Genomic DNA, 57,270 nt, shown 5'->3' with positions numbered 1-57,270 from the left:
TCTCCGCTTCCTCGATCCGGTTGAGGCGCATGGCACTTTGAACGTACCTCGCCAGCACCGGACCCGACGCTTCCGTCTTCAACAACTTCTGGTACATGGTCAGCGCTTTGTCGAACTCGCCTTTCTTAAAATACTCATCGGCCAGTTCCTGACTGTCCTGAGCTGCTGCCCCTGTCCACAGACAAAGCAGAGTTATCAACACACCTAGATACCTCTTCATTATTATTCTTTTTTCTTTTTTTAAATATAACTATTAGGTGGTTCTGCACTGTGGATATGTGGATAACAAAGTTATTAACGTCTAACTAAGTTAAATGTGGATAGTTTTTGTTATTTATCCACAGGAGGCTTAGAGTTGTCAACATTCAAAACTCTGATAAACAGTATATTACAGTTTTGTCCACATCACTTTGTTGATAACCTTCTATTTTGTACACATTTCCACAGGACGAATTTTCCACTTTTCCACGTGTGGAATAACTACCCCAAAACTTGTGGAAAAGAACAGACTTTTACACTTATCCACATGTGGAAAAATTAAATCCACATTCCGATCCGAACTGTCCACAAGTTGTTCCCCTTCAAGTCTGCAGTTATCCACACAGATAACGCATTTATCAACCTAGTTATCCACACGATTCTTGTGTATTTTTTATTTTACATTGACCTTTTTTTAAGGCAGGTGGACAAATAGCCGGAGCTTATCCACATTTCAGCCACTTTGCCCCTGATTTCTGCGCTTTACAAACGAAAAAACCCGCCGAAGCGGGTTTGCAAGGTCTGATTTCAGAGACTTATCTACAATGTGTTGATATCCTGGCTGTATTCGAAGTTCTGCTTCAGCGGAATCACGGTTGGGTAGTGGATAATGGGCTCGGGGAGCTGGCGTTCCGGTAAGTTGCCGCTATCCCATTTGCCGTTGCCGTTTTTGTCCAGAATGACACGGAGCCGGTATTTGCCAGGCTTCACGTACGTAAAGCGGTACGTTGGCGTGTTGAACTGCCGGTCTACCACCTTGAAGTTTTCATTCAACAGTTCTACGATGAATTTTGGCTCTGTTGTGTTTATCTGCCCGAAAAGCACGCCGTAATTTTCCGGGTTCCGGAGTGCATACTGGTATCGGGCTGCGGCGGTTGAGTCGTTCTGAATACTGATAAAAGCGCCCTTGCCGAGCATAAACCGGATCGACTGCCGGGCGGGGGTGCTTTTGGTAATGGTTAACTGCGTGCGGCTGTTACTCCAGACAAAATTTTCAGCGGCCAGCGGCACCAGCGTCAGACTATCCGTAAATAACCGGATGGAATCGGGAGTGGTGCGCGCCACCGGTTTGGAGAACTGAATGACAAATTTTGCGTTCCGTTCGATGTCGTCGCCCGTTCCGGGCTGCACTCTTGCTTCCAGCGCCACCGGCTTTTCTTGCCGACTGGCCTGACGGAAACGAATTCCCTGGTTGAGAGTGGCCGTATTACCCAGGGAGTCCAGCGCATTGATCTGGACGCGGATGGTATCTGTTGATGAGCTAGTGTTGAAAAAAGTCAGTTCGGAAGGCGTTCGAAGAAACGACGGAAGGCTGTCGGCGGGGTTAGCAAACTGTGTTCGGTAGTCGGTGAGGCCCCGGTCAAAAACCAGCGTGTAGCTGGAAGCCCGCTGCTCCGTACGGGATACGCGCGGCGGCGTATTGTAATAAGGAAACAACTCAAACTTCAGGGTATCCACATTTCGGTTTACTACCAGCGAGTCCCGCAGAAAAGCCACGCGCTCGACGCCCGGGTTGTAAAGCAGATTCAGGTTTTTGTCATCGAAGGCGAAAACCCGGTAAGTGCCGGAACGGATGTTTTCCAGATTGAAGTTGCCCGAGGTATCCGTTCGGGTAAAGAAGTAGGGTTTTATTCTGGTCGGCGTCAAGGTGTCCGAAGGAATGTACAATCCCACCAAAGTATTCAGAACAGGCAGACCGGTTTGCAGATCCACTACATTGCCCCGCACCCGAAGCGAATCGATGAGGTTACCGGTGCTGAAAACCAGTTTGAGATTAAGCGCCGGATTGCCTTCGTTCACATCTTTTACCGCATCCGTAAAGTTCAGCGTATAGGTTGTGCTGTCCTTCAACGGTTTCTCGAACAGAATCCGGAAGCTGTTTGGACGGGCTTTGACCCGGAAAATTTCGTCGGGCTGCGGCGTGATAATGATCTTCTGATTCGGGTTGTCGAGGCGGATGTCTTCGTTAAACGTCAGTTCAATGATTTGCCCCTTGAAGTTTTTCTGCCGGTTGATGGGTAAACTTTCGGTCAGGACCGGAGCCAGCGTGTCCTTTTTTCCACCCACCGGAGGGACGACCTGGGAGCAGGAATCCAGGAAAAACAAAGCGGCGAGAAAAAAGAGCAGAACGGATAACGTGGTTTTCATAGGCACACAAACGCCCCGAATAGGCTTTTCGGGGCGTCGCAGAAATAGGGTCAGACTGCTTTTGCAATATAGATTACACTCGAATAATTACCGCCATTGCGGTACGCCTCCCAATTAGAACGAAGTCCGTTCAGAAAACTTTCAAGGTAGGCAGGCTTTCCATCCCGATTTTTTGTACTCAGGAGATTTACGTAAAAAGCGTCGAAAAGCATGGGCTTCTGCTCCTGAATCTGGAAGCCATGTTTGGCCAGTAATTTTCCCAGCGTTTTCGGCGCGAAATGGTAAAGGTGCCGGGGAACGTCAAAGGCCGCCCACTCCCGACGGTAAGCTTTTGCGTCCCATGATTCATAATTCGGAACAGCGATGACCAGGTGTCCGCCCGTTCGGATATGGGCTTTGAACCACTGCAGGGTGTCCTCCAGCGCATGGATATGTTCGAGAACGTGCCAGAGCGTGACTACATCAAACGGCGATTTCACGGGTAATTCCGGCAGCGACGGCGCGATGGTGTGGCCCGTCCGTTGAATGGCTTGCGCCCGGGCCTGCTCATCCGGCTCCATTCCCGACACCTGCCATCCCGCCTCTTTCGCCTCCGCCAAAAAATAGCCCGAGCCGCAGCCCACGTCGAGCAATTGACCTCGGCCCGGCTGCAGGCTGTCGATCAGACTTACCTTTTGCTTCAGTGTAATCGAGCGCACCGAATGGTAGAGCTGGCTGATTAAACCTTTCCGGGTATCACTATGGGAAATGTACTCGCTGGACTGGTAATAACGACCAATGCTGTCGGGGGTTGGCCGCGGATTGGTCAGTTTAAAATCACACTCGCGGCATTGCTGAATGGTAAAAGCCTCTCCGGATACCAGATTGTCCTGGCAGGTAAGCCAGTCTGTAAACGAATCAGCGCCGCAGACCGGGCACGTTTTTACAAATTCAAGCGTCATATTACCGACCTAGATACACCATTAAAATTGAAATATCGGAAGGGCTCACTCCGCTGATGCGGGATGCCTGGCCAATGGTTTGCGGACGAATGCGTTTCAACTTCTCCTTCCCTTCAAACGAAAGGGCCGCTAGCCGGTCGTAGTTGAAGTTGGGATGAATGGAAAGACTTTCGAGCTTTTCCATCTTTTCCACATTCAGCTGTTCCTTTTCCACATAGCTTTCGTACTTCACCGAAATGACCGCTTCTTCCACGGTTTCCCGGTCGAACTGCGTTAGGTAATCCGCTACGGACTGGCCCAGTTGTGGAAGTTCGTCGAAGCTTACTTCCGGCCGTTTCAACAGGTTATAAACCGAGGTTTTTTCCCGGGTTGGCGCGCTGCCGAGCGATTGCAGATAGCCGTTTATTTCCTCCGGTAGAACCCGCATTTGCTTCAACTCCGACACGATGGCCGCTACATTGGCCCGCTTGGCAACCACCCGGTCGTAACGCTCCTGGGAGGCGAGACCAATGGCGTAGCTTTTTTCGGTCAGGCGCAAATCCGCGTTATCCTGGCGAAGCAGCGTCCGGTATTCGGCGCGGGAGGTAAACATCCGGTAGGGTTCTTCCGTCCCTTTGTTGATGAGGTCGTCGATGAGAACGCCGATATACGCTTCCGACCGACGGAGGGTAAATTCAGGCAATTCGTGCGAACGATTATGCGCGTTGATGCCGGCCATCAATCCCTGGCAGGCGGCTTCCTCATAACCTGTGGTCCCGTTGATTTGTCCGGCAAAGAAAAGTCCGCTCACCCGATGCGTTTCGAGGGTGGGCTTCAACTGGGTCGGCGGGAAGAAATCGTATTCCACGGCATAGCCCGGACGAAACATCTTGGCGTTTTCAAAGCCCGGAATTTTCCGCAGAGCACTTATCTGAACATCCTCGGGCAGCGACGTGGAAAATCCATTGACGTATACTTCCACGGTGTCCCATCCTTCCGGCTCCACGAAAATCTGGTGGCGGTCTTTATCGGCGAATCGGTTGATTTTATCCTCTACCGAAGGGCAGTAGCGGGGACCAAGCCCTTTAATCCGGCCCGTAAACATGGGCGATTTTTCGAAACCGGTCCGTAGAATCTGGTGCACTTCCTCATTCGTGTAGGTAATCCAGCAACTACGCTGTTTCCGCAGCGGCTTTGTATCCAGATACGAAAACTTACCCGGTTCTTCGTCGCCGGGCTGTTCTTCCATTTTCGAATAATCAAGGCTCCGTCCATCGACCCGCGGCGGAGTGCCCGTTTTCATGCGGCCGCTTTCAAAGCCGAGGGAAATAAGCTGTTCGGTCAGGCCCGTTGCCGAACGTTCGGCCGTTCTTCCGCCCCCGAAAACTTTTTCGCCAATGAAAAGCTGACCGTTAAGAAATGTACCGTTGGTTAGAACGACGGACCGGGCGGCGATCTCCATGCCCATGCTGGTCTTTACGCCAACCGTACGGCCGTCTTTCACCAGAACCTCGGTGACGGTGTCCTGCCAGAAGTCAACATTGGGAGTTTGTTCGAGAACCGTTCGCCATTCACCGGCAAACAGCATCCGGTCGCTCTGGCAGCGGGGACTCCACATGGCGGGCCCTTTCGACCGGTTCAGCATCCGAAACTGAATCATCGTTTTGTCGCTGATGATTCCGGACTGACCACCCAGCGCATCGATCTCCCGAACAATCTGGCCCTTGGCTACTCCGCCCATAGCCGGGTTGCAGGACATCTGCGCAATGGTCTGCATATTCATCGTAATCAGTAGCACTTTCGACCCCAGGGTCGCGGCGGCCGTGGCGGCTTCACAACCGGCATGCCCTGCTCCTACTACGATCACATCATACGGTTCAAACATGAATTTGCTTGCTTTATTTTATCAAGTTTCGTCAAATGTTCCACGTGGAAACTTTTGCGAATTTGTATCAAGTGCGGAATATTTCACAAAGATACTTTAGTTCACCAAGGAATTGAAGTGATTGAAGAACAAGACATCAATCTAAATAATTCACCCAAAAAAAAGGGGGCTAATGCCCCCCTGGTTACTGTACCCGTTTGAAGTAGGTGTCCACTTCGCGTTTGTAGAACGGCGAAAGATTAGGCGGCACCGAACGCAGAAGTTCGACCTGCTTTTGCTTTTCTTTCGCCAGCTGGTTGAGCTGCGGAGGAATCAGGCGTGGAACGGGTTTAGCCTGCTCGGCTTTCCGCTGCATGTCTTCTTCCTGTTCCTTGATGGCTTTCTCTGATTCGAGCAGGCGGGTAAGCATTTCCTCCTGCCGTTTCATGGTGTTTTGGTTAACCCGCTTATTCACCAGATCGGTCTCCGTTTCATCCATTTTATTCATCAGTTCCTGAAGCTCGTTGCCAAGCTTTTTGCCGCCTTCCGTGCCTTTCTGCGCATCCTGAATTTCCTTCAGCATTTTGCGAATCATGGCCTGCTCCTGCGCCAGCCGCGACAGTTCCTCGGACATTTGCCGACCTCCCTGCCCGCCCTGGCCCTGCTGCAGCATTTTCTTCATCTGGTCGTTCAGCTTCTTCTGCATCTGTCCAAGCCCCTGAGACTGCTTCTGGCCTTTCTTCTTTCCTTTGCCTGAGCTGGAAGAAGACATCTGGCTCATCTGCTGTTGCATCTGCTTGAAGACATCGCTCAGCATTAATGCCAGGTTATTAATCGAGGTCATCGCAAACTGCTGTTTCCCGGTGGCCACATTCAGACGACGCTCCTTGATGTATTTGGCGCTTTCGTCCATGTACCCTTTCATGTTGTTCAACTCACGGGTCACGAACGTCTGTATTTGCATCACCCGGTTGGCGAGCGCATACAGACTATCTTCAATAATCTTGGCATCGTCCTGAAGCTTCAACTGCTCCTGAGCCAGTTTCACGAAGCGGGGGTCCTGCAGAGAAACGCCTTTGAAGTCTTTCATCAGGCGCTCCTGGTCGTGGGAAAGCGTCAGCAGGTTCTCCAGAATGTCCCGCAGGTCGTCCATGTTTTCGGACATTTCTTCCCCTTCCTGCGACTCCATCTGCTCCTGCAACTGCTGGCTCATCTGCTTCATCTGCTGAGCGGCCTTCTTCTGGGACTGCGACGCTTTGTTATTCTGCTTTTGCTGAAGTTGCTTCTGGCTCTGCTGCTGCTGCTCGCTAATCTGCTCCTGAAGGTCTTTCTGGGTATCCGGCTTGGGTCCGTTTTTCATGTCCTCGGCCATCTTCTCAATTTCCTTCAGGGATTCTTTGGTCTCCTCAAATTCCTTGGAAAGCTCCTCCTGCTCCTTTTGCAGTTCGCCGGAATCTTCTTTACCCTCCTGCTTATCGTCTTTTCCGTTCTGCTTATCGTCTTTTCCGTTCTGCTTGTCGTCCTTGCCGTTCTCCTTATTTTTCTCAGCCGACTTATCGTCTTTTCCTTTCTGCTTATCGTCGGCCTTCTGCTTGTCTTCCGCTTTCTGCTGATCGGTCTTTTCGGCTAATTTCTCCTGCTGCTCAGCCTGCTTTTCGAGGTCTTTGATGGCCGTTTCCATCTTCTGCTCCATTTGCAGCTGCTTGAAAAGTTCGAGAGCCCGTTCGAGTTCTTTCTCCAGATTTTTCTCTTTATTTTTCAGCTTGTCGAGCATGTCGATCATCCGCTCGTCCTGCTTCTGGTCAAGCATCTTTTTGAGTTCCTCGTACAGCTTCTGCGTCTCCGGGTCCATCAGTTCATTCATCATCTTCTGCAACTGCTCGAATTTCTGAGCGAGTTCCGGACTCTGCTGATTGAAGCGCTGCTGGCGGTCGTTGTTGATCCGGTTCTGTTCCTGCAGCTGCTTCAGCTCCTGCATGATCTCTTCCCGCTTTTTCAGAAGCTCCTCGGCCTGTTTCTTATCCTGGAAGTCGAGGCCCTTTTTCGTCTGCAGGCGGTTCTCCAGCGCGTTCAGTTCCCGTTTCAGCTGCTGGGTTTTGGCGAGCGTTTTGTCCAGTTTGCTTTCGGTCTGCTGGGCAGAGCGGGACGCTTCCTCTTCGAGTTTGTTCTGATCCGGGACGGTGAACTGACCAAAGGAAGACCGGGCGCTTTTGTAGTTGTTAGGAGCATCGTTGTCCCAGACCTGCACAAAATACTCCAGACGGTCGCCCGGCTGCATTTTCAGCGAATCCAGACCCCACTGGTAATAGAAGTTCTGCGTAGCCGCCGAACGGTTAAACGGAATAGCTATGGAAGCATACCGATTGCCCGGAGCCTGTCCGGCACGGATGACTTTGTACTGGACATTGAGGCGCGAGAAGCCGTGGTCATCCGTAATCGAACCGCCCAAAACGATGTAGTTGAAGTAGGTGGTGTCCCGGTAATTCTCCAGAGAAACCTGCGGGAAACGGTCGGGAATGACGTTCAGACTATACTGAATATTGTCCCGGTTCGAGGCGACTTTGTTCTTCAGATAGACGGCATACTGAGTCGAGCGCTTGGCCAGCCGGTCAATCTCAAATTCGTCGGACGACTGCTTCTGGGCGAACCGGCTGCCCACCTCGTCGCTGAATTTGATGCGAACTGAATCCGTATTCGAAGCGGCAAAACGCCAGGTGACCGTCGTTCCTTCCGGCACCAACAGGTTGCCCACGTTGGATAGCTGCTCCGCCGGTTTGTTCAGATAAGCCGGGTAAATCAGACTGACGTCGAACGACAGAAGACTCGGCCGGTCGACCACCTTCAGCACGTAGTTTCCGGATTTGTAGCCGGAAGCTTCCAGATGAAAAGCCACGTCCCGCTGGACATTATCAAACGTGTACGTATAGCTACCCCGTTCCATTTCGCTCAGTTTGAAGCGGGTTTGGTTGATGACCAGAAAGACGCCTTCCGGCAAAGCATTTCCGTTCAGCGCCATATTCAGCGTAAAATCTTCGTTGCGGAAGGCCTGCAGATTCTGGTTTTTGACCACAAACTGAAACGGGGCTTCATCGGCAAACTCCTCATCGTAGCGGACAATTCGCGTCGAAGAGGAAGTTAACAGTGCCGGATACAATAGCAGAATAAGCCCAATCGCCAGCGCCGGGATGACCGCGTATTTCAGAAAACGCCGGTTCTTTTCAATCTGAATGGCGTCGGCAAAGCGGACAATCAGCAGCTGGCTCGAACGCTGGTTCAGACTGGCCTGGAGCAGGTCGCTCTGCTGGCGGGTAAGAGCACTTAGCTGAAGCGTGTTCAGCAGCTTGTCTCCCACTTCCGGAAAATAGTGACCAATCTGCCGAGCCGCCTCATCATCGGACAGGGGCCTCTGCAGACCAAACAGATGAATCAACGGCTTGACAACCCAGTAATACAGGCCGCCCGCCAGAAGCGCAATGGAGCCGAAAAACAAGGCTCCCCGCACGGGCGAACTGAAGCGGCCAAAGTACTCAGCCGTGTTGGTAAACAGATAAACCGACAGCGCAAAAGCCAGAAAGAAAATGCCGCCCTTCGCCAGTTGGTTTAAATAATACTTCTTCTTGTACTCTTCAAGCCGCTGCAGGAGCGTTTGAATCGAGTCGTAGGCCTGCATCATGGGTTGTCGTGTGAAAGGGTTGTAAAGCGTAATGATTAGTTTTCGGAGCCGGCTTCCGGAGCCATTTCCTGAAAATATTTGACTACGTGTAGTTTCAATAATTTCTCCTGCGTCAGCAGATCCACATGCGGAAGTTGCTGGACCAGCTTCCAGTGGGGCCAGCCGTCCTTGTCTACTCCTTCCAGTTCATAGTAACCCGATAAACTTAGTATTTTACAAATGGCAATGTGCATCAGGTCCTGCTTCTGTTCCTTGGTAAAAAAAAGGGCTCCTTTTCCCAACTCCTGTACGCCAATCAGAAACAGGACGCTGTTGAGATCAGCGGGTCGTTTTCCTACATTTTCCTGAAGGTAATCGAGCACGGCCTCATACTCGTGTTCAATCTCAAAATCCACCATAATTATTCAACGAAAAACTAATTAAAATAAGGACAAGCCAGCGCGCGAAATGTTGCCGATTTCGCTAAAAAAATAAGGCTGATACTCAGGCCGGAAGCATGACTTATTCGTGGCGCGAGCGTCTAACGAATATACATCAAAAACCCGTTAACTGCTATGGTGGTTCAATGGATTCGTACGGGCTGGCCTCAATTGCTCGACCTGTTCTTCCCCAATGTCTGTCTCCTCTGCCAGACGGGCCTCGAAACTGGGGAAGAAATCGTCTGTACGGGCTGTCGGCTCAAGCTCCCCGAGACCCTGTTGCATCGCACTCCGGACGACCCTTTCCTCATGAACCGTTTTGCCGGAAAGGTGCCGGTCGCCTTTGTGTATGCGTATGTATATTTTCAGAAAAAAGGTCCGGTGCAGAAACTCATTCACGCCCTGAAATACAAACAGCGTCAGGATGTCGGTCTGGCGCTGGGCAGGTGGTACGGAAAGCAGTTGAAGGAAGAAGCCGGTATTGCCGTGGAGTCGGACGTCATCGTTCCGGTTCCGCTGCATCCGGCCCGGTACCAGCAGCGGGGGTACAACCAGGCGGACTGCTTTGCGCAGGGTCTGGCCGAAGCTCTCGAAATCCCCTACCGGGTTGACCTGCTCAAACGCACAAAGAAGACCGAAAGCCAGACCCGCAAGGATCGCATGCAGCGCTGGGAGAACGTGGGGTCGGTGTTTGCCATTGAAGACCGCGGGGCTATTGAAAACTTACGTATCCTTCTGGTCGACGATGTGCTCACCACGGGCGCGACGCTGGAAGCCTGTGCGGAGGTGTTGCTCCAGGCCGGCTGCCAGTCGGTCGGTATACTAACAATTGCGGCCGCCCGATAACCGGGCGGCCGCAAAAATGTATCAGCAAAAACCAATAGTTACTTGTTCCGTCCTCCGGCGATCATGGCGCAGCGGAAACCGATGGTAGCCGTTGCCGAATCCTGATCGAGGTAACGCCGCGTTCCCGGAGCGAGCCAGTAAGAAACGTCGGACCAGGAACCGCCTTTGTAAACGCGGGCTTTGTCGTTGATCAGCGAGTTGCTGTTCTTCTGGTCGTAGTTCTTCTCTTCGTCCAGGTATCCGTTCCGGCGCAGCGGGTTCAGGTCGTTGACGTCCTGATACGAAAGCGGGCGGTACACGTCATACACCCACTCGTTGACGTTTCCGGCCATGTTGTACAGACCAAAGTCGTTCGGGGGATACGAATAGATTTCCTGAGTGATGATCGCGCCGTCGTTCGATTTTCCGGCAATACCGGCGTAGTCACCGCGGCCACGCTTGAAGTTCGCCAGCATCTGGCCCTGCTTACGACCGCGCTGCGGGTTCCGTACCGATGACCCGTCCCACGGATAGATCCGCTGGTTCGACTGGTTTTCGTCGAGGTACTGCGTACCGATCAGTGCTTTTGCGGCGTACTCCCATTCGGCTTCTGACGGCAGGCGGTAGTTCGGCAGGATGCGACCGCTTTCGAGAGCGTAGTTGGTTTGTGAACCTTTCGCTTCCGGAGCAGCCTGCTCGGCACCTTCCACGTCACCTTTCTTACGACGTTTCAGGGAGAAGCCTTTCTTCTGGCCTTTCGAGGCATCTTTGCCCATCAGGTTCGCATTCACGGCATTCGTACGCCAGATCGCGTAGTCGTTCGCCTGCACCCACGATACGCCGACGACCGGGTAATACCGGAAGCCCGGGAAGCGCAGGTACTGCGTCACGTACGGGTCGTTATACGACAGGGGGTGCGTCCAGACGTTGGTGTCTGGCAGGGCGCGGGTATAAAATTCTTCCGACGAATCCTTCTGGACGGCGTTCAGGTATTCGAGGTAGTGAATGTTGGCAATTTCGGTTTCGTCCATGTAGAACGACTGGATGCTGACCGTCCGCTCGCGGTTATCCCGGGAATTTACTACGTCTTCCTCCAAAGCGCCCATCGTAAAACGGCCGCCCTCCACAAACACCAGGTTTGGCCCGGCGCTCTGCCCTTTGTACTTCGCTACCTGAAACCCTTCCTTCTGGTTGTACGCAATACCCGTGGCCGTACTCTGCTTGCCCGGATTCACGCTCGTCGGGCGCTTACTTTTACACGCAGCAAAGGCCGCCGTGAAAGCCAGCATAACGGCAATTGAACGTAACGGTTGCTTTCGATTCATTGTGTTTATGTAACTGATAGACCTCCAAAAATAGATTCTCTGGTATTAACTTCCCAATGCTCACTCCAACATCTTCGCCAGAATATCACGCATCTGATCTACGGATGTAACGTGTTCCTGCTTCACCACCAGCTTGCCTTTTATTTCTTTCATCGAACAAACGGCCGGATGTTTCTGAACGTAGTCGATTACTTGACCAAACTGACCGGATTTAAAGAACTCGTCATTCCCTTCTGAAACGAATGTTCCGCGCAGGATATTATTCTTAAGAGTCAATTTTTCAAGCTGTAACTGTTCTGCTTTCCAGCGTACATCCACCAGCTTGATCAGGTTCTCGACACCGTCGGGCAGCGCTCCGAACCGGTCGACGAGCGAAGCCCGGAATTCATCTAGCTCCTGCTGCGTCTGGATGTTGTCCAGCCGGGAATACAACGCCAGACGTTCAGAAATATTGGATACATATTTTTCCGGAATCAGCACTTCCAGGTCCGTCTCGATAACCGTGTCCGGCAAAACCGACTTGAAGAAGTCGTCATTGGGCGCAAACAGGTCTTTAAACTCGGTTTCTTTCAGTTCCTGAACGGCTTCATCCAGAATCTTGTGATACATTTCGTACCCTAAATCGTTGATAAATCCGCTCTGTTCGGCGCCCAGCAGGTTGCCCGCCCCGCGGATGTCGAGGTCACGCATGGCGATTTTGAACCCTTCGCCCAGTTCAGAGAAGTCCTCCAGTGTTTGCAGGCGCTTCCGGGCGTCCGTAGTCAGCACCGACATCGGCGGGGTCAGTAAATAGCAAAACGCTTTTTTGTTCGAACGGCCCACCCGCCCGCGCATCTGGTGCAGGTCCGACAGCCCGAACATGTGCGCCGAATTGATCATGATGGTGTTGGCGTTCGGAATGTCGAGACCGGACTCGATGATGTTGGTCGATACCAGTACGTCGTAATCACCTTCGATGAACTTGGTCATAATCCGCTCCAGCTTCTCCCCTTCCATCTGCCCGTGGGCCACAGCCACTTTAGCGTCCGGGACGAGCCGGATGATGAGGCTGGCCATAGACTCGATATCGTTGACCCGGTTATGGACAAAAAACACCTGACCGCCGCGCCGGATTTCGTAGCTGATGGCGTCGCGCACCACATTCTCGTGGAAAACGTGTACTTCCGTCGTGACAGGCTGGCGGTTGGGCGGTGGAGTGGCAATCACCGAAAGGTCGCGGGCGCCCATCAGCGAGAAGTGCAGGGTCCGGGGAATGGGCGTGGCCGTCAGGGTCAACACGTCTACCTCCACACGCATTTCCTTCAGGCGGTCTTTGACTTTAACGCCGAACTTCTGCTCTTCATCAATCACCAGCAGGCCGAGGTCCTTGAATTTGACGTCCTTGTTGACAATCCGGTGCGTTCCGATGAGAATCTGCGTTTCGCCCGCCGCCACGCGTCTCAGGGTGTCCTTGATCTGCGTCGTTGTTTTGAAACGGTTGATGTACTCGATCTTCACCGGAAAATCGGCCAGCCGCTCGCGGAACGTGTTGTAGTGCTGCATCGCCAGAATGGTCGTCGGGACCAGAATCGCGACCTGTTTGTTGTCGCAGACGGCCTTGAACGCCGCCCGGATGGCCACTTCCGTTTTGCCGAAGCCCACGTCGCCGCAGACGAGGCGGTCCATCGGGTGCGGCCGTTCCATATCGTCCTTGACGTCGTTGGTTGCTTTGGCCTGGTCGGGGGTATCTTCGTAAATGAACGAGGATTCCAGTTCGGCCTGCAGAAAGCTGTCGTGCGAAAAGGCGTAGCCCGGGGCCGTGCGGCGTTTCGAGTACAGGGCGATCAGCTCTTTGGCGATATCCTTGACCTGTTTCTTGACGCGGGACTTCTTGAGTTCCCATTCCTGCGAACCGAGCTTGCTCATCGTCGGCGGGCCGCCTTCCTTGCCGCTGTACTTGGCAATCTTGTGCAGACTCTGGATGCTGACGAGCAGAATGTCGTTGTCGCGGTAAATCAGGCGCACGGCTTCCTGCTCACGACCGCCGACGTCCACTTTTTCCAGACCCGCAAACCGCCCGATGCCGTGGTCTACATGCGTGACGTAATCGCCCGGCTGCAGTGTCTTCAGTTCCCGCAGGGTCAGCGCCTTCGATTTGGAAAACTTGTCCCGGACGCGGTATTTGTAATATCGGTCAAAGATCTGGTGGTCGGTGTAGCAGACCAGTTTCAGGTGTTCGTCGACAAACCCTTCCTTGAGCGAAATCGATAGGGGCTGAAACTTCAAAAAGCGGTCGAGTTCTTCAAAAATGGTCCGCAGGCGTTCCTGCTGTTTGAAGGACTCCGCCACGATGATGTTCGTGTAGCCCTTCTGCTGGTTTTCGCCAAGATTATCGACCAGCCGCTTGAAGTCCTTGTTGAACGAGGGCTGCGGCCGCGACTGGTACGTGAGCCGCCCTTCGGTCTTGAAATAAAAACGGCGGCCAAACTCGACCGTCCGGAACGTTTTCACCTGGTTGAGAAAGCCCCGGCGGGTTTCGAACAGCTCGTTCGGGTCGGATACCACCTGAATGCCGCCTTTACCGCCTACGATCTTTTCCAGGCTCTGTTCGGCTTTCTCGAAACTGTTTTCCAGCAGTTCCAGCGTCAGTTCTACATCTTTGAACCAGACGGCCGTGTGCTCCGGAAAAAAGTCGAGGAACGGCTCCCGGCTTTCGTGGACCAGCTTGTTTTCAATGTTGGGAATAATGTTGATGCTCTCGACGGCGTCCGTGGAAAGCTGCGTCTCCGGATTGAAAGCCCGAATGCTGTCCACTTCATCGCCGAACAGCTCGATCCGGTACGGAAATTCGCTCGCGAACGAAAAGACGTCAATGATGCCGCCGCGGATGGAAAACTGCCCCGCTTCGTAGACAAAGTCCGTCTTTTCGAAATCGTAACTGTTAAGCAGTTCGTTGACGAAATTGGCGTCGAGCCGGTCGCCGACCCGCACGGTCAGCGTATTAGCCCGCAGAGTCTTCTTGTTGATGACTTTTTCGGACAGCGCTTCCGGGTAGGTCACCACCAGCACACCTTCTTTGGGCGACGCATTGAGTTTGTTGAGGACCTCGGCCCGCATCAGCACATTGGCATTTTCCACTTCCTCGTATTGATACGGCTTTTTGTAAGACATGGGGAAAAACAGCACGGTATCGGAACCGCGCTCGGTCTGCCCCAGCAGATTCTGCAGATCATTGAAGAAGTAGGAAGCTTCCTCTTTATCCGAAAGAATAAAAAGGTGCGTGCCCTGATTAATTCGGTAAATGGCCGCCGCCAGAACGGCATCCAGACTGCCGGCGATGCCTTTCAACTGCACCCGGGCGGGCTCCGAACCTAGCTGGGCAATCTGCCCGGCGATCAGTTTGATAAAACTTTCCTCTGTGTAAAGAGAGAGTAAATCGGCTACTTTCATACATGGAAACCTGCCGGAAACGGTACCGCAGGCTGAAAGATCAATAAATCAGGCTTAACGCTAAAAGCCGCAAAGACGAAAATCCCTGCGGCAAAAGTTAACGGCTTAACACAGTGGTTTTCCGTTTTGTTGCAAAAAAGGCCGCTAAGAAACGACCTGGTACGCAAAATCTTCGCGGTCGAACAAATCCTGCATCCGCGGGCTCGGGTCCAGGGCAATGACCAACTCCATCGGCGAAATTTCTTCGACCTCCTCATCGACGTATTTCCAGTCTTCGGCCGTCGCGTCGAGGATGTTCAGCAGATCGACGATTTTCTCTTCCTTAGGCTCCTGGGCCAGAAAGGCGTCGCTGTTGGCGATGTAGAGGACGACTTTTTCGTCTTCGAGCCAGTCGAAATCGTTGAGCAGTTCGTCGAGGGAGTCGAGGTTGTACCCGAAATAGTCCGGGAAGTCCAGCGCTACGGCAATGGCTTCGTAGAACGCCTTCAGCGTGGGCGTCTGCCGACCGTCTATTCTGGCAATGCGAAACCCGGCGTACTGGCTGAGGACCGCTTCGGACGGGATAAAGACAAAATTGGGCATGCTTTCTGGGGGTTATTGAAGGGCGGTTCTCGCAGATTGACGCGGATTTTTAGCGCAGATTGACACAGAATTTTCAGCGAAAATCCGCGATAAAAATCTGCGTCAATCTGCGAGAAATACACCCTTTTATTTCACTTCAACAAACGAATTATAATGATCTTGCGTGAACCAGGCCCGGCCGTCGGAGCCGGTCACGAGCCGTTCCGCGCCCCGGTTCCGGCCGGATACTTTCGGATTAACATCCCACTCCTGATACCGGATTTCTTCACCTGACAAATCCCGGCGGGGCAGATGGTTTTCGTAATTACCGAATCGCCGTCCGCCGACGTAGCCGTCCGGTGGCCGCCGGTTAGCCCGGACGTAGCGCAGGACTTCGTAGACTTTCGGCGGAACGCTTTGCCGGGCCTGATAGCGGGTCTGAACCGGCCGGCGGTCGAGCTGCTTTTCCTGCCGCTGGCGACTTTGGCCCGTTTCGGTTTGCGAATAACCGCTCAGCGCGGTAAGCCCGCTTAGAATCAGAAAGGTAAGGTACAGGAAACGGCGTAAAAAAGTAGGCATAGCAAAAATGTACGGTTGGGCGAAGGTAAGGCTTCCAGAAAAGGGCAAAGCCCGAACCTCCATTTAAAAGATTCGGGCTGATGGAACATAATGACTTCAGTTCAACGAAAACAGCGGCATACGCAGCGAAACGATGTTGTTGAACATCAGTTCGGAAATAGTTGGCTCCATGTAATCAATGAGCGGGAACTCTTCGATGATGTTCATGACATCGATTTCCGTCTGCGCTTTAATGACGCACCAAAGTTTCTGGCGGTCCATGGAAAGAGAATACGACAGAATGGTGCCGCTTTCCATCAACTCGTTGACTTTAATACGTTGAGCCGGAATTTTAAGCATAAACTCTTCCGTCATTTCCTGCGGAAGGTCAAATTCGATCATAAACTGGCTCATAGGAGTAGAGAGTTAATCGCTTTCCGACTGGCCGATGCGCACCCCGGGGGTTGGCGTTCCGGCTATCAATTCATTAACGATTTTTAGCTGGTCTTCGTTGACCGAATGCGGAAAATTTGGGTACAATTTCATCGTGACCAGCGCACCCATCGCCCGAAATACGCCTTCTGACTCGATCACGCGCTCTTTTGGAATGTGCGGGTCTTTGTCGCTGCACCCCAGAAAAACCGGCGTCCCGTCAAACTCTCCGTCGTACAGCCGCGGCGTTCCCGGCGGACCGATCAGCCCGCCGCTCAGGCCAAAAATGCCGCCGTACGGCAGCGGGTTCCGGGCGGTAAATTCGAGCGACAGACAGGCCCCCTGCGAAAATCCGAGCCAGAAGATCTGGTGCGATTTGAAATTGAAATCCGACTGCAACCGCGCCCGGACCCCGGCCAGCGTTGTCAGGGCCGACGACAGATAAGGCTCGTTCTCTTCCATCGGGCGAAGAAAAGAGTGCGGATACCAGGTACTGTTCGCCGCCTGTGGGGCAACGAAGGCAAACGTGTCGTCTTCGATGTACTGCGACAGCGACAGAATATCCTGGGCGGACCCTCCCCGGCCGTGGACCATAATCATGACCTTGGAAGCCTTCTCCAGCGGGACGCCAGCGGTTGCAATATTGTTTGGATTGTGGATCATTGTTGTAGATAAGAGACAAGACGTTAGAGAAAAGACGTTAGACACTAGACACTGGACAAGGGACGCTGGACAGGATACTTGGAATTTGGGAGATGGACAAACCCAGCGTAAGCCGGTTCCGTCTCATACCTCATGTCTAGCCTCTCTTGTCTGGTGTCTAATGTCCCCTATCTCCTTCCTTTTATTTGACTTCAATCACCGGCAGCCCTGCTTCGATCTGGGCGCGGCGGGGTTCGTACCACTCGGGCAATTTAAGCGTTTTCCCCAACTCGGTAACAGGTTCGTCGACGGCGAAACCCGGCGGGTTGGTTGCCACTTCGAACAGGATACCACCCGGCTCCCGGTAATAAATGCTGTGGAAATAATTCCGGTCCAGCACCTGCGTCGGGTTATATCCGTCTTCCATCAGTTTCTCCCGGATCTGCAACTGTGTCTCGTCCGTCGGCGTGGCAAAAGCTACGTGGTGAACCGACCCGCCGCCCTGCAGGGCCCGGACCGCGTTGGGTGAAACCTGTACATCGACGTAGCTGCCCGCGCCACCGGCACCCGACTGAAAGCGGTACAGTCCATTTTCTTCCGCTACCAGCGTGTGGTTCATCGTTTCCGTCAGCAGTTTGACCGTATTGTCCACCTTCGATTCATTCAGCGTGACGGTATAGAAACCTTTTACGGCAAACTCGGCCGGAATCTGGTCGTTGTGCCAGCCCGTTCGGGTATCGTTATCATTAAAAACCAGTTCTACGCCCATGCCGTCGAAGTCTTCGAAACGCAGGTAGGTTTCGTTGAAGCGTTTGTAAGGCCCGGCGTACGGAATGCTGAAGCTGTTCAGCCGGTCCATCCAGAAACTGAGCGAAGCCGTCGGGACGGAGTAGGCGGTATAGGTCAATTGTCCGGCTCCCTTGCGGCCACGCGGAATGCCTTCGTACGGGAAAAACGTCATGATCGTGCCCGGCGAACCCGTTTCGTCACCGTAGTACAGGTGGTAAACGTCCGGGGCGTCGAAATTGATGGTTTTCTTCAGGAGCCGCTGGCCGAGAAAGCCGGTATAAAAATCAACATTGCGCTGGGCGTTGCCGGCAAGGGCGGTTACGTGATGAAGTCCGGTGATTAGCGTTTCCATAGTTGTGGAATAATTTGTGAGGAAAATTGTTCAGGTAATCAGTCCTAAGTTTAAATGTTATGACATTTGATGTATATACATTGAATTTATAAATTAAGTTCATAATGTTAAGGGTTGATTCCGGAAACTTCTAACTTGTTGAACTTTATCTACTGATTGATATGGTCCAGCCCGTTACCATCGAAGACGTCATTCAGTCGCTTGACGCTATTATTCAGCAGTCCATCACGGCCAATTCAACCCTGGGGTACTTTGCCAGCCTGTACCGCCGGATGACGGCCGCCGTTCTCGAAGGCATCCGAAAAGGGAAGTTTGAAGACGGCCCGCGCATGGCCCGGCTGGATGTCCTTTTTGCCGACCGGTATTTGCAGGCGTACGAACAGCACCGGCTCCGCCAGCCGACCACCCAGGCGTGGCACATCGCTTTCGAAGCCTGCAGACTGAACCAGATCACGGTCATGCAGCACCTAATTCTGGGCATCAACGCCCATATCAATCTGGACCTCGGCATCGCGGCCGCGCAGACCTGCCCCGGCAAGGCCATCTGGAAACTGGAAAAGGACTTTATGGCCATCAACGGCGTCCTTGCTTCCCTCACCCGAACCGTGCAGGATGAACTGACGCAGGTCTGGTTCCCGATGCGCTGGCTCGACCGGGTTACGGGCAATGTGGACGACGACCTTGTCAACTTCAGCATCGGCGTCGCCCGGGAAGAAGCCTGGCGGGTGGCGACCGAACTGGCATTTATGGCTCCGCCGCAGCAACAGGCGTACATCCGGCAGCTGGATGACCGCATTGCCGGACTTGCACGGCTCATCGAGAAGCCGGCTTTTCTGGAAGAAGCCATCCTGAGACTGGTCCGTATGACGGAGATCAAAGAACCGCGGAAGGTGATCGCCATTCTGAAAGATTGACCGGCCGCTTGCATTGCGTCTGAAAATCCCGTTACCTTTGCAACACTAATCTTCCAGGGGGTGCCTTAATACAACGGGCTGAGATTATACCCATTGAACCTGCACCGGGTAATGCCGGCGAAGGGATGGTAACGCGGAACGTCATTCCGCACAAGTTTCATTTACTATAATTTAACCAAAGGATAGGTGTGGCCCCTTTACCTATTCGTGCTTTTTCTATCCTATGAAAAAGGCGAAAACCTATCGCTTTGGCGCGACGCTTCTGTTCTGGCTGTCGTGCCTGCCCGTCTGGGCGCAATTTTCTCTTTCCGGTTCGGTCAAGGAATCCGGCGGCGGTGCGCTGCCCGGGGCGGCCGTTCTGGTGGAAGGTAGTTACAAAGGAACGGTAACCGATGCGTCGGGTGGTTATCGCCTGACCAACCTTAAACCCGGCACCTACCAGATTCGGGTTTCGCTCCTGGGTTTCGAGGCGCAGGTCCGGGAGGTGGAACTGAGGTCCGACGCGACGCAATCCTTCGAACTGCCCAAAAGCGAAGTGGTTATGGACGAGGTGGTGGTCAGCGCGACGCGAGCCAATGAGAAGTCCGCCATCGCCCACACGAACGTCAGCCAGTCCCAGCTCCGGAAGCTGAACCTCGGACAGGACCTGCCGGTGCTGCTCAACTTCTCCCCTTCTGTCGTAACGACCTCGGACGCGGGCGCGGGCGTCGGCTACACCGGCATCCGGATTCGCGGCTCGGACGCTACCCGGGTCAACGTGACGCTTAACGGAATTCCGTACAACGACGCCGAGTCGCAGGGAACGTTCTGGGTCAACATGCCGGACTTCGCTTCGTCGGTAAGCAGCGTGCAGATTCAGCGGGGCGTCGGCACGTCCACCAACGGAGCCGGAGCGTTCGGTGCTTCGGTGAACATCCAGACCCATTCGCTGACCAAAAATCCATATGCCGAAACGAATCTATCGGCAGGAAGTTTCAACACCCGCAAATACAATGTGCTGGCAGGAACGGGTTTATTGAAGGGTGGATTCGTGGTGGACGCCCGGCTGTCCAAGATTACTTCCGACGGCTACATCGACCGAGCTTCCTCGGACCTGAAGTCGTTCTACCTGTCGGGTGGCTGGTACGGGAAGAAAAGCTTTGCCCGCCTGAATGTTTTTTCGGGACAGGAAAAGACGTACCAGTCCTGGGGAGGCGTACCCGAAAATCTGCTGAAGACCAACCGGACCTTCAACCCTTATACCTACGACAATGAAACGGACAATTACCAGCAGGACAACTACCAGCTCATCAGTTCGCACGAACTGAGTCGGAACTGGCGGCTGAACGCCTCGCTGTTCTATACGAAAGGCCGGGGCTACTACGAGCAGTATCGCGAAGGGGAAGACTTCAGCGGATACGGTCTACCGCCGGTCGTCGTTGGGCGGGATACCGTGACCTCCACGGACCTCATTCGCCGCCGCTGGCTGGACAATGATTACTACGGGGCCGTGTGGTCGCTGGACTACAACAGCTTTGGCAAACTGACGGCCAACATCGGCGGCGGCTGGAACCAGTACCAGGGCAAGCATTACGGCGAAATCATCTGGGCCCGGTTTGCCAGTACGAGCGACATCCGGCAGCGGTATTACGAAGACGATGCCATCAAAACCGACTTCAACGTGTACGCCAAGGCTTTTTATCAGGTAAGCCGTAAACTCAACGCCTTCGCGGACCTGCAGGTCCGGACGGTGGGTTACTCGTTTCTGGGTTTCAACAGCCAGTTGCAGAATGTCCGGCAGTCGGCCGACCTGACGTTTTTTAACCCCAAGGCGGGGCTGACCTATACGCTGAACGACCGCAGCTCGGTCTACGCCTCCTACAGCGTCGGGCATCGTGAACCAAACCGGAACGATTACACCCAATCGACGCCCGAAAGCCGCCCAAAGGCGGAAACCCTGCACGACTGGGAGGCGGGTTACAAAACGCAGAGCCAGCGTCTTGCCTTCACGGCCAATCTGTACTACATGCAATACAAAAACGAGCTGGTGCTGACGGGCCAGATCAACGATGTAGGCGCGTACAACCGGGTGAACATTCCGCGCAGCTACCGCGCCGGAATCGAACTGGAAGCCGGGGCTTTGCTGGCAAAAAACCTGCGCTGGAACGTGAACGCGACCTTCAGCCGGAACAAGGTGCAGCAGTTTACCGAGTTCCTCGACAATTACGATGACGGCTCACAGCAGAAAGTTGTTTACCGGAATACAGACATCGCCTTTTCGCCCAATGCCGTCAGCGGGTCGCAGCTGCTTTACACGCCCGTCAAAGGTCTCGAAATCGGTTTCTTGTCCAAATATGTCGGTCGGCAGTTTCTGGATAATACGTCCAGCAAAAGCCGCTCGCTTGACCCGTACTTTGTAAACGATCTTCGCTTTATTTACTCCATCAAGCCCGGATTTGCCGACGTGATCGAATTCACGGTGCTGCTGAACAACGTCCTGAACCACCTTTACGAGTCGAACGGCTACACGTTCAGCTACATTTCGGAAGGCCGGACGACGACGGAAAATTACTATTATCCGCAGGCCGGAAGGAATTTCCTCGCGGGGGTGAGAGTACGGTTCTAAGTTTTTGAACCGGGATTACACAGATTAAGGGATTAACTAGGATGTTCTCATTGAAGCGAAGCATCACAGTTAATCCCTTAATCTGTGTAATCCCGACGGTCCGCCGCGCGGTTCAGACTATTGCCTGTCTCAAATCCTCAATCAAATCCTCCGCATCCTCAATGCCTACGCTGAGCCGGATGAGGGTATCTTTCAGGCCGTTTTTTTCCCGTTCTTCTTTGGGAATACTGGCGTGGGTCATCGAGGCCGGGTGCGTGCAGAGCGACTCGACGCCGCCCAGCGATTCGCCGAGCGAAAACACCTTGAAACTTTCCATCACGCGGACGGCCTCCGGCAGCGAATCGCCTTTCAGTTCAAACGAGACCATTCCGCCGAAATCCCGCATCTGGCGCTTCGCCAGTTCGTGCTGCGGGTGCGATTCCAGCCCCGGATAATTCACCTGACCCACTTTCGGATGCTCGCTCAGGTAACGGGCAATCTTCAGGGCGTTCTCGCAGTGTCGCTGCATCCGGACGTGCAGGGTTTTGGTACCTCTCAGGACCAGAAAACAATCCTGTGGTCCGGGAACGGCTCCGCAGGCGTTCTGGATAAACCGCAGCCGGTCGGCGAGGGCGTCGTCGTTCAGGATAATGGCCCCCATGACCGTATCCGAGTGTCCGCCGAGGTATTTCGTGACCGAGTGCATGACAATGTCGGCGCCCTGATCGAGCGGATTTTGCAGGTAAGGCGAGGCAAAAGTATTGTCCACCACCAGCATCAGCCCGCGGGCTTTGGTGATGGCGGAGATGGCGGCCATGTCCACCAGGCGCAGCAGCGGGTTGGTGGGGGTTTCGATCCAGACCATTTTGGTGTCGGGCGAAAGGGCCGCTTCCAGATTCGCCGGGTTGTCGAGGCCGACGAACTTGAATTTGAGTCCGAACTCCTGAAAGACCCGGACCATGATGCGGTAGGTGCCGCCGTACAGGTCACTGCTCGCAATGATTTCATCCCCCGGTTTGAACAGCTTCAGAATTGCGTCGGTGGCGCCCAGCCCCGAGGCGTAGCAAATGCCGTGCTTGCCGTTTTCGAGGGCGGCCAGATTGGCTTGCAGGGCATCCCGGGTCGGGTTCTGCGTGCGGGCGTATTCGTAACCTTTATGTTTTCCGGGCGATTCCTGAACGTAGGTTGAGGTCTGGTATATCGGCGTCATGATGGCGCCCGTGGTTGGGTCCGGATGCTGACCGGCGTGGATGGCTTTGGTTCCGAAATTCATGGAGGAATAGGTTTGGCGCAAAGTTTAGCAAAGCGTATCAAAGAACCGCAACGCCGACTTTGATAAACTTTGCCTTCCTTTGATGAACTTTGCGAAATAACGAAAGTTTGTGAAAAACACGTTTCTCCAGAAATTGACGGGACCGGCCCTGGCAGGGGTACTTCTGACAGTAGCCCCCTTGCTGTTCAGCTCGGCCCTGACCTACGTAACCGTAACCAACGAGCCCGTGGTAGCCGGCTTCTCGGCTTTTCAGTGGCTGCTGCTGACCATTGCCTGCTGCCTGACGTCTACCGTTGCCCTTACGCCGCCCACTTTTCTGGCGCTGGTGTTCGGCTATTTTTTGGGCTGGAACGCCCTGCTGCCCTTGTTTGCGCTGAACCTGGGCGCTATTTTTCTGGTCTACACGCTGGTACACCGCTTCGACCGGGACCGGTTTATTCACTACATCGAACAAAATCCTAAGGCGCAGGCGGTCATGGAGCAGATTCGGGAACGGGAGCTGCCCGTCATCTTTTTCACCAAGCTTTCGCCCGTTCTGCCCTTCGCCGTCACGAACCTGGTTTTTGCCTTATCCGGTGCCCGTTTGCGCAACATTTTGCTGGGTGGTTTTCTGGGAATGGTGCCCCGTACGGTGCTTGCCGTCTGGACGGGCTTTCAGGCCAAAGAAATCCGGACGCTGCTGGAAAATCCGAATCGGGATAATACGTCCCAACTCGTCATTGCAGGGCTGATTCTGGTATCGGTCGTCGGGCTATTTGCCGTCATCCGCCCCATCCTGACCAAAGCAAACAGCCCACGGTTTTAACCGTCGGAAACGTAAACCAACCCGCCAGCCTCCCAAACCGTTTAAACGGTTTTCCCATGCCGCCTCATGGCAACGGGCTCCTCACGGACTCATCCGTGGACTGGCCCAGATGGGCAGCTACCTTTTCGATGAGCCGGTGATGGCCGGTTTTCAACACCGTCAACTCGTAGCTGTGCAGGTGTCTGGTCAACGGGGTTGTGAACGAAACGGGTAAGACGCGGTCGAAAGAGCCAAAAAAGAAACGTGTCCGAATGGCTGAATGGTTGAGCGTAGTGGAAAGAACATTTAAGTCCGGTCTTAAGTCCCGAAAGTAAATCCATGAGTTGTACACCCGTTCCCGCTGTTCGGGTGTCGAAAGGGTGCTTTCGGCGAACCGGAGTGCCGAACGGTCGACCAGTTTCAGACTGCTCAGAAAATGGCCCAGGCGGTGAAAAAGGGCCATGTGCTTCAGAAAATAACGGAACAGGCTCCGGCCCGCCGCCGTTTCGGTGGCCAAGCGGTAATACGGGCTGACGGTGATGCCATCCGGTGCCAGCAGCCACAGTTCGTCCACGCGGCTGGTCAGGACTTCTGCCGTTGCGAGGGCAAATTTCCCCCCCATGCTGAACCCCACTACCGAAAAGCGCTGGATGCCCTTTGCCGCCAGAAACTCTTCCAGAATCTGCTGCCAGCGGGTTTTGGTCAGCGCCGCATCCGGTAAAGTCCTGTTCAGGCCGTGGAAGAATAAATCAAACGAGTAAACGGTGTACTGTCCATCCAGCGCCCGGGCCAGCGGCTCGAAACACGCACAGTCCTGCCCGATGCCGTGAAAGGCAAGCAGAACACGGGGGCCGGTGGAAAGCTGACGGACGGGAAGCATGAAGAGTTATGAATTAAGAATTATGAATTAAGAGTTAAAAATAGTACTCGGGCTTTCATTTGATTATCAGTACATTATTACTAAGCAAACTGAAGGAGCCTTACCACCATAACTCATAATTCATAACTCTTAATCCATCATTACATCAGTCCTGCATCAGCAGGTACGCTTTGATAAACTCGTCGAGTTCTCCGTCCAGCACGGCGTCGGTGTTGGAGGTCTGGTAGCCGGTGCGGTGGTCTTTCACCCGACGGTCGTCCAGGACGTAGCTGCGGATCTGCGAGCCCCACTCGATTTTCTTCTTGCTGGCTTCGATCTCGGCCCGGGCGGCGTTCCGCTTTTCGACCTCAATCTGGTACAGCTTCGATTTGAGCAGGCGCAAGGCAACCTCTTTGTTCTGCAACTGGCTCCGCTCCTGCTGACATTCGATGATTAATCCGGAAGGGCGGTGACGCAGCCGTACGGCCGTTTCGACCTTGTTGACGTTCTGTCCACCAGCGCCGCCTGATCGGAACGTGTCCCAATCGATGTCTGCCGGGTTAACTTCGATTTCGATCGAATCGTCGATCAGCGGATAGGCGTAAACCGAAGCAAACGAGGTATGCCGACGGGCATTGGCGTCATACGGCGACACGCGCACGAGCCGGTGAACGCCGTTTTCGGACTTCAGGTAACCGTAGGCCAGCGGGCCTTCCACTTCCAGCGTGGCGGATTTGATGCCCGCACCGTCGCCTTCCTGGTAATCTACCTGCTTGACCTTGTAACCGTGTTTTTCGCCCCACATGAGGTACATGCGGTACAGCATTTCGGCCCAGTCCTGGCTTTCGGTGCCGCCGGCGCCGGAGTTGATTTCCAGAATGGCGCTGAGCTGGTCCTCCTCGTTGCCGAGCATTTTCTTCAGCTCAATCTCTTCGAGGGCTTTGAGCATGGCCCCGTATTCGGCTTCCACCTCGTCCTCCGAAGCCTCGCCCATGTCCTGGAACTCCTGCAGCGTTTCGAGGTCTTCGAGCTGCTTCATCGTGCGTTCGAAGCCTTCGACCCAGCCTTTGAGGCCGCGCACCTGTTTCATGGTCGCTTCGGCCCGGGCGGCGTCGTTCCAGAATTCGGGCTGGAACGTCTGCTGTTCCAGTTCTGCTAGTTGTCTTTTCTTGTTATCGTAGTCAAAGGTACCCCCTCAGGGCCTCTACTCTGGCCCTCACGTCCTTTAGCTGGTCGGTCGTCATGGTATGCGTGAAAAATGGTTTTCTGTTAAATGGCGAGCGGGGCAAAATGGTTTTTTACCGATGGTCATTTGGTCCCGTCCAATGAATAACGGGCAAAGATACGATTAATCTACAGGCAAGGGTCGTACTTCAACTTTTCGGTCTAACTTTGCGTTGCCAAGATGAACCCGCCGGAAGGCCCGGTTCATGATTTTATTGTCTCATACTCAATCCAAAAAATGGCATCACAATACGATGTAATCGTGATTGGCAGCGGGCCGGGAGGCTACGTGGCCGCAATTCGTGCGTCGCAACTCGGGCTGAAAACGGCCGTCGTCGAACGCGAAAGCCTCGGCGGCATTTGCCTGAACTGGGGCTGTATCCCGACGAAAGCGCTGCTCAAATCGGCGCAGGTTTTTGAATATATCAAACATTCGAAGGACTACGGAATCACCATCGCCGGCGAAGCAACGCCGGATTTTGGAGCCGTGATCAAGCGCAGCCGGGGTGTCGCCGATGCCATGAGCAAAGGGGTCAACTTCCTGATGCGGAAAAATAAAATCGACGTGCTGAACGGACTGGGTAAAGTAAAACCCGGTAAGAAAGTAGACGTAACGGCCGCCGACGGCAAAGTAACGACCTACGACGCCAAGCACATCATCATCGCCACCGGCAGCCGCGCCCGCGCCCTGCCCGCCGTACCCATCGACGGCCAGAAAGTGATCGAATACCGCAAGGCCATGACGCTGGAAAAGCAGCCCAAATCCATGCTCGTCATTGGTTCGGGAGCCATCGGCGTTGAGTTTGCCTACGTGTACGCTTCCATGGGCACCAAAGTGACCATCGTGGAGTTTATGCCGAACGTTGTGCCGGTGGAAGATGAGGAAATCTCAAAAGAATTGGCCAAGCAGTACAAAAAGCTGGGCGTCGAGATCTTCACCAACTCGGAAGTAACGAAGGTAGACACAGGCGGCGCCGGGGCAAAAGTGTTTGTCAAGACGCCGGACGGCGAAAAAACGTTCGATGTGGACGTGGTGCTGTCGGCGGCGGGCATTGTCGCCAACGTCGAGAACATCGGTCTGGAAGAAGTCGGCATCAAGACCGACCGCGGCAAGATTGTAACGGATGATTTCTACCGCACGAACGTAGACGGCTATTACGCCATCGGCGACGTAACGAAAGGGCAGGCACTGGCGCACGTGGCATCAGCCGAAGCCATCATCTGCGTGGAGAAAATCGCCGGTCACGGCCATCCGGAACCGCTGAACTACAACAACATTCCGGGTTGTACGTACTGCCAGCCGGAAATCGCTTCCGTGGGTTATACCGAGAAAGCGGCCCGCGAAGCCGGATACGACATTCTGGTTGGTAAGTTCCCGTTCTCCGCTTCCGGTAAAGCCAAAGCCGCCGGGGCCGATAGCGGATTTGTGAAGGTGATTTTTGACAAGAAATACGGCGAGTGGCTGGGCGCGCATTTCATCGGTTACAACGTAACCGAAATGATCGCCGAGGTTGTAGCAGCCCGCAAGCTGGAAACCACCGGCCACGAAATTCTGAGCACCGTCCACCCCCACCCGACCATGTCGGAAGCCATCAAGGACGCCACCGAAGCCGCTTACGGCGAAGCGATTCACTTGTAAAGGTTTAGCGTTTAAAGTTTAGGGTTTATAGTTGCTCCGCTATTCCAAACGTCTGGAAAAAGCGGAGCAACTATAAACCCTAAACTTTAAACGCTAAACCTTATATTCCTCCGCCTCCACGCCGAATGTACGTTCGCAGTCTTCTTTGGTGGGGAAGTTGGGGGTGATGAGTTCGGCCTGCGGCTTGTAGAGGTACGGGTTCGGGAAACCACGGTCGATGTACGTCTGTTCCGTCAGGTTGTTGTACCGAAGCTGCATCGACCAGCGGAGACGGTCCGTGGAGTTCGTGCCGGAGCGGTGCGAGAGCATGGCCGAGAACAGCAGGACGTCGCCCACTTCGAACGTCGGCTGCAGATAATCTTCGTCCGGGAAGTCGTTTTTGATCTTCGAGTAATAATCCACTTCCGAGGCTTCGAGCAGCCCCAGCAGGTGCGTCCGCGGTGCCAGTTCCAGCGCGCCCAGCTCCTTGCCGCAGTTCACCAGCGGGAACCAGATCGTCACGCTGTCGAGCGAACCCTGGCTCGAACGCCAGTCCTGGTGCGCTCCCAGTTTCCAGTACTCTTCGCGGGAAGCCACATGCGGGCTGTTGATCAGCATCGACGGGCGCACGCTGATCGTCGGAAATTCAAGTCCTACTTCCTGCATCAGGTTCACCAGGCGCGGATCGGTCGCCAGCCGGTGCAGGCTCATCAGATGTTGTGCCTGTTTGCCGCAGTTAATGAAGGTCGGCAAATCCTCTTTGAACAGGCGGAACATGGCTTTTTCCAGCGCTTCCGGATCATCGGGCGTCACGGTTTCACCCAGCACCCGTTTGATCTGGTAAGCAAAAACCTGTTGTGCCTCACGGAGAATGACGGCTATTTCGTCAGCAGGAAAGAAGCCCTTCAACAGGACGTAGCCTTCCTGTTTGTAATTCGCAGGATTCGTGTTCATAAGCAGTAGGTTACCACTTTATTGGTATGTGAAAGTAAAATACCGAACCTGTCGGGTAAAAAACAAAGCAAAGTTGATTAATTGAGGCTCCGGATGGGTCGTTTCTGATAAAAATCATAAGCTGCGTAGCCGTAGGTAATTCCGTAAGCAATCAGCACAATCAGCAAATTTTCTTTGTAAGGATGATTGCCGTACGCGTGGTAGGAAAGAAAGGCCGTTCCGGACCAAACCAGCGGAAATCGCCAGCGGGTAAAAACCGAAACGGCTACCAGAGAAGTCAGATACCAGGGATGAACGGTAGTGGCCGCCGCAAAATAAAGCGAAGTTATCCACAAAACGGCCGAAGTTATCCACATTTGCCGCCAACTTATCCACAAAATGCCCAGAAAAGTCCCGATAGAAAGGAGCAGCCCGGCCGTTTGAATGATGTTAAAGCCGAGCAGCCAGTAGCCTGCCTCCCGTACGAGGTAGTACAGGCTCGCATTGAATTCGAACTTCTGAAAGTACAGGTCCAGGCTGGAAGCAAAATTCTGAATCAGCCGGGTCGAGACAAACGGCAGAAAGCCGAGGCTCACCCAAAACCCGGTTCCGGCCAGATACCAGACACCCGTTTTGAACCCCGCCCTTTTCAAAATAAGCGGAAAGAAAATCAGGGGAAGCAGCTTGGTTGAAATAGCGAAGGCCAGGGCCAGACCTGAAAGAACATAAGCCTGCTTCAGGAACCCATAAACCGCCAGAAGGCAGAACGCCACCATGACCGCTTCGAAGTGGAGGTTGCCCGTCAGTTCCAGAATGACCAGCGGGTTCAGCCAGTACAGCAGGCCTGCGCGGCTTGGTAGAGCGGCTTTCCGGAGCAGACGCGGCAAAAGGTAAGCCGTGAGCGCTTCGGCCAGCAGAATCCAGACCCGCAGCCAAACGGTGGTGGTCCAGAGGTCGTTCCCCCCCAGCCGGGCGGCCAGCCGAAACAGAAGCTGGTTGAACGGCGGGTAAACCGTGTAGTAGTCCGGCGAGTTGAGCAGCCCGAACAGGTCGGGCGTAAGGCCGAGATTGGGAGCCATGTACGTCCGGACCAGTTGCGAGGGCAGATACAGGTACGGATTAAGACCGTTTGTTTGCATCCGGCCATCCCAGACAAAGCGGGCGTAATCGTCGGAGAGCCAGGGCGTCGCCAGCAGCAGACTTAACCGGAACAGCCACCCAACGCGCCAGCCCCATCTTTCATCCGATTTGACGAGAAAAAAGTAAGCCAGCAGCAGCCCGGCGAAGGAAAGCAAAAGCGGGCCGGTTTGTTGCCGGTTCAGGAAGTAACCCTGATAAAAGTAGAGGATGGCTGAGAAAAGAATGAAAAAAACAGTTCTCGCAGATTGCCGCAGATTTGCCACGCCGATGTTCGCCGATTTTCTGCGCTAATCTGCGAAAAAATCGGCGCTAATCGGCGAGAAACCTTACGCCTGAAGCCGCGCATGCGACACACTGTACCAGAACACCATGCCGAAACCGAACGCCAGCATGCAATGGAACACCAGCATGTTGTACTGCCCGAAATACAGCCCCATCGCCACGCCGGTCAGGAAATACAGGGACAGAATGCCTTCCGTCACCGTCAGCCAGTTGATCGCCGGACTCAGGTCCAGCAGCATGTATTTGTTGCCCGACCAGCGGTCGCCCACCGCCCGGACGTTGAACTTGGGCGTCCGGATAAACGGAGTTTTTCGTCCGATAAACCCTTCGATCACGGCCAGCCCGTTATGCAGCGACAGCCCCATCATCAGACAGGAGTACATCAGAAAGTAATACCCGATTTTGCCAACTTCATTCCGTCGTTCGAGCCAGAACGGGATGCCGTAGAAGAGAATCAGGATGAGCAGATTGAGCTGGAAAAAGCTGATGAGGTAGAACGCCGTCGTCAGTTCCGGATGCGTGATGCGGACAAACAGAACCGGGACGCTCAGCACGGCCATTGCCAGAACCAGCACAAACGTCGAGCTGCTCAGCAGGTGGAAAAAAGCGTGCACCTTGACCCGAAAGGGCACATGCGGGGCGGTCAACACCCGGGTCATGAGCTTTCGGGCGCACTCGGCGGCACCTTTCATCCAGCGGTATTGCTGCGATTTCAGGGCGTTCATGGCGACGGGAAGCTCGGCCGGGGAGCCGATGTCTTCACGATAAACAAACTTCCACCCGCGGAGCTGGGCCCGGTAGCTCAGGTCCAGGTCTTCGGTCAGTGTGTCGCTCGACCAGCCCCCGGCGTCCAGAATGGCTGTCTTTCGCCAGACACCCGCCGTACCGTTGAAGTTCATGAAATAGCCTTCCGCATTCCGGCCGCTTTGTTCGATAAAAAAGTGCGCATTGAGCCCGAACGCCTGCAATTTGGTCAGTACCGAATAATCCTGGTTCAGGTGCGTCCAGCGGGTCTGCACAATGCCGACTTTTGGGTCTTCAAAGTGCGGAATGGTTTTCAGCAGAAACTCCGGCTCGGGCATAAAGTCCGCATCAAAGATGGAAATGAACTGCCCCCGCGCCCGTTCGAGCCCATAAGCCAGCGCCCCGGCCTTGAAACCTTTGCGGTCGGGCCGGCGGATGTGTTTGATGTCGATGCCTTTCTGCTGGTATTCGGCCACTTTGCGGGCGATGATCTCCACCGTTTCGTCCGTCGAATCGTCCAGCATCTGGATTTCCAGCTTGGAAGCCGGGTAACGGAGTGAGCAAACGGCGTCAATTAACCGCTCGGCTACATAAAGCTCGTTGTAGATCGGCAATTGAATCGTCACCACGGGCAACTGCTCGTCGGGACGGGCGGCGAAGTTGCGGAAGTAGGCATCCCGCCGTTTTTTATGCACAATGTAGCTGTAGATCAGGCTTACCTGATGCAAATTATAGGTAAACAGGAGAGCCAGGGCCAATCCGTACGCTACTAAAATGACTGTTTCCATAAGTATTTGTCGGCACTCCTACCAATAGCGAAAAATAGTTGTCAGAATCTTGTACCCCGCCAGCACGGTTCCTTTCACCGTTCCAGAAATTTTGGAGAACCCGATCCGCTTCCGGTAACTGACCGGCACTTCCGTACAACGCAAGCCCATTTTGGCGGCTTTTAACTGCATTTCGACCGTCCAGCCGTAAGTTTTGTCCTGCATATTCAACTCAATCAGGCGGTCAAAACGAATGGCCCGAAACGGTCCCAGGTCCGTAAACCGCACCCCGTACAGCTGTTTCAGGAGCCGCGTGGCGAGCCAGTTTCCGAACACCTGCTGCGGCGTCATCGAACCCCGCTGCCGGTTGCCCCGCGCACGGGAGCCAATGACCAGATCCATGCGCTGTTCCAGAATCGGCTTCACCAGCTGGGGAAGCTCTTCCGGATAATCGGAAAAGTCGGCATCCAGAAAAACCACGATGTCCGGCTTTTGTTGAAGATTCTGAGCGTAGGCGATGCCCCGCAGGCAGGCCCGGCCGTATCCCTGGACCGGCTCATGAAGCACGGTGGCCCCGGCCCTGGCCGCTTCCGTAGCAGTCCGGTCGTTGGAATTATTATTGACGACAACCACTTCGCTCACCCAGTCCGTGGGAATAGCGCGAACGACGTTGCCAACGGAGTTTTCTTCGTTGAAAGCGGGAATAATGACGAGAATGCGGGACGGCGACTGCAAGGTTTTCGTACAAGGTTCGGTCAGATATACGCAACGGATTCAAAGTTAGTTCTTTGTCGCTATTGCACCGCTTTTGCGCCTTGGCGGTTAATTTTTATACTTACGGCATGAAAATAGCCTTCATCGGGGCCGGAAACGTGGCCCGCCACCTCGCCGTAGCTTTCGAAAGCGCCGGGCACCAGATCACCGAAATCTACAGCCGGGATGCCAACCACAGCCGCTGGCTGGCGTCCATGCTCTACGACGTTCGCCTCAGCCCGGACCTGAACTTCGACGAAAGTCCGGCGGAACTGTTTGTCCTGGCGGTGCCGGACGACGCCATGGAAGAAGTGGTCAGACAGCTGGTTCTGCCCGAAAACGCCATTCTGGTGCACACCTCGGGCAGCAAAACGCTGAATGAACTGGAAAAATGGGTCGAGATTTACAGCGACGTGCCGGTCCGGACGGGCGTTTTCTACCCCCTGCAGACCTTCAGCAAGGAAACCCCGGCCCTGTCGTTCGAAAGCCTGCCGCTCTGCATCGAAGCCAGCGACAAAGACACCGAAGAGATTCTGGTGAAACTGGGCCAGCAAATGAGCCGGATCGTTTACCTGGTCAGTTCGCAGGAGCGCCGGGTGCTGCACGTGGCGGCCGTGTTTGCCTGTAATTTCACCAATTACCTGCTGGGCGTCGCCAAAGACATCACCGATGCCGAAAACCTCGAATTTGACCTGCTGAAGCCGTTGATTCGGGAAACCATCCGGAAAGCCCTGTCGGCCGAACATCCGGCGCAGGTCCAGACCGGCCCCGCTCGCCGGGGGGATCTGGACACGCTGGCCCTGCACCTCGAATACCTGACCGACAAGCCGGAACTGCTGGAACTGTACCAGCTCCTGACCGACAGCATTCAGAAGTCCGAACCGGGCCTCCGCCGGGTGCCGGATTCGCTGTGAGGATTCGGTAGAAAACCAGACGCTATTTCCTTACCTTTGATTTTTGCAAATCGCCAAGTTATGGAAACAAAATCGCTGGAAGACTTTTACCGGGAAACGGCCACGCTGTTTCCGGAGGGCGTCACGAAAGAAATCGGGCACTTCAATGTCTTCAAAACCGAGGAGGTACACGCCAAATTCCGGAAAAGCATCAAGCCGGTGATGCCTTACAACCGGCGGGCGTATTACAAGATCAGCCTTATCCGCGGCCGCAACCGGGCCGAATATGCCGACAAGGTGATTGACATTGAGACGAACGCGCTGCTCTTCGCCACGCCGAAAATCCCGTACCACTGGGTGCCGCTGGACGACGAGCAGTCGGGCTACTTCTGCATTTTTACCAGCGACTTTCTGGTGTCCGGCAAAAGCGGCGTCGTGCTCGACGAACTGCCCATCTTCCATCCCGGCGGCTACCCCGTTTTTCAACTGACGGCCGAGGCGGTGGAGGACCTGATGTATATTTTTCAGAAAATGGCTAAAGAGCTGGAATCCAGTTACGCCTACAAGTATGACCTGCTGCGGACGTACGTTCTGGAACTGATTCACTACGGGCAGAAGCTACAGCCCGCTTCGGCCGTGCAGGCGGGCCACACGGCGTCGGCGCGGGTCGCGTCCCTCTTCGTCGAACTGCTGGAAAGGCAGTTTCCCATCGAGTCGCCCCACCAGCGGCTGGCCCTCCGGACGGCCAAGGATTACGCCGACCGGCTGGCGGTGCACGTCAATCACCTCAATAAAGTCTTGAAAGAGAAAACCGGGAAGACCACCACCGACCTCATCAGCAGCCGCATTCTGCAGGAGGCCAAAATTCTGCTGAAACAGACCGACTGGACCATTTCCGAAATTGCCTTTTCGCTGGGTTTTGAGGAGGTGGCGCATTTCTCCAATTTTTTCAAAAAGCAGACCACGCTGGCTCCGCTCGTTTTCCGGGCCTGAGCGGCTGATTTGAATTTTGCAAATCATGGATTGATGCTTGCAAACACCCGGGCGACCGGGCAGCCTACTTTTGTGTCATCACTAATCAAACAAAGACAACGATGAACACGAGTAAGATTGCCCTGGTGACCGGCGGTAGCCGTGGACTGGGAAAAAACATGGCGCTGCGGCTGGCCGAAAAAGGAATCGGGGTCGTCATCACCTACAACAGTCAGAAAGAAGAGGCGCTGGCCGTCGTGGCCGAGATCGAAAAAGCCGGTCAGAAAGCCGCCGCGCTGCAACTCAATACGGGCGTGGTCGGTCAGTTCGATGCTTTTTTTGCCCAGCTGCAAACCGTCCTGAACGATACGTTCCAGACCGATCGCTTCGATTTTCTGATCAACAATGCCGGGGTTGGCATCCATGCGGCCTTTTCCGAAACGACCGAGGAGCAGTTCGACCAGCTGATGAACATCCATCTGAAAGGCGTCTACTTTCTGACCCAAAAGGCGCTGCCGATGCTCAACGACGGCGGACGGATCATCAACATCTCCAGCGGATTGGCTCGCTTTGCCCTTCCGGGTTCGTCGGCCTACGGGTCTATGAAAGGAGCCGTGGAAGTGCTGACCCGCTACATGGCCAAAGAACTGGGCTCCAGAGGAATCGCCGTAAACGTGGTCGCTCCCGGGGCCATCGAAACCGATTTTGGCGGTGGTCAGGTGCGCGACAATGCCGAACTCAATCAATGGGTGGCGAGTGCTACGGCCCTGGGCCGGGCTGGTCTGCCCGACGATATTGGTGGGGTGGTGGCCTTTCTGTGCACCGAAGACGCCCGCTGGATCAACGCCCAGCGGATCGAGGTCTCGGGCGGCATGAATCTGTAATGTTAAGGCCGGTACGCAGAGTAAAGCGTACCGGCTTCTCTCCTGCCCGTCAGACGACCCGCCGCAGCCCCGGCACCGCAATCATTTCCATCGTCTGCCAGATCTGGTAAAGCCCTTTGATCTGGTGATAACAACCCCGTTCGGGCGTCACTTTGCAGGTCGTTACGGGTACGCCGGTGCGGTCGAGGGTGCCGAACCACTCCTTGCCGTTCTTGTCGGGAAAATGGTCCCAGAGGTATTCGTGGACCTTCCGAATCCACTTCAGGCAATCGTTCTGCCGGGTCAGCGCGTAAGCCCGGGTGAAGAAGGCGAGCGCCTCGGTATGCACCCAAAGCAGTTTCCGGTCCCATTCGGTAAACAGAAGCGGGCGTTCTTTCAGGTCGGCATACTGAAAAAAGCCCCCATTCGTGTTGTCCCAGCCAATGTCGGCCAGCGGATAGGCCATGAGCAGAGCCTGCTGAACGAGCTTCCGGTTGCCCGTTACCTCGGCGGCGTCAAGCAGATACCCCGCCGTTTCAAAAACCAGTCCGGGATGCAGGCGACGGCCGGGTGCGGTGTCGGAAAAGGCTCCTTCGGGCAGGACATTTTCCCGCAGCAGATTCAGGCGTTTGTCAAAAAACTCGTTCTGCAATTCCTGAACAACGCCTTCGACGGAATCTTTAAAATGGTCCGGTGTCAGCAGCGGCCGGACTTCCAGCAGGGCCTTCAACGTCGTCATGCATTCGCCCAGGCGACGGAATTCGCGAAATCCACCCAGTTCCTCGGCCTGCCGGATTCGTTCCCGCTGCCGGTGCGCCAGCAGATGACCCATCGTCTCAACGGCGATGGCGGCATGTTCCCGTTCGCCCGTGGCGGCAAACAGCTGGGCGAAGGCCATCGCCGCAAAGCAGTCCGGCAGCACATCGGGGCTGGGCGCGACGGGTCGGCCCCGGCGGTCTACCACCGCCAGCCAGCGGCCAGTTTCGGTGCGACCGTGGTGGCGCAGAAAGTCGGCTCCGTGGCGGGCCAGGTCCAGCCAGGACGGCTGGGCATCCACGCGGTTGTAAAGCCAGGCGAACGCCCACACCTGCTGGGCCTGCAAATGGACGGATTTGTCCGTATCGGTAGGGTCGCCGGCGGCATTCAGCGCATTGAAATAGCCTCCTGACTGAGTATCGCGACTGTGCGCTACCCAAAAGGGAATGACCGACCGAAAAAGAGCCTCCTGATAGAGGACAAACCATTTACCAAATTCCATAAACACACAAAGCCAGCCGCAAACTTTGGGAAAGTTTGGAAACTTTGCCAAAGTTTCGAGCGAACGCGTAATTTCGTGCAACCAGTATTCCCACGCATGAGCGCTATTCAGGACCGATTTAAACGCATTACAACCTTTATTTTCGACGTAGACGGGGTATTGACCGACGGCTCCGTCAATGCCCTGGCATCGGGCGAAATGTACCGGACGTTCAACATCCGCGACGGCTACGGTATCGAACGGGCCATCCACGCGGGGTACCGGGTAGCCATCCTGTCGGCGGGCAATCAGGTCGGGGTGCGCAAGCGGCTGGAATTCCTTAAGATTACCGATATCATGATGGGCGGTCCGACCGACCAGAAGCTGCACGCCTACCTCGGTTACCTCAACCAGCACAAACTGACGGAGGACGAAGTGCTGTACATGGGCGACGACCTGCCGGATTTTCCGGTGCTTCGCCGCCCGAATCTGCTGAGTACCTGCCCGGCCGACGCGGCCGATGAGGTGCAGGCGGTATGCGACTACATCTCCCCCAAACCCGGCGGACGAGGGGCCGTGCGCGACATCATCGAACAGGTGATGAAAGCGCAGGGCAAGTGGCTCGCCTGGGTGACGGACGAGGAGCCGTTTAAACTGCACAACGAAGTCTAAACGTGCGATTGCTCCGTTGGGCGGGAAGGTGGCGTTGAACGGAGTTTCGCTTCTTGCCTCCACCTCACCCGCGAAAGAACCCTTTTTCCAAAGCTAACCGGACATGAAAAAAATTGCCCTTTTTGCCTGCCTCGTTTGTTTACCCTTTATGCTCAACGCTCAGGACTACAAGAATAAAATCACTCTCGTCATTCACGGTGGAGCCGGTACGATTACCCGCAGCAACATGACCCCGGAGAAGGAACGGGCGTACAATGATGCTCTGAAGCAGGCCCTGCAGGCGGGTTATGCCGTACTCAAAAAAGGCGGCACCAGTCTGGATGCCATCGAAGCGGCCATTCACGTTATGGAAGACTCGCCACTGTTCAATGCGGGCAAAGGGGCCGTTTTTACGCACGACGGCAAAAACGAGCTGGATGCGTCCATCATGGAAGGCAAAAACCTGATGGCCGGGTCGGTGGCCGGGGTGACGGTGGTGAAAAACCCGATTTCGGCTGCCCGAAAAGTGATGGAAAAGTCGGAGCACGTGATGATGGTCGGGAAAGGCGCGGAGGAGTTTGCCAAAAAACAGGGCCTGGAGATTGTAGACCCGAGCTACTTCTACACCGAAGCCCGCTGGAAAGCGCTGGAAAAGGCCATGAAGGAAGAAAAAGTGGAACTCGACCACTCGGCTAAAGACACGACCGGCGCGCTGATGCACGACCTGATTTTTATCGAAGGGAAAAAATACGGCACCGTGGGTTGCGTGGCCCTGGACCAGTACGGCAACCTCGCCGCCGGAACGTCTACGGGCGGCATGACCAACAAGAAATACGGCCGGGTTGGCGACGCGCCGATTATCGGAGCCGGAACGTACGCCAACAACGCTACCTGCGCCGTGTCGGCCACGGGGCACGGCGAATATTTCATCCGGTCGGTGGTTGGCTACGACATCTCGGCCCTGATGGAGTACAAAGGCTACAGCCTTCAGAAAGCAGCCGACGAAGTGGTGATGAAAAAGCTGGTGCAGCGCGGCGGCGAAGGCGGCGTGATTGCCCTCGACCGGAAAGGCAACATTGCCATGCCCTTCAATTCGGAAGGCATGTACCGGGGCTTCATCAAAGCCGACGGAACGATGGAAGTCCGGATTTACAAGAACTAAGGCTTTCTGCTGGCGGTAGTTAGCCTCTGAGACAGCGGGTTAACTACCGCATAATTAATTTACCAAATTTTATCGACCGGATTTACATATTAAGGATTATTAAGTTAAGGAGAGTTGTTATTTTGCTGGAGCAAATAGCGCTCTGTCCGTGATCTCGTTACTACCTCCCGTACATGTCATTTATGACCGTGATACCAGCGGTCATCACCTCGATTACCTGCAATGTCTGGCGAACTTTCTCCTTCATCAGGAGGAAGAACTGCGAATGCAGTACGTTTTTGCCGTTCACGAAGCCTCCCGAACTCGGTTTAAGGAGTACGAGGCGCACCTGAAGTTTCATTACCTGCCTGCGGCCGAAATCGACGTTTTTTCGAAGGAGCCTTCGGTGATCCGCCGGGCCAGCGCCGAAATGCATTACATGCTCGGAATCGCAGCTTTGCTGGGGGCAAAACAAGTGCTGATCATGCAGCTGGAGCCGTTTCAGCTGGAGATTTCGCGCTGGTGGGTAAGGCGTTCCGGGGTGCAGTTCAGCGGCATTCTGTTCTTTCCGTTCTGCCGGGAGTTCGAAAGCGGGGCAACCTGGAAGGACAGCCTGCGCCGGGAGTTTCGCGGCCTGCGGAAAACGTTGCAGACGTACTGGATGCTCCAGAACCCGAACCTGAAAACCGTTTATTTCCTGAACGACCCCGAAGCGGTGGCGACCTATAACCAGCGTTTCGGCTCCCGCTTTCGCTACCTGCCCGATCCGATTCAGCAGGTGGCGCCGCCCGACGATTCCGTTGCCAGCGTGAAAAAGCGGCTGGGCGTGCCCGAAGACAAGTTTGTCTGTCTGATCTACGGCCACCTTTCTCCGCGAAAAAATATCCCCAATATTCTGAAATCACTCGCCTTCCTGCCGGAATCGGTGCGGAGCCGCATGTGTCTGCTGATCGCCGGTGAAGTCGAGCCCGGTTATGAAGCGGTTATCAGTCCGGCACTCCGCGAAGCCGGGGAGGCCTATCCTGAGCTGACGATTGTAAACATGTTTGAGTTTGTCGGCCCGGAACGGACCGGTGAGCTGTTTGCCTGCTCGGATACTATTCTGATTCCTTACCTCAATTTTTACGGTTCGAGCAACATCATCGGGCTGGCCGCCAAATACGGCAAGCCGCTGGTTGGTTCCAGCCTGGGCCTGATTGGAAAGCTCATCGGGCATTACAGGCTCGGTGTCAGAGTCGCCCCGGACAAGCCTGCAGCCATTGCGGAAGGCATCCTCGACTGTCTGCACGCCGGAAGCCTCGACCCGCAAAACGCGGAAGCCTACCTCAAACAGCACACTACCGAACAGTTCAGCCAGGCGCTGCTGATGCCGGAACGGGTGATGGCGTAGCGTTACCAGTTGGAGACCAGCTCCTCGAACCGTTCGTGCAGATACTTGGTCCGTTCACCCGGCCGCCCGTCGGCGATTGTCAGGTCGCCGATTTGCGTGATGGGCAGCACCTGTTTGGTCGAGCTGGTGGTAAAGACTTCATCGGCATCGTAGAGTTCCGAAAGCAGAACGGGCCGTTCCTCGATGACAAAATCGGCCTTGGCCAGCTGGAGGACCGTTTTCCGGGTAATGCCGTGCAGAATGTGGCGGTTGGGCGTAATGAGCCGATTGCCGTTCAGAAGGAACACGTTGCTGCGACTGAGTTCGCTGATCTCGCCGTTTTTGTGGTAAAGAACATCCTGCGCTTTGGCCGCTTGAATGGCCGTCGCCAGCATGATCACGCGTTTGTAATCCGTGGTTTTCACTTCCGCCATCTCGCGGACATATTCATCCAGAATGACCTTGATGCCGTTTTCGTGCTGGCTGTGGGCCGCCGGGGGGAGTTCTTCGGCCATCATCATCAGGTTGGGCTGAAGAACGGATATACTGTCCGGACTGTAACCGCCGGTCAGCACGAAACGAACGCCGACATCGCCGCCGCCGCTTTTTTCGATCAGCGTCATAACCGTCCGGTAAGCTTCGTCTTTCTGAATCGGCACCGTCATGTGCAGCATGGCCGCCGAATTCATGAACCGCTGCCAGTACCAATCCCACTGAAAAGGTCGGCCGTTGTAGGTCCGGAAATAATCGAAAAGGCCGTAGCCACGTAGCAGCCCGAGGTCCGTGGCACCGATCGCCAATTGCTCGACAGGGCAGATTTGTCCGTTCAGAAAGCCGTAGTATGCCATGAAGAAAGATTTCTGAATCTGGATTACGCTGATTGAGATGATTAGCTGTGATTGGCTTCGCCTGATTTTAAATCACAGCTAATCATCTCAATCAGCGTAATCCAAGTTCAAGATTACACTAGTTTTTTGTATTTAATCCGCTTCGGCGTGGCGTCGGTGCCCAGTCGTTTGCGGCGGTTTTCTTCGTATTCCGAGAAGTTGCCTTCGAACCAGTAAACCTGCGATTCGCCTTCAAATGCGAGGATGTGCGTAGCCACCCGGTCGAGGAACCAGCGGTCGTGGCTGATGACCACGGCGCAGCCTGCGAAGTTTTCGAGACCTTCTTCCAGTGCCCGCAGCGTGTTGACGTCCAGGTCGTTGGTCGGTTCGTCGAGCAGCAGCAGGTTGGCGCCTTCTTTCAGCATCATCGCCAGATGCACGCGGTTGCGCTCTCCGCCCGAGAGGTTGCCGATTTTTTTCTCCTGGTCCGAACCCGAAAAGTTGAACCGGCTCACGTACGCCCGGGCGTTGGACTGTTTGCCGCCGAGAATGACCCATTCACTGCCGCCGGAGATCGTTTCAAAGACGGTTTTGTTCGGATCGAGGCCATCGTGTTCCTGATCGACGTAAGCCCATTTGACGGTTTCGCCGACTTCAAACGTCCCCGCATCCGGTTTTTCCTTCCCGGTGATGAGTTTAAACAGCGTCGTTTTACCGGCCCCGTTCGGCCCGATGATGCCCACAATACCGGCTTGTGGAAGCTGGAAGTCGAGGTTTTCGTAGAGTAGCCGGTCGCCGTAGCCTTTCGCCACGCCATGCGCTTCGATGACCTTTGAGCCCAGACGCGGTCCGGCCGGGATGAAGATTTCAAGTTTGTCTTCTTTCTGGCGGTTATCCTCGCTCAGCAGCTTTTCGTAGGCACCCAGACGGGCTTTCGATTTGGCCTGACGGGCTTTGGGAGCCATGCGCACCCATTCCAGTTCGCGCTGCAGGGTCTTCTGTCGCTTCGATTCCTGCTTTTCTTCCTTGACCAGGCGGTTTTGCTTTTGTTCGAGCCAGGATGAGTAATTGCCTTTCCAGGGGATGCCTTCGCCGCGGTCGAGTTCCAGAATCCAGCCCGCCACGTTGTCGAGAAAGTAGCGGTCGTGCGTCACGGCGATGACCGTTCCGGCATACTGCCGGAGGTGTTCTTCCAGCCACAGCACCGATTCAGCGTCGAGGTGGTTGGTCGGCTCGTCGAGCAGCAGCACGTCGGGCTGTTGCAGCAGCAGGCGGCAGAGGGCCACGCGCCGTTTTTCCCCGCCGGAGAGGGTCGCCACCAGCGCATCGGAGGGCGGACAGCGCAGGGCATCCATTGCCTTTTCGAGGCGGTTGTCGAGTTCCCAGGCGTTTAGATGGTCCAGTTTTTCCTGCACCTCGCCCTGGCGGGCAATCAGTTTGTCGAAGTCGGCATCGGGGTCACCAAAGGCTTCGTTGATCTGGTCGAACTCTTTCAGCAGGTCCACAATCTCCTGTACGCCTTCCTGCACCACCTCCAGCACCGTCTTGGCCGGGTCGAGCTGCGGTTCCTGTTCGAGCATGCCGACCGAGTAGCCGGGTGAGAAGACAACATCCCCCTGAATGTTTTTATCCTGTCCGGCAATGATTCTCAGCAGGGTAGATTTACCGGACCCGTTGAGCCCTAAAACGCCAATTTTAGCGCCGTAAAAAAAGGAAAGATATATATTCTTTAGGATTTGTCGATTGGGCGGGATAATTTTACTGACACCCGCCATGGAAAAAATAATCGTTTCCTGGCTCATTTTTTGCGTACATTTGTCTTCGGGCAAATATCACAAATTAAACCCATAGCTTAGCCTTAAAAGAGTAAAAAATGGAACAGGCTCAATTGGTAGACGAATACGGTTACGTCAAAGACGGAAAGGTATTCTTAGCGGGCTACCTCAGCTATCCGGACCGGCAAATCGGCGAAGTAAAACGTACGGAGCAGGAAGCTCTGGATTACTTCAAAAACCGTTTTGCGATCGCTGAAAACAAAGTGAATCAGTTGGAGCAGGAAGTTGAGGAAGCCCAGAACAAAGGCTCGTACTTAACGAAACTGGTGCAACTGCGGAAGAAACTGCTGAGTTTCGACGCCATCGGAAACTTCGTACCCCTGCTGAACCGGCTCGACGCGCTGGAAGAGGTGCTGGTTGCTCTCATTGAGAAAAACCAGCTCAAAAACCTCGAAATCAAACGCGCCCTGCTAGGCGAAGCGGAAGCCATCGCCGACAGCACCGACTGGAAGACGACGGCCGACGAACTGCAGGAGATCAAGACCAAATGGATCAAAACCGGCCCGGTCGACAAAGACCAGGACGCGACCATTGAAGAGCGTTTTCAGCAGACCCTCGACGGATTCTTTCAGCGCCGGCGCGAATTCTTTAACGAACAGAACAAGATCATTCAGGAGCGGATCGAGAAGTACGAAAGTCTCATCCAGCAAGCCGAACGGGCGGCGAAGAATGTTATCTACGCCGAACGAAACCGCCCGCTTACTCCGAGCAATCCGGATGCCCAGAACTCGTACGGCCGCCCGGCCCAGGTTGGGTCCGAAGAGCGCTTTATGAAGACGCTCACGGAGTCTTACCAGCTTGTCCGGCAATTGAACAACGAGTGGAAGGAAGTCGGCGAAATCCCGATCAAGCGGTCGGGCAAACTGCTGAAAAATTTCCGCCGGGCTACGAAGACGATTTTCGACAAATACAACCTCGCCCGCGGCATCCAGCCGAAGGTTCGCATCGACCCGCGCGTGGAGCAGCAGATGAAAATGGCCGACGAAGCCGAGCGCCTCGCCAAGTCGCCGGACATTGCTACTTCGGCTGACCGCGCCAAGACGCTGCTCAACCAGTGGAAGGAAATCAAGATTCCGTTCAAACTGGTCGACAAAGCCGTGTCGGAACGCTTCCGGGCCGCCTGCGACAAGATTTTCGAGCTGAATTACCTGCACCGCGTGCTGCAGCGTAAATACCCGGCTTTTGAACTGAAAAGCAAGAGCGAGCAACTCCGGACCAAAATCCGGGAGATGGAATACCTCGTCCGCCGCGAGAAAAGCGATTTGTCGCTGGCCATGAACAGCCTCACGCTCACCGGCGACCCCGACCTGGACAAGCAGGCACAAGGCAAGATCAACACGCAGAAGCGGAAGATTGCCATGAAGGAGGTCATCCTGACGGAGTTCCAGAAGGAGCTTTCGACGCTGGAGTAAGCCTTAATACCATAGAAAAGCCCCGTTGGACATGTCCGGCGGGGCTTTTTCATTAAACAGATGCCATATCTTGGAGATATGGCATCTGTTTAATGAAAAAGAAGGGGTGGAAGAATCACTTTCCGGTTCTTTGCTGTTCTTTAGGAAACAGGGTCTTACAACAGATGACAGCTTATCAACCCATCGACCGCGCCTTCTACGACCATATCCAGGCCACGGCGCAGCAGAAAAAATTCGTCCGCTTCGAGTTCCTGACGGACCTGCACGAATATTACAAACGCGATGCCCTGATCAAATCCGTCGAAACCCGTGAGGATGGGGAATACCTGATTCTGGCGGCGGGCGACGAAATCCGGCTCGACCGGGTTATCAGCGTCGGCGGCGTAATGTCCCCGCATTTTCCGGGGTACGAGAGCACCTACGCCTGTAGTCTGTAAGCTGTATGCAGCATTTGCTTGCCCAGATTGAGCGCATTACGCCCATGTCCGGGGCGTTTCGGGAAGCGCTGGCGGAGGCGGTCAAGATTCGGAATCTGCCCAGAGGCACCTTGCTCCTGCAGCCCGGACAGGTCTGTAACCAGTTGTGGTTTGTAGAAAAAGGGCTGGCACGGGCTTTTTATCTGGAAGAGGACAAGGAGTTAACGTCCTGGTTCATGGCCGAAGAGGAGTTCATTATTTCCGTCTACAGCTTCTTCAGCCAACAACCCGCGTACGAATTTATCGAACTGCTGGAAGACAGCACGATCGTGGCGATTTCGTTTCAGAATCTCCAGCGCCTGTACGACCAGTTTCCGGAGTTCAACCGGGTTGGCCGGGTGCTGACCGAGACCTATTACGTACGCAGTGAAGAGCGGACGCGGCAACTCCGCATGCAGACCGCCCAGGAGCGTTTTGAACAGCTTATGGCTACCTCGCCGCACCTGTTCAACCGCGTTCCGCTGAAACAGATTGCTTCCTATCTGGGCATGACGCCGGAGACGCTGAGCCGGATGCGGGCCAAAGCAAGAAGGAACGTTTCTTGATATATGTCAAGGCAGGTGTTGAAAAGTGATTGCACTTTTGGTAAAGTAATCACCTAATCAAAACGCCTGTCTTCTTTATGAAAAGATTTATTCTGTTTCTCCTTTTTTAGTTCTATCAATCACTTTCTATGCCTGTGAGCAGGATAAAGAAACACTTCCGGTTTCTCCGGTATCCTCAGACCCTCACGTTGTGGCCGCGAAGGCCTGGTTTGATAAGGTAGGCTACGGAAAAAACAACCGAGTTACCGCCGGAACGAAATCAAAAAACAAAACACCAAGATGGGAAAAAGGCGAAAGCTATGAGCTGAATGGTGAAACCGTGGTTGAACTACCGCTGGATTACGAAGCGGTTCAGGGTGCCCGCAAAAACCGTGATCATTCCAAACCGGATGCAGTGTATCGGGAGGACCCCTACGAAAACATTACGGTTCTGACAAAGTATGTAGTTGTCAGAGACAAAAATGGGAATTATCGCTCCCTGATCATGAAAGTGGTGGCCTCTGGTATATTTTTTATCAATAAGATAAGAAGCATGCTCTTGACAAAAGCTCTTTCCGGCAGGTTGTAAAAGACTTTACGGGCTATGTGCTTTTCTTTGACTGGAATGAAAACTTACAGTATGGGGCACGTTATCAGATTGGACATTACATTGGGGAAGTTTCCCCCGTAACAGAAAACGCGCGTATGGCGCAACCTAATCTGGTGTGCCAGCCGACGTATATTGACTGGTACGAAAGAACTTGCGTGGGTGACGTTTGTACAGAATGGCAATACACCCACACAGATATTTCTTTTAATTGTTTTGCTACTCCGGGTGGGACCGTAACGACAGGAACCCCGACTGGCAATCCGGGAGAGCCAACTGGAATTGGCGGAACAGGGAATACGGGTACTCAAGCTGTCCAGTATAATTTTGGTGGGCAGGGTGCGCCCGTTATCAACAGCATTCAGTCATATCTTCGTTGCTTTGGAAGCAATTAGTTTGTGAACGCACAGCAATTTAAGTTTTCTATCACGGTTCATGTGCAGGAACCGTCGCCGGGCAGTGGCTCTTCTATTGGAGTTGATAATTCAATAGGCATACCTGCATTGAGGTAACAAAAACTAATCGTAGCAATCCAAGTGAAAGCATAACGCAGGTAATCGGCTTCTATCCGGCCAACGGACCACTTTCTTTGATACAGCCTGTAGCACCAGTATTAAAAGACAATGGAGACAATGTGACAAGGGATAATTATACTGTTCATGTTACGTATCCCGACGTAACCCCCGGCCAGTTTGCTGGGGCGCTGTACGGGATAGATATGTACTCAGACGCTACCTATCACCTGGCTAATTTCAACTGCACCACGTTTGTCATCCGGGTCATGGAAGCGGCTCAGCTGAGCATCCCCAAAACGATAGCGCAGATTGGTTTAGGCAGCGGCTACTCGCCGGGACAGCTTGGGTGGGACCTGCGCAACTGGCAGTCGAATCCCAACGTGAACCGGGCGACTCATCAACCTGGCATCAGTTACAAAGCTTGTCAATAAAAATTTATATTAGAACAAGGCTCATTCCTTGTTCTATAATTTTGACAATAATGAAAAAGAGCATAAAAATATTCGTTATTATTTCTGGATTAGTTCTTTTGTCGAATGTGCCACCAATACGCTGGATAGTATACTTTGGTAAAGACCATGTCTATTCCACAGCGCAAGGAGTAATTTTCGAGGAATTACCAGCGTTTGGCGCACCTTACAAAAATGTAGAATCAAATTTCATTAAATACAAGTATTTATTAGCTGATAAAGGGGATACTATTCTGTACCGAACATTTTCGAAAAATGCACTAAAATTTTGGAATTGGTATGACTATCTATATCATCCACGCTATAAACTTCCTTATATGAATAAGGATGAAATGCCTAAACGGAACGAAAAAATTTATGAATTGTATCGGCAGCGATATGACTCATTGCAAGGTATTAATAGGTAATTCGTCCTAAGCAGAATATTAGGTTTACTACGCAATAAAATTTACAAGAAATGACAAGATTCTAAGAGAAAAGCAACAGACGAACAAACCCTAAAAACCATTTTAATCGGTGAGAAACAACGTTTTGAGAAAGGTAGGCGTAGGATTCTTTGTAGTAACTTTATTGCTTAACATCCCTCCATTACGTTTCCTAACTGACTTCGGCACGAATTACCATTACAGCACAAAAGAAGGGTTCGACTGGTGGGAGATAAACAACTTTGCTCCTACTTTTACTGGAGTGAGAAGTAATTTTAATGACTATAAAATGACACGCTTTATGCCCGCAGACACGGTGTTATACCCGTACGTTTGCTAAAAATCCGCTTCGCTTCCGGCGGTGGTACGACTACCTCTTTCATCCCCGTTATCAGTTGCCTTACATTGACCCCGAACAGGTTCCCAACTTGTCAAGACAGGTAGAGAAGCGCTATGAGGTGAGTCTCGATTCCTTGCTTAGAGCACAAGGCAGAAGGGTTACATATTGACCGCTTCGTCATTGACTGCACTACCAGTCAGAGTACTCTGTTGCTGCGCGGCTTTATCGGGTTTGTAACTCACAAAGAAGTTAATCCAAGTGCGCCGCGCAACCCGGAAAAAATAAGGCGTCAGCAGGACGATGCACGGTAGCAGAAAATAGAGAAAATTCATGACGTCCACATCCAGCAACACCACCAGCAGTACAAAGGTGGAAATCGTAAAAGCGACGTACAGCGCGTAGCTGACGTACATGGCTCCAAAATAAAAGCCCGGTTCCGGCTCGTAATCCTGGCCGCAGACCGGGCATTTTTTGTGCATACGGTCAAACGTTTTCAGATTGAACGCTTGACGGCCCTCAAAAAAATCTCCTTCCTGACAGCGGGGACATTTGTTGAAAAGAATGCTGTATAATTTAGTCCCTTTGAGCATGGGCAAATTCATTTGCGCAGCAAGGTACGGGTAGCCAAAAAGAAAATCTGTGATCTACGTCACATTCGCCGCTAAAAAAAGATACGCAATTTGTTGCGTACCTACAGAGCACTTACGGCTTCTTCCGTTTCAGCGCCAGATCGTGCGCCGTGTCGTAGTAACTCCGCAGGTTGGTCCAGTCGAAGACGTCGGAGATGTTCTCGACCCGGTTCCGCTGGGCGATGCGGTCGCGCTGCGAGAGGCGCACAAAGCGGAACAGGATGTTGGCTAACTGGTCGGCGGCCTCGTTGAAGTTCTGCGTCTTGCGGTTGACGACGTAAATACCCCGGCTTTCGTAATCCCGCATGATCTGCTGGATGAAATCGCCGAAGCCCGACAAATCGCTCGTCACGGTCGGAATGCCCCGCACGACGCATTCCAGCGGCGTGTAGCCCCACGGCTCGTAGTAGCTCGGGAAAATGCCGAGGTGGCAGCCCCGGACAAACTGCCCATAATCCAGACCAAAGAGCGGATTAGTTGAAGCAATGAAGTCCGGATGGTAAACCACTTTAACGCGGTCCTGCTCGTTGTTGATCAGCTTAACCTGCCGGATAAACCGCACCATGTCGTCCTCCTGCACCAGATCGTGCGTAACAAAAGGCGGCAGTTTGTGCGTTTTCCAGCTCTGAACCGTCCGCCGCAGCCGGAGCCGCCAGTATTCATCGACAAACTGGTTCAGGTCCGGCAAGTCGATGTCCTCGCGCGAGGCGGCCTCCTTGAACAATTGGTTTCCGATCTGCTCCTCGATAGCTTTGCAGGTTTCCTGAATCTCGTTGAGCAGTGCGCGGCTGTGCAGCACGTCCGGGTCGATGGAGTGGTACGGCTGCTTCGTGACCAGAAACATAATGACGGTCATGTCCATGCCCGCCTCCCGCATTTTCCAGTTGAGCCGGGCCAGCGCCTCCAGCGTCAGGTCGTAGCCTTTATTGCTGAATTCGTAGCGGCCGGAGGTGAAGAAATACAGTGTTTTTTCCAGATCGAAAGAATAGCTCTGGAAGAAGTGCCCCATCACAAATTCATGAATCCGTTCCTTGTATTTGACGTGCAGGTTCTGAAATTCGTGGACGGCGGCAAAGCGGGTAATATTAAGTCCGTTCGGTAAAATCAGGTCCGGAATGCGGCCGAGAAAAACCTCGCACTCGCGGGCCGTAACATCGCTCACGGTCGTGAAGACGTGCGACTGCTGGGCGGCCAGCCGTTCGATAGTCGCCTGGGCTTCGATGCCGTAATGGCGGGCCTCCTTGGCCCAGTCGAAGAAGGGCAGCTTGCCGTAAAAACCCGACTCATTCATGGCCAGATACCGGCCCAGCATGGTGGCGTGGGTCGTGAAGATGGTGGCCACCTTGACGTTATCGCGCCGGAGTTCGGGCAGGCCGCTGCTGGCCATCCATTCGTGGAAATGGGCCGCAATGTCGAGCTTGCGGGCGTGATTTTCCGCCAGCATCGTCAGAAAAAGGCGGACCATTTCGCCGAAGGCAACCACTTGGTTGACAAGCGGCTCGGCATTCAGCGTCGAGATGCCGTGGTGTTCCCAGAGCAGGTATTTTACCCGGTTGGTCTGTTCGGGAGTAAGGCTGTTGAGGCCAAACAGAACGACCCGGGGCTTGCCCGTAACGAGCCAGTATCCGTATTGTACTTCAAATCCGAGCGTGCGCATGGCTTCGACCGTCTGGCCGATTTCGGTGCCGTCGTCGTGCCGGATGGGCTCCAGTTCAATGTTGGCTTTATTGGGAAAATAAGGTCCCAGCGCAATGTAGTCATCGCCCCACTTCTCGACCATCGAGGGCACCTTTGAGCGGATTACGGTGTAAATACCGCCAACCTGGTTACAAACTTCCCAGGCAACTTCAAGTAACAGCTTACGCTTTTGTGTATGGAGAATCGGTTCCAAAATGGTACGGTTGGAATAGGGACGACTAAACTTAGTATATTTCGGCAATTCAACAAAAATAGCTTTTTATTCCTGCCCGTTGCGTGTTTCACCCAACAAAGCGTTTCGACTTTAAAAATCTAATCAACCCCATTCCAATCTATGTCCACCGAAACCCGGCACGTGCTGCTCATGGACGGCCCCGACAGTACGGGCCTGATTCATAAAGTAACCGGCGTGCTTTACAACCACAACCTGAATATCATCCGGAATGACGAATACGTAAGCCCCGACCGGCAGTTTTTCATGCGGACCGAGTTTGAGGGCGAACTCGGCCGGGAGGCGCTACTGGACGAACTGGGCCGGACGCTGCCCGGGGAGGTCAACCTACGCATCAATCCGAAGAAAAAGAAGAACATCGTCGTTTTTGCCACCAAGGAGCACCACTGCCTGGGTGAACTGCTGATCCGCTACGCGTTCGACGAACTGGACGCCGACATTCTGGCCGTGGTCAGCAACTACAATACGCTTCAACCGCTGGTGAGCAAATTCGGGATTCCGTTCCATTACATCTCCCACGAACACCGGACCCGCGAGGAACACGAGGAGGCCATGCTGCGGACGCTGGCCATCTACGAGCCGGAATACCTGGTGCTGGCCAAATACATGCGCGTATTGACCCCAGCGTTCGTAGACCATTTTCCGAACCGCATCATCAACATCCACCATTCCTTCCTGCCCGCCTTTATCGGGGCCAATCCATACCGGCAGGCGTATGAGCGGGGCGTAAAGATCATCGGCGCTACGGCCCATTTTGTGAACAACCACCTCGACGAAGGGCCCATTATCGCCCAGGATGTCAAAGAGGTGCACCACCGGCAAACAGCCGGCGATATGGCGACCGAAGGCCGTGATGTGGAAAAACTGGTGCTTTCCAAAGCGCTGAATCTGGTGTTCAACGACCGGGTGTTCATTCACCGGAACCGCACGATTATTTTGTAACTTTTCAAGAAACAAAAAGGATAATTTCTGAATTTGCTATCTTTCGCTTTCAAAATGTGCTTTTACTAACCTAATACCTCCTGCCCTGACAGACTCATGCAGCAATTACAAGCAATTGATTACAGTGTATTCTTCATTTATTTCGTAATCGTAGCGGCCTACGGCTACTGGATTTACAAGCGAAAACAAAACAAAGAGCAGTCGTCCACCGATTTTTTTCTGGCCGAAGGGTCGCTGACCTGGTGGGCTATCGGTACTTCTCTGATCGCCTCCAACATCTCCGCTGAGCAGTTCATCGGCATGTCGGGCAACGGGTTTTCCATGGGTCTCGCCATCGCCACGTACGAATGGATGGCCGCCGCTACGCTGATCATCGTCGGCGTTTTCTTCATGCCGATCTACCTGAAGAATCACATCTTCACGATGCCCCAGTTTCTGCGGCAGCGGTACAACGACACCGTCGCGACGATTATGGCCGTTTTCTGGCTGTTTCTGTACGTGCTGGTAAACCTGACCTCCATCCTGTTTCTGGGCGCGCTGGCCGTATCCACCATCTCGGGGATTGATTTCTGGTTCTGCATGATCAGCCTGGCTATTTTCGCCCTCATCATCACCATCGGCGGGATGAAGGTAATCGGCTACACGGACGTGATTCAGGTGTTCTTCCTGATTCTGGGCGGTCTGGCAACGACCTATCTGGCCGTAAACCTGGTTTCGGAGCAGAACGGCCTGAACGGCCTCGGCGCTGGCTTTGACCTCATGCTGTCCAAGTCCGCCGATCACTTCAACATGATTTTTGAGCGCAACAACCAGAATTACGCGGCCTTACCCGGCCTGACTGTCCTTTTCGGAGGGATGTGGATTGTGAACCTGAACTACTGGGGCTGTAACCAGTACATCACCCAGCGCGCACTGGGTGCCGACCTGAAAACGGCCCGGAACGGTATTCTCTTCGCCGCTTTCCTGAAGCTGCTGATGCCGCTGATCGTCGTTATTCCGGGCATTGCGGCCTACACGCTGTACCAGCAGGGCCTGTTTCAGACCGAAATGCTGACCAACGGCCAACTGAACCAGGACCGCGCTTATCCGGTGCTGCTGAACCTGCTGCCCCCGGGTCTGAAGGGACTTTCGTTTGCCGCCCTGACCGCCGCGGTTGTGGCTTCGCTGGCCGGGAAAGCCAACTCGATCTCGACCATTTACACGCTCGATATCTACAAGAAATTTATCAACAAGGACGCTTCCGAGCGGACGCTGGTGCGGATTGGCCGGATCACCATCCTGATTTCGCTGATTCTGGCCATCATCATCTCGCCGTACATGGGCATCGACAAGAAAGGCGGCTTCCAGTTCATTCAGGAAATGACGGGTCTGGTTTCGCCGGGTGTCTTTGCGGCGTTTCTGATGGGCTTTTTCTGGAAGCGGACCAATACGGCCGGGGCCATGTTCGCCATCGTGGGCGGCTTTCTGCTGGCGCTGTTCTTCAAATTCCTGCTGCCCGAAACGTTTGATCTGTCGGGTCTGCAACCCTACGGCTTTGCCTACCTGAATCAGGAAGCCGGCCGCTACGAAATTCCTTTCCTGGACCAGATGGGCTTTATCTTCCTGATCTGCGTGGCGGTAATGTTTGTGCTGGGCTTGCAGCGCCCGAGTCTGAAAGGGCTGGAAATCGACGCCACGATGTTCCGGGTGCGGTCAGGCTTCGCGCTGGGCTCCCTGGTCATCGTCGTGATTCTGACGTTCCTGTACGGGTATTTCTGGTAAGAAATTTGAAGGTTTAACGTGGCTCCGCCCCTCTACTCGCATTGAGGCGGAGCACGTTAAACCTTCAAATTTCAACCTTCAACCTTAACTGGCGAATCAGCGCCGGATCAGTGCCTAGCCGTTCGTATTCGTCCGGGACGACCGACGCCATGGTAAGACTGGGATGCCGGAACGTCATCGGGCTGGGTTCTACTTTTTTGCCGGTCAGGTGCAGGGCCTGTACGCCGGTGGCGGCAATCCGGGTGGCGTTCTGGGGAGTTACGCCCGCTCCGGCCATGATCTGGATGCGTCCTGCCGCCTGCTTTACGAGTTTTTCCAGCAGCAAAATGCCTTTTTCGGCGGAAGCCTGCTGACCGGACGTTAAAATCCGCTTCGCGCCCGTCCGGATAACGGCCTCCAGGGCTTCCTCCGGGTCGCGGCTCATGTCGAAGGCCCGATGAAACGTGACGGGCAGCGGATGAGCCAGCTCGACCAGCTCCCGGGTCCGTTCTTCATCAACCGTTCCGTCGGCGCGGAGCAGGCCAAAAACGAGCCCATCGACTTCACAGGCCCGGGCACTCCGCACGTCCCGCTGCATCACTTCAAATTCCAGATCGGTATACAGGAAATCCCCGCCCCGCGGCCGAATCATCACGTATAGTTCGATGACCAGCAGCTCGCGGGCGGCCTGAATGAGTCCGTAACTGGGCGTAGTGCCGCCTTCGGGCGCTCCGCCGCAGAGTTCAATCCGGTCGGCTCCGCTGTCCTGCGCGATTCGGCAGGAATCCAGCGAAAAAGCGCAAACTTCGACCTGCATGCCGCTTAATGAGCTCCGTTGCCGTTGTGTGCCAGCGCCGCCGCCTTCTTCAGGCCAATGGCTGAGTAAACCAGGTCCGTCAGGAAGGTGATCAGCTCGTCCTCATTTTTTGTATCCCCAAAATCGGTCAGCGAAGGCAGGTGCTGCATGAAAAACGCCTGATAATGGGCCATTTCGATCAGCGTGCTGGTGAGCGAGCGGGAATATTTATACTTCGGACTGCACTCGTGGATAATGTCCGCTATGTGCGCACAGAGGTCTTTGTACGGCTTAAACAACTGCTGTTTGTTGTCTTCCGTCACATGCTTGGTCAGGTACGCTTTGCTGGCTTCCTTGACCACCAGCTGGTGCAGCCCGAGGAACGTAATGTAGTCCTGCTGGGGCACGGGAGCCTCCTGCCGGAGCAGCAGCAGCCGGATGGCGACGTTCAGCTTCTCCGCCGGATCTTTCAGCGAATGGGTGAAGTAATTGAGCTGAAAGTCCATCCAGCGCCAATACCACGTAACCAGATAAACGAGCAGCCGGTGCTTGTTTTCGAAATACCGGTAGACGCTCGATTCGTTGGTATGCAGCCGGGTTGCCAGTTTTTTGAACGTAAATTCTTCGAAGCCAAGATCATTCAGAAGCTGGATGCTTTCCTGAACGATTCTCCGGCCAAGGGCTGACTGCTCCGGATCGCGGAGAAACAGATTCTCGTTGATCTTAACCGAGACTTTATATTCCATAACAAACAGAAGAGTTGACGCAACTATTGAACAAGACTTTCAAAGTTAACAAATGTTTTTTCAAAGTATATATTTTATTGATAAAAGTAAAGCTTTTATTTATGAAAAAATAAATACATTTGCCGGGCAATCACATAACGCCCATTCTGATGAAAACCCTAATCCCAGTAACAGTTGCTTACGGTGACGGCATCGGCCCGGAGATTATGGAGGCAACGCTCCGCATCCTGAACGCGGTGGAGGCACCGCTGACCTACGAAACCATTGAAATTGGCGAAAAGGTTTACCAGCGGGGCCTTTCGGCGGGTATTGAGCCGCAGGCGTGGGAGTCGCTGCGGCGCACAAAAGTCTTCCTGAAGGCCCCGATCACCACGCCGCAGGGCGGTGGCTTCAAAAGCCTCAACGTGACGACCCGCAAGATGCTGGGCCTGTACGCCAACGTCCGTCCGTGTGTGTCCTACCACCCTTTTGTGGATACCAAACACCCGAAAATGGACGTGGTCATTATTCGTGAAAATGAAGAAGACCTGTATGCGGGCATCGAACACCAGCAAACTGACGAAGTGGTGCAGTGTCTGAAAATTATCTCACGGCCCGGCTGCGAGAAGATTGTACGGTACGCCTTTGAATATGCCCGGCAATATAACCGCCGAAAAGTAACCTGCTTCACCAAGGACAATATCATGAAACTGACCGACGGCCTGTTTCATAAAGTCTTTGAAGAAGTGGCGGCCGAATACCCCGATATCGAGAACGAACACTGGATTATCGACATCGGCTCCGCCAAGATGGCCGATACGCCGGAGGCCTTCGACGTGATCGTGACGCCAAACCTGTACGGCGACGTCATCTCGGACATTGCGGCCCAGATTGCGGGTTCCGTCGGGCTGGCGGGCTCGGCCAACATCGGCCAGCAGTGCGCCATGTTTGAAGCTATCCACGGCTCGGCCCCGCGCCGGGCGGGCCAGAACGTGGCGAATCCGTCCGGGCTGCTGCTCGGGGCGGTTCAGATGCTGGTGTATCTAGGCTTGGCCGAAGAAGCGACAAAGGTGCATAACGCCTGGCTGAAGACCCTCGAAGACGGTATCCACACCTACGACATTTACAAGGAAGGAATCAGCCGCGAACAAGTCGGGACGAGGGAGTTTGCCGACGCCGTAATTGCCCGCCTGGGCCAGCAGCCGACGCAGCTGAAACCGGTGCAGTATACCGCCGCGGCGAAAAAAAGCATCACGGTGAATCTGAAGCAGACAACCGCGGCCCAGAAGGCTACGGTAGGCGTCGATATCTTTCTGCACTGGAAAAAAGGCAGTGCCGAGCAGCTCGGCGAATCGCTGAAAGACTTCCGGAACGGAGAACTGGGCCTGAACATGATTACCAACCGGGGCGTGAAGGTTTACCCGGGCGGCATTCCGGAGACGTTCTGCACCGACCACTGGCGCTGCCGGTTCACGACGGAAGAGTTCAGGCCGGTGACGTACCAGCAGATTCTGACACTGATGAGCGAAATCAACACGGCCGGTTTCGACATCATCAAGACGGAGAACCTGTGCACCTTCGATGGAAAACCCGCTTTTTCCCTTGGACAGGGACAATGAAGCAGACAGCGGTCCGGACCTTTTTCGGGGCCGGACCGTCGTCATTGCAACCATGCACGGCAAAGAGGCGGTCATCGCTTCGGCGCTGGAACAGGCCTTGGGGGTGAGGTGCCAACTTCCGGAAGGATTGAATACGGATGAGTTCGGAACATTCACAGGTGAAACAAAAAGGCCCGGGACGGCTCTCGAAGCGGCCCGGCTGAAACTTCGGAAAGCCCTGGCGCTGACCGGAGAGTCGGTCGGGGTGGCGAGCGAGGGGTCGTTTGGGCCTCACCCCTATTTCCCTTTTGTCGCCGCCGACCTCGAACTGCTGGTTTTTGCGGACTTGCGGAACAATCTGGAAATTACGGCGGAACACATCTCCACCCAAACCAATTTTGCCAGCCTCACGACGGCCTCACTCGACGAAGTTCTCCGGTTTGCCGAGGCCGCCCGCTTCCCTTCCCACGGGCTTATTCTCAAAGGCGAGGGGTTTCCGACCGTAAAAGGCCTGCACGACCCCGGTGAGCTACGGGCCCGGGCGGCCGCCTTTCTGCAGAAGCGGCCGGATATAACCGTTGAAACGGACATGCGGGCCCTGCATAACCCGACCCGGATGCAGGTGATTGCCGAATGCACCACCAAGCTGATCGAAAAGCTGGAAAGCCGCTGCCCGGCCTGCCGCTGTCCCGGCTTTGATAGGGTCGAGCGGATTCCGGGTCTTCCCTGCGGGCACTGTGGCCTGCCGACCCGGGGCATTCGTTCGGAGCTTTACCGCTGCGTTCGCTGTGGTTTCGGGCAGGAGAAAGTTCATCCCGGGGGCGAGCCTTGTGCCGACCCGATGTATTGCGATTTCTGCAATCCCTAACCCCTAAACATTTCGGAAAAATTGGCGTTTTAAGCGTATCTGAGCGGTTTTGTAAAGATTTTATATGAAAACTACTTGGATATTTATATTTTTTTAGTTTTGCACTCCTAACGACAATCAGTTGTCATACGTAAAGAAGAAACGCCTATGTATTGGACACTCGAATTGGCATCCTATCTGGAGGATGCCCCCTGGCCGGCAACAAAAGATGAATTAATCGACTATTCGATCCGCTCTGGCGCTCCGCTTGAAGTCGTGGAAAACCTGCAGGAACTGGAAGACGATGGTCAGCCGTACGAGAGTATTGAGGAGATTTGGCCTGATTATCCGACAAAGGATGATTTCTTCTTCAACGAAGACGAATACTAACCCAGCAGAAAAAAACCGGCACACTTGCCGGTTTTTTTCTGCTGGGGGTTTAGAGTTTAGAGTTGCTTCGCCTCAATTATAAGTCAGTAATGAGGCGAAGCAACTCTAAACCCTAAACTCTACCCCCTACCCCTTTTCATACTTCCTCGGCGCGTACAGGAATCCAAACGCTTCGGCTCCTTCTTTCACGTGGACTTTATGATGCACGTAATGGGCGCGGATGATGCGCTTCAGATACCGGTTCCGGGTGTTGAATTTGATCCGGACGCGCCGGTGTACGATAATGTCGTGGAACAGAAAATAAAAAATTCCGTAGAGGGTTACGCCGATGCCGATTGGGGCCAGAAACCATAAGGACGGAACCCGGCTGCCCACCACCACCGTTGCCACGGCGGTCAGGCTGAAGAGGACGCTGAACAGATCGTTTTTCTCCAGAACCTGCTTGTGATGGGTGTGATGAGATTGGTGCCAGCGCCACATAATTCCATGCATAATGTATTTGTGGGTGAACCAGGCGACGCCCTCCATGGTGACGAAGGTCAGCAGAACGATGGCAACGTTTACGTACATTTTTGTGTTACTTAAGTGTAGTCAGGTGATTGATAAGATAACCCGCTGTTTGCCGAACCGGTTACGAACTTCTGCGGAAATATCTGAAAATATTTTGGCGACAATCATTGCCTGATACCAAAAAACAGTACATTTATTCAACACAGGCCGTAAGGCAGTGGCTTAACGATTAGTGGCAAGACGGATGGACTACAGGGCACTCAGAGAACTGGTGAAACAGGGTGAGGGTACTCATTTGGAATTCAAATTGAAGTCTAATCATCCTGAACGCATTGTCCGTGAAATTGTCGCATTTGCCAACACCGAAGGCGGTGTGCTGCTGATCGGCATCGGCGACGACAAAAGCCTCTGCGGCTTGAAACACATTGATGAAGACGAGTTTCTGCTCGTCCGGGCCATCGAAAAATACTGCACGCCGGCGATCGACTACCGCCTGGAACGGGTGGCCCTCTCCGACGAACGCGATGTGCTGGTGA

Annotated in this window: 51 protein-coding genes and 1 riboswitch (2 of these 52 cut by a window edge); of the genes, 23 read left to right on the top strand and 28 right to left on the bottom strand. The window is 54.1% G+C overall.

The features are described from left to right. The 6 genes from ORG26_RS11685 to ORG26_RS11660 all read right to left on the bottom strand — a co-directional run. Window positions 1-220 carry the 5' end (the start) of a tetratricopeptide repeat protein gene (locus ORG26_RS11685; RefSeq protein WP_266369292.1) on the bottom strand. Its footprint begins 1,580 nt before the window's first position, so the window shows 220 of its 1,800 coding nt (coding positions 1-220); it begins with the start codon at window positions 218-220; its stop codon lies beyond the left edge, outside the window. 578 nt (window positions 221-798) lie between these two features. Further along, a complete protein-coding gene (locus tag ORG26_RS11680; RefSeq protein ID WP_266369291.1) occupies window positions 799-2,406 on the bottom strand; it encodes an Ig-like domain-containing domain in 1,608 nt (535 codons plus the stop codon). A gap of 50 nt (window positions 2,407-2,456) precedes the next feature. Continuing rightward, window positions 2,457-3,347, bottom strand: a complete 891-nt coding sequence (locus ORG26_RS11675) for a class I SAM-dependent methyltransferase (RefSeq protein ID WP_266369290.1) — start codon at window positions 3,345-3,347, stop codon at window positions 2,457-2,459. A gap of 1 nt (window position 3,348) precedes the next feature. After that, window positions 3,349-5,211, bottom strand: a complete 1,863-nt coding sequence (mnmG, locus tag ORG26_RS11670) for a tRNA uridine-5-carboxymethylaminomethyl(34) synthesis enzyme MnmG (RefSeq protein WP_266369289.1) — start codon at window positions 5,209-5,211, stop codon at window positions 3,349-3,351. Window positions 5,212-5,395: 184 nt separating this feature from the next. After that, on the bottom strand, window positions 5,396-8,860 hold the full coding sequence (locus tag ORG26_RS11665; RefSeq protein ID WP_266369394.1) for a DUF4175 family protein: 3,465 nt from the start codon (window positions 8,858-8,860) through the stop codon (window positions 5,396-5,398). A 38-nt stretch (window positions 8,861-8,898) separates the two neighbouring features. Beyond that, on the bottom strand, window positions 8,899-9,261 hold the full coding sequence (locus tag ORG26_RS11660) for a hypothetical protein (RefSeq protein WP_323134427.1): 363 nt from the start codon (window positions 9,259-9,261) through the stop codon (window positions 8,899-8,901). 156 nt (window positions 9,262-9,417) lie between these two features. On the opposite strand from ORG26_RS11660, the gene ORG26_RS11655 reads away from it, so the two are divergent. Then, the gene (locus ORG26_RS11655) at window positions 9,418-10,128 is read left to right on the top strand and encodes a ComF family protein (protein ID WP_266369288.1); all 711 of its coding nucleotides are present in this window, start codon (window positions 9,418-9,420) and stop codon (window positions 10,126-10,128) included. 38 nt (window positions 10,129-10,166) lie between these two features. Here ORG26_RS11655 and ORG26_RS11650 read toward each other — a convergent pair whose 3' ends face one another. The 7 genes from ORG26_RS11650 to ORG26_RS11620 all read right to left on the bottom strand — a co-directional run bounded on the left by ORG26_RS11650 (window position 10,167) and on the right by ORG26_RS11620 (window position 18,195). Continuing rightward, entirely contained in the window at window positions 10,167-11,396 is a 1,230-nt protein-coding gene (locus tag ORG26_RS11650) for an SUMF1/EgtB/PvdO family nonheme iron enzyme (RefSeq protein ID WP_323134426.1), read from the bottom strand. 96 nt (window positions 11,397-11,492) lie between these two features. Further along, window positions 11,493-14,861: a transcription-repair coupling factor gene (gene mfd, locus ORG26_RS11645; RefSeq protein ID WP_266369285.1), complete on the bottom strand. Its 3,369-nt coding sequence runs from the start codon at window positions 14,859-14,861 to the stop codon at window positions 11,493-11,495. A gap of 144 nt (window positions 14,862-15,005) precedes the next feature. Continuing rightward, window positions 15,006-15,443 (bottom strand): barstar family protein, encoded by a 438-nt coding sequence (locus tag ORG26_RS11640; protein WP_266369283.1) that lies wholly within the window; start codon window positions 15,441-15,443, stop codon window positions 15,006-15,008. Window positions 15,444-15,569: 126 nt separating this feature from the next. Then, window positions 15,570-16,001, bottom strand: coding sequence for a guanyl-specific ribonuclease (locus ORG26_RS11635; RefSeq protein ID WP_266369282.1), 432 nt, complete (start codon window positions 15,999-16,001; stop codon window positions 15,570-15,572). 96 nt (window positions 16,002-16,097) lie between these two features. Further along, window positions 16,098-16,394, bottom strand: a complete 297-nt coding sequence (locus ORG26_RS11630; protein ID WP_266369281.1) for a muconolactone Delta-isomerase family protein — start codon at window positions 16,392-16,394, stop codon at window positions 16,098-16,100. Window positions 16,395-16,406: 12 nt separating this feature from the next. Continuing rightward, the gene (locus ORG26_RS11625; RefSeq protein WP_266369279.1) at window positions 16,407-17,075 is read right to left on the bottom strand and encodes an alpha/beta hydrolase; all 669 of its coding nucleotides are present in this window, start codon (window positions 17,073-17,075) and stop codon (window positions 16,407-16,409) included. 181 nt (window positions 17,076-17,256) lie between these two features. Then, complete coding sequence (locus tag ORG26_RS11620) at window positions 17,257-18,195, bottom strand: ring-cleaving dioxygenase (protein ID WP_266369278.1); 939 nt, start codon at window positions 18,193-18,195, stop codon at window positions 17,257-17,259. A 161-nt stretch (window positions 18,196-18,356) separates the two neighbouring features. Here ORG26_RS11620 and ORG26_RS11615 point away from each other — a divergent pair, with 161 nt between their 5' ends. Both ORG26_RS11615 and ORG26_RS11610 read left to right on the top strand, forming a co-directional pair. Further along, complete coding sequence (locus tag ORG26_RS11615) at window positions 18,357-19,109, top strand: DUF5995 family protein (RefSeq protein WP_266369277.1); 753 nt, start codon at window positions 18,357-18,359, stop codon at window positions 19,107-19,109. 46 nt (window positions 19,110-19,155) lie between these two features. Further along, window positions 19,156-19,252, top strand: a riboswitch (TPP riboswitch). A gap of 80 nt (window positions 19,253-19,332) precedes the next feature. Then, complete coding sequence (locus ORG26_RS11610) at window positions 19,333-21,714, top strand: TonB-dependent receptor (protein WP_266369275.1); 2,382 nt, start codon at window positions 19,333-19,335, stop codon at window positions 21,712-21,714. A gap of 112 nt (window positions 21,715-21,826) precedes the next feature. Here the strand turns inward: ORG26_RS11610 and ORG26_RS11605 are convergent, their stop codons facing one another. Beyond that, window positions 21,827-22,966, bottom strand: coding sequence for a cystathionine gamma-synthase (locus ORG26_RS11605; RefSeq protein WP_266369273.1), 1,140 nt, complete (start codon window positions 22,964-22,966; stop codon window positions 21,827-21,829). A 109-nt stretch (window positions 22,967-23,075) separates the two neighbouring features. Here ORG26_RS11605 and ORG26_RS11600 point away from each other — a divergent pair, with 109 nt between their 5' ends. Beyond that, window positions 23,076-23,771, top strand: a complete 696-nt coding sequence (locus ORG26_RS11600) for a TVP38/TMEM64 family protein (RefSeq protein WP_266369271.1) — start codon at window positions 23,076-23,078, stop codon at window positions 23,769-23,771. 64 nt (window positions 23,772-23,835) lie between these two features. On the opposite strand, the gene ORG26_RS11595 is transcribed toward ORG26_RS11600, so the two are convergent. Further along, window positions 23,836-24,630, bottom strand: coding sequence for an alpha/beta fold hydrolase (locus ORG26_RS11595; protein WP_266369270.1), 795 nt, complete (start codon window positions 24,628-24,630; stop codon window positions 23,836-23,838). Window positions 24,631-24,775: 145 nt separating this feature from the next. Further along, a protein-coding gene (gene prfB / locus ORG26_RS11590; protein WP_266369269.1) for a peptide chain release factor 2 occupies window positions 24,776-25,853 on the bottom strand; the annotation gives its coding sequence in 2 pieces (ribosomal slippage) (window positions 24,776-25,792 and window positions 25,794-25,853; 1,077 coding nt in all). A 218-nt stretch (window positions 25,854-26,071) separates the two neighbouring features. On the opposite strand from prfB, the gene lpdA reads away from it, so the two are divergent. After that, window positions 26,072-27,472 (top strand): dihydrolipoyl dehydrogenase, encoded by a 1,401-nt coding sequence (gene lpdA, locus ORG26_RS11585; RefSeq protein ID WP_266369268.1) that lies wholly within the window; start codon window positions 26,072-26,074, stop codon window positions 27,470-27,472. A 93-nt stretch (window positions 27,473-27,565) separates the two neighbouring features. On the opposite strand, the gene ORG26_RS11580 is transcribed toward lpdA, so the two are convergent. The 4 genes from ORG26_RS11580 to ORG26_RS11565 form a co-directional block, all read right to left on the bottom strand. After that, window positions 27,566-28,405 (bottom strand): phytanoyl-CoA dioxygenase family protein, encoded by an 840-nt coding sequence (locus ORG26_RS11580; RefSeq protein ID WP_266369266.1) that lies wholly within the window; start codon window positions 28,403-28,405, stop codon window positions 27,566-27,568. 77 nt (window positions 28,406-28,482) lie between these two features. Further along, window positions 28,483-29,679: a hypothetical protein gene (locus ORG26_RS11575; protein ID WP_266369265.1), complete on the bottom strand. Its 1,197-nt coding sequence runs from the start codon at window positions 29,677-29,679 to the stop codon at window positions 28,483-28,485. 171 nt (window positions 29,680-29,850) lie between these two features. Beyond that, entirely contained in the window at window positions 29,851-31,338 is a 1,488-nt protein-coding gene (locus ORG26_RS11570) for a cellulose synthase family protein (RefSeq protein WP_266369264.1), read from the bottom strand. Window positions 31,339-31,356: 18 nt separating this feature from the next. Continuing rightward, entirely contained in the window at window positions 31,357-32,052 is a 696-nt protein-coding gene (locus ORG26_RS11565) for a glycosyltransferase family 2 protein (RefSeq protein ID WP_266369263.1), read from the bottom strand. Between the two features lie 107 nt (window positions 32,053-32,159). Between ORG26_RS11565 and ORG26_RS11560 the strand changes: the two genes are divergently transcribed. The 3 genes from ORG26_RS11560 to ORG26_RS11550 all read left to right on the top strand — a co-directional run bounded on the left by ORG26_RS11560 (window position 32,160) and on the right by ORG26_RS11550 (window position 34,819). Next, window positions 32,160-32,984 (top strand): Rossmann-like and DUF2520 domain-containing protein, encoded by an 825-nt coding sequence (locus ORG26_RS11560; RefSeq protein ID WP_266369261.1) that lies wholly within the window; start codon window positions 32,160-32,162, stop codon window positions 32,982-32,984. A 60-nt stretch (window positions 32,985-33,044) separates the two neighbouring features. Continuing rightward, window positions 33,045-33,956: a helix-turn-helix domain-containing protein gene (locus ORG26_RS11555; protein WP_266369260.1), complete on the top strand. Its 912-nt coding sequence runs from the start codon at window positions 33,045-33,047 to the stop codon at window positions 33,954-33,956. 101 nt (window positions 33,957-34,057) lie between these two features. After that, window positions 34,058-34,819, top strand: a complete 762-nt coding sequence (locus ORG26_RS11550; RefSeq protein WP_266369259.1) for an SDR family NAD(P)-dependent oxidoreductase — start codon at window positions 34,058-34,060, stop codon at window positions 34,817-34,819. Between the two features lie 49 nt (window positions 34,820-34,868). On the opposite strand, the gene ORG26_RS11545 is transcribed toward ORG26_RS11550, so the two are convergent. Next, window positions 34,869-36,056: an AGE family epimerase/isomerase gene (locus tag ORG26_RS11545; protein WP_266369258.1), complete on the bottom strand. Its 1,188-nt coding sequence runs from the start codon at window positions 36,054-36,056 to the stop codon at window positions 34,869-34,871. 96 nt (window positions 36,057-36,152) lie between these two features. On the opposite strand from ORG26_RS11545, the gene ORG26_RS11540 reads away from it, so the two are divergent. From ORG26_RS11540 to ORG26_RS11530, 3 genes are all read left to right on the top strand, one after another. Continuing rightward, window positions 36,153-36,707 (top strand): KdsC family phosphatase, encoded by a 555-nt coding sequence (locus ORG26_RS11540; protein WP_266369257.1) that lies wholly within the window; start codon window positions 36,153-36,155, stop codon window positions 36,705-36,707. A 103-nt stretch (window positions 36,708-36,810) separates the two neighbouring features. Beyond that, the gene (locus ORG26_RS11535) at window positions 36,811-37,848 is read left to right on the top strand and encodes an isoaspartyl peptidase/L-asparaginase family protein (protein WP_323134425.1); all 1,038 of its coding nucleotides are present in this window, start codon (window positions 36,811-36,813) and stop codon (window positions 37,846-37,848) included. A 265-nt stretch (window positions 37,849-38,113) separates the two neighbouring features. Continuing rightward, window positions 38,114-39,217, top strand: a complete 1,104-nt coding sequence (locus ORG26_RS11530) for a glycosyltransferase (protein ID WP_266369256.1) — start codon at window positions 38,114-38,116, stop codon at window positions 39,215-39,217. Window positions 39,218-39,219: 2 nt separating this feature from the next. Here ORG26_RS11530 and ORG26_RS11525 read toward each other — a convergent pair whose 3' ends face one another. Together ORG26_RS11525 and ettA are read right to left on the bottom strand one after the other, a co-directional pair. Next, window positions 39,220-40,044 (bottom strand): aminotransferase class IV, encoded by an 825-nt coding sequence (locus tag ORG26_RS11525; protein ID WP_266369255.1) that lies wholly within the window; start codon window positions 40,042-40,044, stop codon window positions 39,220-39,222. A 113-nt stretch (window positions 40,045-40,157) separates the two neighbouring features. Further along, window positions 40,158-41,825 carry an energy-dependent translational throttle protein EttA gene (gene ettA, locus ORG26_RS11520; protein WP_266369253.1) on the bottom strand — a complete coding sequence of 556 codons (1,668 nt, stop codon included), beginning with the start codon at window positions 41,823-41,825 and terminating at the stop codon, window positions 40,158-40,160. Between the two features lie 71 nt (window positions 41,826-41,896). Between ettA and ORG26_RS11515 the strand changes: the two genes are divergently transcribed. From ORG26_RS11515 to ORG26_RS11490, 6 genes are all read left to right on the top strand, one after another. Beyond that, entirely contained in the window at window positions 41,897-43,270 is a 1,374-nt protein-coding gene (locus ORG26_RS11515; protein WP_266369251.1) for a DUF349 domain-containing protein, read from the top strand. Window positions 43,271-43,434: 164 nt separating this feature from the next. Continuing rightward, window positions 43,435-43,707, top strand: coding sequence for a hypothetical protein (locus ORG26_RS11510; protein ID WP_266369249.1), 273 nt, complete (start codon window positions 43,435-43,437; stop codon window positions 43,705-43,707). A gap of 5 nt (window positions 43,708-43,712) precedes the next feature. Next, window positions 43,713-44,291, top strand: a complete 579-nt coding sequence (locus tag ORG26_RS11505) for a Crp/Fnr family transcriptional regulator (RefSeq protein ID WP_266369248.1) — start codon at window positions 43,713-43,715, stop codon at window positions 44,289-44,291. Between the two features lie 190 nt (window positions 44,292-44,481). Beyond that, a complete protein-coding gene (locus ORG26_RS11500) occupies window positions 44,482-44,859 on the top strand; it encodes a hypothetical protein (RefSeq protein ID WP_266369246.1) in 378 nt (125 codons plus the stop codon). 736 nt (window positions 44,860-45,595) lie between these two features. Beyond that, entirely contained in the window at window positions 45,596-45,823 is a 228-nt protein-coding gene (locus ORG26_RS11495) for a hypothetical protein (protein ID WP_266369245.1), read from the top strand. Window positions 45,824-45,873: 50 nt separating this feature from the next. Beyond that, window positions 45,874-46,269: a hypothetical protein gene (locus ORG26_RS11490; RefSeq protein WP_266369243.1), complete on the top strand. Its 396-nt coding sequence runs from the start codon at window positions 45,874-45,876 to the stop codon at window positions 46,267-46,269. A gap of 516 nt (window positions 46,270-46,785) precedes the next feature. Here ORG26_RS11490 and ORG26_RS11485 read toward each other — a convergent pair. Both ORG26_RS11485 and ORG26_RS11480 read right to left on the bottom strand, forming a co-directional pair. Beyond that, window positions 46,786-47,106 (bottom strand): DUF983 domain-containing protein, encoded by a 321-nt coding sequence (locus ORG26_RS11485; protein ID WP_323134424.1) that lies wholly within the window; start codon window positions 47,104-47,106, stop codon window positions 46,786-46,788. Window positions 47,107-47,329: 223 nt separating this feature from the next. Next, window positions 47,330-49,147 (bottom strand): glycosyltransferase, encoded by a 1,818-nt coding sequence (locus tag ORG26_RS11480; protein ID WP_266369240.1) that lies wholly within the window; start codon window positions 49,145-49,147, stop codon window positions 47,330-47,332. A gap of 141 nt (window positions 49,148-49,288) precedes the next feature. Here ORG26_RS11480 and purU point away from each other — a divergent pair, with 141 nt between their 5' ends. Both purU and ORG26_RS11470 read left to right on the top strand, forming a co-directional pair. Then, a complete protein-coding gene (purU, locus tag ORG26_RS11475) occupies window positions 49,289-50,128 on the top strand; it encodes a formyltetrahydrofolate deformylase (RefSeq protein ID WP_266369238.1) in 840 nt (279 codons plus the stop codon). 96 nt (window positions 50,129-50,224) lie between these two features. Next, window positions 50,225-51,889 carry a sodium:solute symporter family transporter gene (locus tag ORG26_RS11470; RefSeq protein ID WP_266369236.1) on the top strand — a complete coding sequence of 555 codons (1,665 nt, stop codon included), beginning with the start codon at window positions 50,225-50,227 and terminating at the stop codon, window positions 51,887-51,889. Window positions 51,890-51,953: 64 nt separating this feature from the next. Here the strand turns inward: ORG26_RS11470 and ORG26_RS11465 are convergent, their stop codons facing one another. Next, window positions 51,954-52,685 carry a copper homeostasis protein CutC gene (locus ORG26_RS11465; RefSeq protein WP_266369235.1) on the bottom strand — a complete coding sequence of 244 codons (732 nt, stop codon included), beginning with the start codon at window positions 52,683-52,685 and terminating at the stop codon, window positions 51,954-51,956. Window positions 52,686-52,690: 5 nt separating this feature from the next. After that, a complete protein-coding gene (locus ORG26_RS11460) occupies window positions 52,691-53,410 on the bottom strand; it encodes a TetR/AcrR family transcriptional regulator (RefSeq protein ID WP_266369233.1) in 720 nt (239 codons plus the stop codon). Window positions 53,411-53,559: 149 nt separating this feature from the next. Between ORG26_RS11460 and ORG26_RS11455 the strand changes: the two genes are divergently transcribed. The 3 genes from ORG26_RS11455 (at window position 53,560) to ORG26_RS11445 (ending at window position 56,224) form a co-directional block, all read left to right on the top strand. Continuing rightward, the gene (locus tag ORG26_RS11455; RefSeq protein WP_266369232.1) at window positions 53,560-55,008 is read left to right on the top strand and encodes an NADP-dependent isocitrate dehydrogenase; all 1,449 of its coding nucleotides are present in this window, start codon (window positions 53,560-53,562) and stop codon (window positions 55,006-55,008) included. Further along, a complete protein-coding gene (locus tag ORG26_RS11450) occupies window positions 54,992-55,855 on the top strand; it encodes a DUF6671 family protein (protein WP_266369230.1) in 864 nt (287 codons plus the stop codon). Before ORG26_RS11455 ends, ORG26_RS11450 begins: the two co-directional genes overlap by 17 nt. A gap of 147 nt (window positions 55,856-56,002) precedes the next feature. Continuing rightward, window positions 56,003-56,224, top strand: coding sequence for a DUF2795 domain-containing protein (locus ORG26_RS11445; RefSeq protein ID WP_009284883.1), 222 nt, complete (start codon window positions 56,003-56,005; stop codon window positions 56,222-56,224). Between the two features lie 126 nt (window positions 56,225-56,350). Here ORG26_RS11445 and ORG26_RS11440 read toward each other — a convergent pair whose 3' ends face one another. Continuing rightward, window positions 56,351-56,794: a sterol desaturase family protein gene (locus ORG26_RS11440; protein ID WP_266369228.1), complete on the bottom strand. Its 444-nt coding sequence runs from the start codon at window positions 56,792-56,794 to the stop codon at window positions 56,351-56,353. A gap of 184 nt (window positions 56,795-56,978) precedes the next feature. Between ORG26_RS11440 and ORG26_RS11435 the strand changes: the two genes are divergently transcribed. Beyond that, a protein-coding gene (locus tag ORG26_RS11435; RefSeq protein WP_266369227.1) for an AlbA family DNA-binding domain-containing protein crosses the window boundary here: on the top strand, window positions 56,979-57,270 show its 5' portion. Its footprint extends 359 nt past the window's final position; only the first 292 of its 651 coding nucleotides appear in the window; it begins with the start codon at window positions 56,979-56,981; the stop codon falls past the right edge of the window.

Origin of the sequence: Tellurirhabdus rosea (assembly GCF_026278345.1) — a bacterium.
In the GTDB taxonomy this organism is placed as follows: Bacteria; Bacteroidota; Bacteroidia; order Cytophagales; family Spirosomataceae; genus Tellurirhabdus; species Tellurirhabdus rosea.
This window is presented reverse-complemented; position numbering and strand designations above follow the sequence as displayed.

Excerpts from the sequence above, each read along its gene's own strand:
- ORG26_RS11680 (WP_266369291.1), bottom strand. The coding sequence starts at position 2,406 with ATGAAAACCACGTTATCCGTTCTGCTCTTTTTTCTCGCCGCTTTGTTT.
- ORG26_RS11675 (WP_266369290.1), bottom strand. The coding sequence starts at position 3,347 with ATGACGCTTGAATTTGTAAAAACGTGCCCGGTCTGCGGCGCTGATTCG.
- mnmG (WP_266369289.1), bottom strand. The coding sequence starts at position 5,211 with ATGTTTGAACCGTATGATGTGATCGTAGTAGGAGCAGGGCATGCCGGT.
- ORG26_RS11665 (WP_266369394.1), bottom strand. The coding sequence starts at position 8,860 with ATGCAGGCCTACGACTCGATTCAAACGCTCCTGCAGCGGCTTGAAGAG.
- ORG26_RS11660 (WP_323134427.1), bottom strand. The coding sequence starts at position 9,261 with ATGGTGGATTTTGAGATTGAACACGAGTATGAGGCCGTGCTCGATTAC.
- ORG26_RS11655 (WP_266369288.1), top strand. The coding sequence starts at position 9,418 with ATGGTGGTTCAATGGATTCGTACGGGCTGGCCTCAATTGCTCGACCTG.
- ORG26_RS11650 (WP_323134426.1), bottom strand. The coding sequence starts at position 11,396 with ATGCTGGCTTTCACGGCGGCCTTTGCTGCGTGTAAAAGTAAGCGCCCG.
- mfd (WP_266369285.1), bottom strand. The coding sequence starts at position 14,861 with ATGAAAGTAGCCGATTTACTCTCTCTTTACACAGAGGAAAGTTTTATC.
- ORG26_RS11640 (WP_266369283.1), bottom strand. The coding sequence starts at position 15,443 with ATGCCCAATTTTGTCTTTATCCCGTCCGAAGCGGTCCTCAGCCAGTAC.
- ORG26_RS11635 (WP_266369282.1), bottom strand. The coding sequence starts at position 16,001 with ATGCCTACTTTTTTACGCCGTTTCCTGTACCTTACCTTTCTGATTCTA.
- ORG26_RS11630 (WP_266369281.1), bottom strand. The coding sequence starts at position 16,394 with ATGAGCCAGTTTATGATCGAATTTGACCTTCCGCAGGAAATGACGGAA.
- ORG26_RS11625 (WP_266369279.1), bottom strand. The coding sequence starts at position 17,075 with ATGATCCACAATCCAAACAATATTGCAACCGCTGGCGTCCCGCTGGAG.
- ORG26_RS11620 (WP_266369278.1), bottom strand. The coding sequence starts at position 18,195 with ATGGAAACGCTAATCACCGGACTTCATCACGTAACCGCCCTTGCCGGC.
- ORG26_RS11615 (WP_266369277.1), top strand. The coding sequence starts at position 18,357 with ATGGTCCAGCCCGTTACCATCGAAGACGTCATTCAGTCGCTTGACGCT.
- ORG26_RS11610 (WP_266369275.1), top strand. The coding sequence starts at position 19,333 with ATGAAAAAGGCGAAAACCTATCGCTTTGGCGCGACGCTTCTGTTCTGG.
- ORG26_RS11605 (WP_266369273.1), bottom strand. The coding sequence starts at position 22,966 with ATGAATTTCGGAACCAAAGCCATCCACGCCGGTCAGCATCCGGACCCA.
- ORG26_RS11595 (WP_266369270.1), bottom strand. The coding sequence starts at position 24,630 with ATGCTTCCCGTCCGTCAGCTTTCCACCGGCCCCCGTGTTCTGCTTGCC.
- lpdA (WP_266369268.1), top strand. The coding sequence starts at position 26,072 with ATGGCATCACAATACGATGTAATCGTGATTGGCAGCGGGCCGGGAGGC.
- ORG26_RS11580 (WP_266369266.1), bottom strand. The coding sequence starts at position 28,405 with ATGAACACGAATCCTGCGAATTACAAACAGGAAGGCTACGTCCTGTTG.
- ORG26_RS11570 (WP_266369264.1), bottom strand. The coding sequence starts at position 31,338 with ATGGAAACAGTCATTTTAGTAGCGTACGGATTGGCCCTGGCTCTCCTG.
- ORG26_RS11560 (WP_266369261.1), top strand. The coding sequence starts at position 32,160 with ATGAAAATAGCCTTCATCGGGGCCGGAAACGTGGCCCGCCACCTCGCC.
- ORG26_RS11555 (WP_266369260.1), top strand. The coding sequence starts at position 33,045 with ATGGAAACAAAATCGCTGGAAGACTTTTACCGGGAAACGGCCACGCTG.
- ORG26_RS11550 (WP_266369259.1), top strand. The coding sequence starts at position 34,058 with ATGAACACGAGTAAGATTGCCCTGGTGACCGGCGGTAGCCGTGGACTG.
- ORG26_RS11545 (WP_266369258.1), bottom strand. The coding sequence starts at position 36,056 with ATGGAATTTGGTAAATGGTTTGTCCTCTATCAGGAGGCTCTTTTTCGG.
- ORG26_RS11540 (WP_266369257.1), top strand. The coding sequence starts at position 36,153 with ATGAGCGCTATTCAGGACCGATTTAAACGCATTACAACCTTTATTTTC.
- ORG26_RS11535 (WP_323134425.1), top strand. The coding sequence starts at position 36,811 with ATGAAAAAAATTGCCCTTTTTGCCTGCCTCGTTTGTTTACCCTTTATG.
- ORG26_RS11530 (WP_266369256.1), top strand. The coding sequence starts at position 38,114 with ATGCAGTACGTTTTTGCCGTTCACGAAGCCTCCCGAACTCGGTTTAAG.
- ORG26_RS11525 (WP_266369255.1), bottom strand. The coding sequence starts at position 40,044 with ATGGCATACTACGGCTTTCTGAACGGACAAATCTGCCCTGTCGAGCAA.
- ettA (WP_266369253.1), bottom strand. The coding sequence starts at position 41,825 with ATGAGCCAGGAAACGATTATTTTTTCCATGGCGGGTGTCAGTAAAATT.
- ORG26_RS11515 (WP_266369251.1), top strand. The coding sequence starts at position 41,897 with ATGGAACAGGCTCAATTGGTAGACGAATACGGTTACGTCAAAGACGGA.
- ORG26_RS11510 (WP_266369249.1), top strand. The coding sequence starts at position 43,435 with ATGACAGCTTATCAACCCATCGACCGCGCCTTCTACGACCATATCCAG.
- ORG26_RS11505 (WP_266369248.1), top strand. The coding sequence starts at position 43,713 with ATGCAGCATTTGCTTGCCCAGATTGAGCGCATTACGCCCATGTCCGGG.
- ORG26_RS11495 (WP_266369245.1), top strand. The coding sequence starts at position 45,596 with ATGTACTCAGACGCTACCTATCACCTGGCTAATTTCAACTGCACCACG.
- ORG26_RS11490 (WP_266369243.1), top strand. The coding sequence starts at position 45,874 with ATGAAAAAGAGCATAAAAATATTCGTTATTATTTCTGGATTAGTTCTT.
- ORG26_RS11485 (WP_323134424.1), bottom strand. The coding sequence starts at position 47,106 with ATGCACAAAAAATGCCCGGTCTGCGGCCAGGATTACGAGCCGGAACCG.
- purU (WP_266369238.1), top strand. The coding sequence starts at position 49,289 with ATGTCCACCGAAACCCGGCACGTGCTGCTCATGGACGGCCCCGACAGT.
- ORG26_RS11470 (WP_266369236.1), top strand. The coding sequence starts at position 50,225 with ATGCAGCAATTACAAGCAATTGATTACAGTGTATTCTTCATTTATTTC.
- ORG26_RS11465 (WP_266369235.1), bottom strand. The coding sequence starts at position 52,685 with ATGCAGGTCGAAGTTTGCGCTTTTTCGCTGGATTCCTGCCGAATCGCG.
- ORG26_RS11460 (WP_266369233.1), bottom strand. The coding sequence starts at position 53,410 with ATGGAATATAAAGTCTCGGTTAAGATCAACGAGAATCTGTTTCTCCGC.
- ORG26_RS11455 (WP_266369232.1), top strand. The coding sequence starts at position 53,560 with ATGAAAACCCTAATCCCAGTAACAGTTGCTTACGGTGACGGCATCGGC.
- ORG26_RS11445 (WP_009284883.1), top strand. The coding sequence starts at position 56,003 with ATGTATTGGACACTCGAATTGGCATCCTATCTGGAGGATGCCCCCTGG.
- ORG26_RS11440 (WP_266369228.1), bottom strand. The coding sequence starts at position 56,794 with ATGTACGTAAACGTTGCCATCGTTCTGCTGACCTTCGTCACCATGGAG.